The sequence below is a fragment of the Hymenobacter coalescens genome (assembly GCF_054783195.1).
The window spans coordinates 1-57,477 of sequence record NZ_BAAGRA010000020.1 but is presented as its reverse complement, the minus strand read 5'-3'; the positions used below and the strand labels follow the sequence as shown (position 1 = coordinate 57,477).

Annotated in this window: 49 protein-coding genes (1 of these 49 only partly in view); 28 read left to right on the top strand and 21 right to left on the bottom strand. The window is 64.3% G+C overall.

Features of this window, described 5'->3' with window-relative positions; translation table 11 throughout:
* Nucleotides 1-934, bottom strand: partial view of a class I SAM-dependent methyltransferase gene (locus ACYVKQ_RS19160; protein WP_460676965.1) — the 5' portion only. It extends 167 nt beyond the left edge of the window; 934 of the gene's 1,101 nt are visible here — the first part of the coding sequence; its start codon is at nt 932-934; its stop codon lies beyond the left edge, outside the window.
* Nucleotides 935-1,117: 183 nt separating this feature from the next.
* On the opposite strand from ACYVKQ_RS19160, the gene ACYVKQ_RS19155 reads away from it, so the two are divergent.
* On the top strand, nt 1,118-2,968 hold the full coding sequence (locus ACYVKQ_RS19155) for an alpha-amylase family glycosyl hydrolase (protein ID WP_460676964.1): 1,851 nt from the start codon (nt 1,118-1,120) through the stop codon (nt 2,966-2,968).
* Between the two features lie 128 nt (nt 2,969-3,096).
* Entirely contained in the window at nt 3,097-4,941 is a 1,845-nt protein-coding gene (locus tag ACYVKQ_RS19150) for a glycosyltransferase (RefSeq protein ID WP_460676963.1), read from the top strand.
* An 84-nt stretch (nt 4,942-5,025) separates the two neighbouring features.
* Here ACYVKQ_RS19150 and ACYVKQ_RS19145 read toward each other — a convergent pair whose 3' ends face one another.
* Entirely contained in the window at nt 5,026-6,057 is a 1,032-nt protein-coding gene (locus ACYVKQ_RS19145) for a fasciclin domain-containing protein (RefSeq protein ID WP_460676962.1), read from the bottom strand.
* A 282-nt stretch (nt 6,058-6,339) separates the two neighbouring features.
* Between ACYVKQ_RS19145 and ACYVKQ_RS19140 the strand changes: the two genes are divergently transcribed.
* From ACYVKQ_RS19140 to trpS, 6 genes are all read left to right on the top strand, one after another.
* Nucleotides 6,340-7,170, top strand: coding sequence for a DUF4198 domain-containing protein (locus ACYVKQ_RS19140; RefSeq protein WP_460676961.1), 831 nt, complete (start codon nt 6,340-6,342; stop codon nt 7,168-7,170).
* A 109-nt stretch (nt 7,171-7,279) separates the two neighbouring features.
* On the top strand, nt 7,280-7,654 hold the full coding sequence (locus tag ACYVKQ_RS19135) for an STAS domain-containing protein (protein WP_078012567.1): 375 nt from the start codon (nt 7,280-7,282) through the stop codon (nt 7,652-7,654).
* A 73-nt stretch (nt 7,655-7,727) separates the two neighbouring features.
* Entirely contained in the window at nt 7,728-8,699 is a 972-nt protein-coding gene (locus ACYVKQ_RS19130) for a ribonuclease Z (protein WP_460676960.1), read from the top strand.
* 101 nt (nt 8,700-8,800) lie between these two features.
* Complete coding sequence (locus ACYVKQ_RS19125; RefSeq protein ID WP_460676959.1) at nt 8,801-9,574, top strand: queuosine precursor transporter; 774 nt, start codon at nt 8,801-8,803, stop codon at nt 9,572-9,574.
* Between the two features lie 178 nt (nt 9,575-9,752).
* Entirely contained in the window at nt 9,753-10,337 is a 585-nt protein-coding gene (locus tag ACYVKQ_RS19120) for a hypothetical protein (RefSeq protein ID WP_460676958.1), read from the top strand.
* A gap of 9 nt (nt 10,338-10,346) precedes the next feature.
* Complete coding sequence (trpS, locus tag ACYVKQ_RS19115; protein ID WP_460676957.1) at nt 10,347-11,324, top strand: tryptophan--tRNA ligase; 978 nt, start codon at nt 10,347-10,349, stop codon at nt 11,322-11,324.
* Nucleotides 11,325-11,410: 86 nt separating this feature from the next.
* Here the strand turns inward: trpS and ACYVKQ_RS19110 are convergent, their stop codons facing one another.
* Both ACYVKQ_RS19110 and ACYVKQ_RS19105 read right to left on the bottom strand, forming a co-directional pair.
* The gene (locus ACYVKQ_RS19110; RefSeq protein ID WP_460676956.1) at nt 11,411-12,313 is read right to left on the bottom strand and encodes a hypothetical protein; all 903 of its coding nucleotides are present in this window, start codon (nt 12,311-12,313) and stop codon (nt 11,411-11,413) included.
* A gap of 91 nt (nt 12,314-12,404) precedes the next feature.
* Entirely contained in the window at nt 12,405-13,604 is a 1,200-nt protein-coding gene (locus ACYVKQ_RS19105) for a CaiB/BaiF CoA transferase family protein (protein ID WP_460676955.1), read from the bottom strand.
* 156 nt (nt 13,605-13,760) lie between these two features.
* Between ACYVKQ_RS19105 and ACYVKQ_RS19100 the strand changes: the two genes are divergently transcribed.
* The gene (locus ACYVKQ_RS19100; protein ID WP_460676954.1) at nt 13,761-14,825 is read left to right on the top strand and encodes a Gfo/Idh/MocA family oxidoreductase; all 1,065 of its coding nucleotides are present in this window, start codon (nt 13,761-13,763) and stop codon (nt 14,823-14,825) included.
* A gap of 25 nt (nt 14,826-14,850) precedes the next feature.
* Nucleotides 14,851-15,651: a hypothetical protein gene (locus tag ACYVKQ_RS19095; protein ID WP_460676953.1), complete on the top strand. Its 801-nt coding sequence runs from the start codon at nt 14,851-14,853 to the stop codon at nt 15,649-15,651.
* On the opposite strand, the gene ACYVKQ_RS19090 is transcribed toward ACYVKQ_RS19095, so the two are convergent.
* A complete protein-coding gene (locus tag ACYVKQ_RS19090; RefSeq protein WP_460676952.1) occupies nt 15,648-16,307 on the bottom strand; it encodes an NAD-dependent epimerase/dehydratase family protein in 660 nt (219 codons plus the stop codon). The genes ACYVKQ_RS19095 and ACYVKQ_RS19090 overlap by 4 nt on opposite strands.
* 269 nt (nt 16,308-16,576) lie before the next feature.
* Between ACYVKQ_RS19090 and ACYVKQ_RS19085 the strand changes: the two genes are divergently transcribed.
* The 5 genes from ACYVKQ_RS19085 (at nt 16,577) to ACYVKQ_RS19065 (ending at nt 22,908) form a co-directional block, all read left to right on the top strand.
* Nucleotides 16,577-18,154 (top strand): DEAD/DEAH box helicase, encoded by a 1,578-nt coding sequence (locus tag ACYVKQ_RS19085; protein ID WP_460676951.1) that lies wholly within the window; start codon nt 16,577-16,579, stop codon nt 18,152-18,154.
* Nucleotides 18,155-18,334: 180 nt separating this feature from the next.
* Nucleotides 18,335-18,901 carry a biliverdin-producing heme oxygenase gene (locus ACYVKQ_RS19080; RefSeq protein ID WP_460676950.1) on the top strand — a complete coding sequence of 189 codons (567 nt, stop codon included), beginning with the start codon at nt 18,335-18,337 and terminating at the stop codon, nt 18,899-18,901.
* On the top strand, nt 18,883-21,195 hold the full coding sequence (locus ACYVKQ_RS19075) for an ATP-binding protein (RefSeq protein ID WP_460676949.1): 2,313 nt from the start codon (nt 18,883-18,885) through the stop codon (nt 21,193-21,195). Before ACYVKQ_RS19080 ends, ACYVKQ_RS19075 begins: the two co-directional genes overlap by 19 nt.
* Entirely contained in the window at nt 21,196-21,642 is a 447-nt protein-coding gene (locus ACYVKQ_RS19070; RefSeq protein ID WP_460676948.1) for a response regulator, read from the top strand.
* Between the two features lie 12 nt (nt 21,643-21,654).
* Entirely contained in the window at nt 21,655-22,908 is a 1,254-nt protein-coding gene (locus ACYVKQ_RS19065; protein ID WP_460676947.1) for a sensor histidine kinase, read from the top strand.
* 15 nt (nt 22,909-22,923) lie between these two features.
* Here ACYVKQ_RS19065 and ACYVKQ_RS19060 read toward each other — a convergent pair whose 3' ends face one another.
* From ACYVKQ_RS19060 to ACYVKQ_RS19020, 9 genes are all read right to left on the bottom strand, one after another.
* A complete protein-coding gene (locus ACYVKQ_RS19060) occupies nt 22,924-23,547 on the bottom strand; it encodes a DUF998 domain-containing protein (protein ID WP_460676946.1) in 624 nt (207 codons plus the stop codon).
* Between the two features lie 52 nt (nt 23,548-23,599).
* A complete protein-coding gene (locus tag ACYVKQ_RS19055) occupies nt 23,600-24,163 on the bottom strand; it encodes a Crp/Fnr family transcriptional regulator (RefSeq protein WP_460676945.1) in 564 nt (187 codons plus the stop codon).
* Between the two features lie 63 nt (nt 24,164-24,226).
* Nucleotides 24,227-24,844 (bottom strand): DUF4240 domain-containing protein, encoded by a 618-nt coding sequence (locus ACYVKQ_RS19050; RefSeq protein ID WP_460676944.1) that lies wholly within the window; start codon nt 24,842-24,844, stop codon nt 24,227-24,229.
* A gap of 343 nt (nt 24,845-25,187) precedes the next feature.
* The gene (locus ACYVKQ_RS19045; protein WP_460676943.1) at nt 25,188-26,120 is read right to left on the bottom strand and encodes a 1,4-dihydroxy-2-naphthoate polyprenyltransferase; all 933 of its coding nucleotides are present in this window, start codon (nt 26,118-26,120) and stop codon (nt 25,188-25,190) included.
* Nucleotides 26,121-26,277: 157 nt separating this feature from the next.
* Nucleotides 26,278-26,871 carry a glutathione peroxidase gene (locus tag ACYVKQ_RS19040; RefSeq protein WP_460676942.1) on the bottom strand — a complete coding sequence of 198 codons (594 nt, stop codon included), beginning with the start codon at nt 26,869-26,871 and terminating at the stop codon, nt 26,278-26,280.
* An 86-nt stretch (nt 26,872-26,957) separates the two neighbouring features.
* Complete coding sequence (locus ACYVKQ_RS19035) at nt 26,958-27,539, bottom strand: LOG family protein (protein WP_460676941.1); 582 nt, start codon at nt 27,537-27,539, stop codon at nt 26,958-26,960.
* A gap of 91 nt (nt 27,540-27,630) precedes the next feature.
* The gene (argS, locus tag ACYVKQ_RS19030) at nt 27,631-29,421 is read right to left on the bottom strand and encodes an arginine--tRNA ligase (RefSeq protein ID WP_460676940.1); all 1,791 of its coding nucleotides are present in this window, start codon (nt 29,419-29,421) and stop codon (nt 27,631-27,633) included.
* Between the two features lie 273 nt (nt 29,422-29,694).
* The gene (locus tag ACYVKQ_RS19025) at nt 29,695-30,132 is read right to left on the bottom strand and encodes a YbaY family lipoprotein (protein ID WP_460676939.1); all 438 of its coding nucleotides are present in this window, start codon (nt 30,130-30,132) and stop codon (nt 29,695-29,697) included.
* A gap of 172 nt (nt 30,133-30,304) precedes the next feature.
* Nucleotides 30,305-31,279: an arginase gene (locus ACYVKQ_RS19020; protein ID WP_460676938.1), complete on the bottom strand. Its 975-nt coding sequence runs from the start codon at nt 31,277-31,279 to the stop codon at nt 30,305-30,307.
* 259 nt (nt 31,280-31,538) lie between these two features.
* Here ACYVKQ_RS19020 and ACYVKQ_RS19015 point away from each other — a divergent pair, with 259 nt between their 5' ends.
* From ACYVKQ_RS19015 to ACYVKQ_RS19005, 3 genes are all read left to right on the top strand, one after another.
* Nucleotides 31,539-32,936, top strand: a complete 1,398-nt coding sequence (locus tag ACYVKQ_RS19015; protein WP_460676937.1) for a type III PLP-dependent enzyme domain-containing protein — start codon at nt 31,539-31,541, stop codon at nt 32,934-32,936.
* A gap of 213 nt (nt 32,937-33,149) precedes the next feature.
* On the top strand, nt 33,150-33,296 hold the full coding sequence (locus tag ACYVKQ_RS19010; RefSeq protein WP_460676936.1) for a hypothetical protein: 147 nt from the start codon (nt 33,150-33,152) through the stop codon (nt 33,294-33,296).
* A 219-nt stretch (nt 33,297-33,515) separates the two neighbouring features.
* Nucleotides 33,516-33,668: a hypothetical protein gene (locus ACYVKQ_RS19005; RefSeq protein WP_460676935.1), complete on the top strand. Its 153-nt coding sequence runs from the start codon at nt 33,516-33,518 to the stop codon at nt 33,666-33,668.
* 100 nt (nt 33,669-33,768) lie between these two features.
* On the opposite strand, the gene ACYVKQ_RS19000 is transcribed toward ACYVKQ_RS19005, so the two are convergent.
* On the bottom strand, nt 33,769-34,302 hold the full coding sequence (locus ACYVKQ_RS19000) for a D-glycero-alpha-D-manno-heptose-1,7-bisphosphate 7-phosphatase (protein ID WP_460676934.1): 534 nt from the start codon (nt 34,300-34,302) through the stop codon (nt 33,769-33,771).
* 102 nt (nt 34,303-34,404) lie between these two features.
* Between ACYVKQ_RS19000 and hemG the strand changes: the two genes are divergently transcribed.
* Genes hemG through ACYVKQ_RS18985 form a run of 3 tightly spaced genes read left to right on the top strand, consistent with a single transcriptional unit; the run spans nt 34,405 to nt 37,576 of the window.
* Nucleotides 34,405-35,745: a protoporphyrinogen oxidase gene (gene hemG, locus ACYVKQ_RS18995; protein ID WP_460676933.1), complete on the top strand. Its 1,341-nt coding sequence runs from the start codon at nt 34,405-34,407 to the stop codon at nt 35,743-35,745.
* A 22-nt stretch (nt 35,746-35,767) separates the two neighbouring features.
* Nucleotides 35,768-36,565, top strand: a complete 798-nt coding sequence (locus ACYVKQ_RS18990) for a polyprenol monophosphomannose synthase (protein ID WP_460676932.1) — start codon at nt 35,768-35,770, stop codon at nt 36,563-36,565.
* A gap of 51 nt (nt 36,566-36,616) precedes the next feature.
* Complete coding sequence (locus ACYVKQ_RS18985; RefSeq protein ID WP_460676931.1) at nt 36,617-37,576, top strand: TerC family protein; 960 nt, start codon at nt 36,617-36,619, stop codon at nt 37,574-37,576.
* Nucleotides 37,577-37,660: 84 nt separating this feature from the next.
* Here ACYVKQ_RS18985 and ACYVKQ_RS18980 read toward each other — a convergent pair whose 3' ends face one another.
* Nucleotides 37,661-39,841: a transglycosylase domain-containing protein gene (locus ACYVKQ_RS18980; protein WP_460676930.1), complete on the bottom strand. Its 2,181-nt coding sequence runs from the start codon at nt 39,839-39,841 to the stop codon at nt 37,661-37,663.
* A gap of 226 nt (nt 39,842-40,067) precedes the next feature.
* Here ACYVKQ_RS18980 and purB point away from each other — a divergent pair, with 226 nt between their 5' ends.
* The 7 genes from purB (at nt 40,068) to ACYVKQ_RS18945 (ending at nt 51,510) form a co-directional block, all read left to right on the top strand.
* A complete protein-coding gene (gene purB / locus ACYVKQ_RS18975) occupies nt 40,068-41,420 on the top strand; it encodes an adenylosuccinate lyase (RefSeq protein ID WP_460676929.1) in 1,353 nt (450 codons plus the stop codon).
* A 177-nt stretch (nt 41,421-41,597) separates the two neighbouring features.
* A complete protein-coding gene (locus ACYVKQ_RS18970; RefSeq protein WP_460676928.1) occupies nt 41,598-42,260 on the top strand; it encodes a response regulator transcription factor in 663 nt (220 codons plus the stop codon).
* Nucleotides 42,261-42,301: 41 nt separating this feature from the next.
* Complete coding sequence (locus tag ACYVKQ_RS18965; RefSeq protein WP_460676927.1) at nt 42,302-43,036, top strand: helix-turn-helix transcriptional regulator; 735 nt, start codon at nt 42,302-42,304, stop codon at nt 43,034-43,036.
* A gap of 53 nt (nt 43,037-43,089) precedes the next feature.
* A complete protein-coding gene (locus ACYVKQ_RS18960; protein ID WP_460676926.1) occupies nt 43,090-43,365 on the top strand; it encodes a response regulator transcription factor in 276 nt (91 codons plus the stop codon).
* Between the two features lie 375 nt (nt 43,366-43,740).
* Nucleotides 43,741-49,644, top strand: a complete 5,904-nt coding sequence (locus ACYVKQ_RS18955; RefSeq protein ID WP_460676925.1) for an IPT/TIG domain-containing protein — start codon at nt 43,741-43,743, stop codon at nt 49,642-49,644.
* Nucleotides 49,645-49,651: 7 nt separating this feature from the next.
* Nucleotides 49,652-49,891, top strand: coding sequence for a PID-CTERM protein-sorting domain-containing protein (locus tag ACYVKQ_RS18950; RefSeq protein ID WP_460676924.1), 240 nt, complete (start codon nt 49,652-49,654; stop codon nt 49,889-49,891).
* A 509-nt stretch (nt 49,892-50,400) separates the two neighbouring features.
* Nucleotides 50,401-51,510, top strand: coding sequence for a glycosyltransferase family 9 protein (locus ACYVKQ_RS18945; RefSeq protein WP_460676923.1), 1,110 nt, complete (start codon nt 50,401-50,403; stop codon nt 51,508-51,510).
* Nucleotides 51,511-51,730: 220 nt separating this feature from the next.
* Here the strand turns inward: ACYVKQ_RS18945 and ACYVKQ_RS18940 are convergent, their stop codons facing one another.
* The 5 genes from ACYVKQ_RS18940 to ACYVKQ_RS18920 form a co-directional block, all read right to left on the bottom strand.
* Complete coding sequence (locus ACYVKQ_RS18940; protein WP_460676922.1) at nt 51,731-52,873, bottom strand: glycosyltransferase; 1,143 nt, start codon at nt 52,871-52,873, stop codon at nt 51,731-51,733.
* Nucleotides 52,874-52,965: 92 nt separating this feature from the next.
* Nucleotides 52,966-53,946 (bottom strand): glycosyltransferase family 2 protein, encoded by a 981-nt coding sequence (locus ACYVKQ_RS18935; protein ID WP_460676921.1) that lies wholly within the window; start codon nt 53,944-53,946, stop codon nt 52,966-52,968.
* A complete protein-coding gene (locus ACYVKQ_RS18930; RefSeq protein WP_460676920.1) occupies nt 53,939-54,472 on the bottom strand; it encodes a DUF4199 domain-containing protein in 534 nt (177 codons plus the stop codon). The genes ACYVKQ_RS18935 and ACYVKQ_RS18930 overlap by 8 nt, the downstream gene beginning before the upstream one ends.
* A 27-nt stretch (nt 54,473-54,499) precedes the next feature.
* The gene (locus tag ACYVKQ_RS18925; RefSeq protein WP_460676919.1) at nt 54,500-55,009 is read right to left on the bottom strand and encodes a DUF4199 domain-containing protein; all 510 of its coding nucleotides are present in this window, start codon (nt 55,007-55,009) and stop codon (nt 54,500-54,502) included.
* Between the two features lie 69 nt (nt 55,010-55,078).
* Nucleotides 55,079-57,130: a BatA domain-containing protein gene (locus ACYVKQ_RS18920; protein ID WP_460676918.1), complete on the bottom strand. Its 2,052-nt coding sequence runs from the start codon at nt 57,128-57,130 to the stop codon at nt 55,079-55,081.
* Nucleotides 57,131-57,477: the final 347 nt, after the last annotated feature.

Here is a 57,477-nt window from a genome sequence, read left to right as displayed (position 1 = left end):
TGCTCCAGCCGTACATCAGCCGCTCGACGGGGTCGCCGCTGACCGTAAACTGCTCGGCCACCCGCTCGTCCATCACCAGCACCGCGCCCTGGGGGCCGGCCAGGCGGCGCATGGCCCGCAGCACCGCCACGGGCTGTGCCATGTCGTGGATGCACTCGAAGGCCGTCACCAGGTCGTAGTGCCCGGCGGCCAGGGAGGCGTTGGCCGCGTCCTGCCAGTGGATGCGCACCCGGTCCGTCAGGCCAGCCGCCGCCACGTTGGCCCGGGCCAGCGCCACCGATTCTTCGTCCAGATCGAAGCCATCTACCTGAATGCCGGGGTAGCACTGCGCCATGCCGATGGCCGACCAGGCGGCGCCGCAGCCGATATCGGCGACGCGGGCCGCGGGCCGGGCCTGCAGGCGGGCGTGCACATCGGGAATGGCGGGCAGCCACTCCTGGCCCAGCTGCTGCAGAAACATGGTGCGGTTCTGCGCGGCCTGGCCCTCGCGCATGTCGGGGCCGTAGGCGGCGAAGGGCAGGCCGCCGCCGCTGCGGTACGCGGCCACCACCGCCGGCAGCGGATGCACCACGCCGGCGGCCAGCTGGGCCAGCGGCGCGAGGTACTGCGGGCTCGCCTCGTCGGTCAGCACTTCGGCGTGGGCGGGCGGCAGCGCAAACCGTCGCTGCTCGGCCGGTGCGGCTTCGTCGTCCACGCGGAGCAGCTCGGCCACGGCCTGCTGCTCCAGCCACTCGCGGGCGTAGCGGGCGTCGGTGCCGGTGCGGCGGGCCAGCTGGGCGGCCGTGAGCGGCCCGCTCTGCGCCAGGGCCTGGTAGTAGCCCAGCTTTACGCCCAGGTAGATGCTGAACAGGTCGAAGGTGCCCAGCAGGGCCTGGAAAAGGCGGTCGGAAAAGGCCTCCGCGGTGGTGGCCTGGGCAGTTGCAGTGGTTTCCATGGCATCGGGAGCTAAAGTGGCCTTGCGGGTGCGGGGCGTTGCCCCAGCGGGCGTTTCGGAGCCGCTACTATCAAGATAGTCAAATCGTTGTTGTACCTGAGCCAACGCCGCCACGGCCCGGCACAACCTAAACTCGACAATGCGAGTTAGTGCCTACTGATTTTGCCGCTTTCTTTCTCTTCCATGCCTACTTCTTCAACCTCGAAAAAAACGCGCCGCGCCCCCGCGGCGCCGTCTGCGGCTGCCCTGCCCGCTGGAATGGGCGCCCTGCTGCACCCGGCCGGCACCGCGTTTCGCGTGTGGGCCCCGCACGCCGAAGCCGTGGCCGTGGTGGGCCCCTTCAACGACTGGAACGCCACGGTTAACCCTTTGCAGGCCGAATCCGATGGCTACTGGGCCGCCGACGTGCCCGGCCTGCCGGCCGGCACCGAATACAAGTTCTGGCTGCGCACGGCCGAGGGCCACGAACTGACCCGCAACGACCCCTACGCCCGCGAAGTCACCCACTCGGCTGGCAACTCCGTGGTGCACGACCCAAGTTTCGACTGGGCCGACGACCACTTCGACATGCCCGCCTGGAACGAGCTGGTGGTGTACGAGCTGCACGTGGGCACGTTTTACGCGCCCGAGCCCGGCCGCCCCGGCACCTTTCTCGACGCCATCGAGAAGCTGGATTACCTGCGCGACCTGGGCATCAACGCCGTGGAAATCATGCCCGCCACTGAGTTTCCGGGCAGCATGTCGTGGGGCTACAACCCGGCCCACCCGTTTGCCATCGAAACCGACTACGGCGGGCCGCGCGCCTTCAAGGAGTTTGTCAAGCAGGCCCACCGCCGCGGCATTGCCGTGATTCTGGACGTGGTCTACAACCACTTCGGGCCCGGCGACCTGGACCTGTGGCAGTTCGACGGCTGGCAGGAAAACGACGGCGGCGGCATCTACTTCTACAACGACTGGCGCGCCGAAACGCCCTGGGGCCACAACCGCCCCGACTTCGGCCGCGACGCGGTGCGCTGCTACATCCGCGACAACGCCCTGCAGTGGCTGGAAGAATACCGCGTGGACGGGCTGCGCGCCGACGCCATTGCCCACATCCGCAACGTGGACGGCACCAGCGACCCGGCGCGCGACCTGCCCGAGGGCTGGAGCCTGATGCAGTGGATCAACGAGGAAATCCGGGCGCGCATGCCCTGGAAAATCACCATCGCCGAAGACCTGCTCGGCAACGAGTACATCACCAAAGCGCCCGAGGACGGCGGGCAGGGCTTTTCGGCCCAGTGGGACGCGGCTTTCGTGTACCCGGTGCGCGAGGCGCTGGTGGCCCCCCACGACCACGACCGCAGCATGGCGGCCGTGGCCGCGGCCATCACCCAGTGCTACAACGGTGACGCCTTCCAGCGCGTCATCTACACCGAGTCGCACGACGAGGTGGCCAACGGCAAGGCGCGGGTGCCGGAGGAAATCATGCCCGGCGACGCGGCCTCCTGGTTTCCGAAGAAGCGCTCCACCCTGGGCGCCGCCCTGGTGCTCACGGCCCCCGGCATTCCGATGGTGTTTCAGGGCCAGCCCATGCTCGCCGACGGCTTCTTCTCCGACGACCAGCCGCTGGACTGGAGCCGCGAGGACCAGTTTCAAGGCCTCGTGCACCTGTACCGCGACCTGATTGCGCTGCGCCGCAACCTGCGCGGCTGCACCCGCGGCCTGCTGGGCCAGCACACCGCGGTGCTCCACCTCAACGACGAGGAAAAAATACTGGCCTTTAGCCGCTGGGACGCGGGCGGCCCCGGCGACACGACCATCGTGCTCTGCAACTTCGCCGACCGCAGCCACGAAGCGTACACCATCGGCCTGCCGGCGGGCGGACACTGGCGCGTGCGCTTCAACTCCGACTGGGCCGGCTACGACCAGGAGTTCGGCAACTTCGAGAGCGTGGACACGCAGGCCGACGAAGGCGAGTACGACGGCTGCGCGTTCAGCGGCCGCTTTGGCCTGGCCCCGTACTCGGTGCTGATCATCTCGCAGGAACCGGACTAACGCCGTGTGGCCCACGCGCCGGCGCCCCGAAATCATTCGGGGCGCCGGCGCGCTTTTCCTGCGCGCCGCGCGGTAGAAATGCCGCCCCGGCCTATATCTTGCCGGAACTCCGCTAATCCCCGTTTTCCATGCAGTTTCCCGCCCCCACGCCCGAAACCGTTGCCCCCAACGCCTTGCTTCTTGAAGTTGCCTGGGAAGTCTGCAATCAGGTGGGCGGTATTTACACCGTTATTCGCTCCAAGGTGCCCGCCACTGTGGAAGTGTGGAACGAGCGGTACTGCCTGCTCGGGCCTTATTTTCCGCAGCAGGCCCAGGCCGAGTTTGAGCCCCTCTCGGACACGCAGCTGGCCGCCGCCTACCACGACCCCATTGCCCGCGCCGTGCGCCGCCTGCGCCAGCAGGGCCTGGAGGTGCACTACGGCCACTGGCTCGTCACGGGCAAGCCGCGCGTAGTGCTCATGTCGCCGTTTCAGGTGTACAACCAGCTCGGCCAGTTGAAAAAAGACCTGTGGGAGCAGCACCACATTCCCTCGCAGGAAAGCGACGATTTGCTGCACCAGGTGACGGCTTTCGGCCACTTGGCGGCGCGCTTTATCCAGACGGTGGAAGCCGAGGCCGCCGCGGCCGGGCACCCCATCCTGGCCCACTTCCACGAGTGGATGACGGGCACGGCCATCCCGGCCCTGCGCCGCGAGCAAACCACGGCCAAGCTGGTGTTTACCACCCACGCCACGCTCCTGGGCCGCTACCTGGCCATGAACGACCCCAACTTCTACGAGCACCTGCTGTACGTGGACTGGGAGCGGGAGGCCCGGCACTTCAACATCGACACGGCCGTGCGCATGGAGCGCGCCGCCGCCCACGGCGCCCACGTGTTCACCACCGTGTCGGAGCTGACGGTGCGGGAGTGTATCTACCTGCTCGACCGCATCCCCGACGCGGTGCTGCCCAACGGGCTGAACATCGAGCGGTTCGTGGCCCTGCACGAGTTTCAGAACCTGCACCAGCAGTACAAGTCGAAGATCCACGAATTTGTGATGGCGCACTTTTTCCAGTCGTACTCCTTCGACCTGGACAAGACGCTGTACTTCTTCACCTCGGGCCGCTACGAGTACCACAACAAGGGCTTCGACCTGACGCTGGAGGCCTGCGCCCGCCTGAACTACCGCATTCAGCAGAGCGGGCTGGAGGGCCAGGTGGTGCTGTTCCTGATTACCAAGCGCCCCTACCACAGCATCAACCCCGAGGTGCTGCAGAGCCGCGCCATGCTCGACGAGGTGCAGGACACCTGCCGCGCCATCGAGCAGCAGGTGGGCGAGCGGCTGTTTTACCAGGCGGCCAGCGCCTCCGACTACCAGCTGCCCAACCTCAGCGACCTGGCCGACGACTACTGGAAGCTGCGCTACCGCCGCGCCCTGCAGAGCTGGAAAACCACCCGCCTGCCCCCGGTCGTCACCCACAACCTGGTGGACGACGCCAACGACGAAATCCTCGACTTTGTGCGCCGCTCCAACCTGGTCAACAACCGCCACGACCGCGTCAAAATCGTGTACCACCCCGATTTCGTGTCGCCCTCCTCGCCCCTGTTCGGCATGGAGTACGGGCAGTTTGTGCGCGGCTGCCACCTGGGCATCTTCCCCAGCTACTACGAGCCTTGGGGCTACACCCCGCTGGAGTGCGTGGCCCGCGGCGTGCCGGCCATCACCTCCGACCTCTCCGGTTTCGGCGACTACGTGCAGCAGCACGTGCCCGACCACGAGCAGAAAGGCATCTTCGTGGTGCGCCGCAAGGAGCGCAGTTTCGACGAGGCCGCCGAGGAGCTGACCGACATGCTCTGGCGCTTCGTGATGCTCAACCGCCGCGAGCGAATCGCGCAGCGCAACCAGGTGGAAAGCTCCTCCGGGCAATTCGACTGGCACCAGCTCCGCCAGTACTACGACCACGCCTACAAGCTGGCCCTGGAGCGAGAGTAATTCAGGTCTCAACGAACCCCGCTGACACACCAACGCCCGACCACTTGGCCGGGCGTTGGTGTGTCGTCAGCATAAAGCGCCGGCTCAGGGCTGCGGCAGTAGTACGCGGTCGATGACGTGAATGACGCCATTGGTAGCCAGTACATTGGCCGTAGCCACGTTGGCAGGCGTCGTGCCGTTGCCGGCACCGCGCACGGTTACGGCGTTGCCGCCCACGCCCACGGTCACGTTGCCGTTCAGCGTGGGCACGGTCTGGCCGTTGGTCAGGTCCGGCGAGAAGGCGCGGGCGTTGTTTACGATGTGCAGCTGCAGCACGCTCACCAGCGTGGCATCGGGTATCTGGTCAATGCTGGTGAGGTTCAGCTGCGTGAGCAGGGCCTGGAAGGCGGCATCGGTGGGCGCAAACACCGTCAGGTTGGCGCTAGCGTTGGCGGCCGCGGCCAGGAGCGTAGCGGCGGCTGGGCGCTGCAGGGCCCGCAGCAGCTGCCGGAACTGCGGCGTGGCGGCGTTGCTCGAAGCCACCACGATGTCCGAAATCCGCTGGGTGGGCGGTACCAGCACACGGTCTACGACGTGCACGACGCCGTTGCTGGCGTCGATATCGGCCTGGGTTACGCGGGTGTTACCGTTGATGAACACGCCGCCCGCGGCGGGCTTGCTGAGGTAGATGCTGTTGTCGTTGATGCCGGTTGTAGCCGTCCGCTGCGTCGTGTAGGCGCGGGCCTGCAGCTCACTGGCGTCCAGGTCGCCGGCCGTCACGTGGTACAGCAGAATGCCGCGCAACGTAGCAATCTGCGCCGGGTCGGTGATAGCGCCGATGCTTTGCGCGTTGTTGAACGGCGCCGGCAACTGGGTAAACGCGTCGTTGGTGGGCGCAAACACCGTCAGCTCGGTGCTGCCGCTCAGCGTCGACACCAAATCGGCCTTCTGCACGGCGGCCACCAGGGTCGAGAGGTTGGCATTGGCCTGAGCCAGCTGTACAATGTTGGACTGCGGCGTCGGGTTGCCCGCGTCGTCGTCGTCGTCGCAAGCGGTGAGCCCCAGGGCGGCGAACATGGAGCCGATCATCAACGCGCGGCTCAGGCCCCGCCATAAGAAGTTTGGTGTGGTTGGCATGTTTGTTTAACTTTTAAGTGTCAAACATTAGACAAAACACAAACTAGTCTTTGCTGAAAAGGTTGTTGAACGCTGCATCTTTGCGCGCTGCCACCGCTCTTATCTTATCACTTTGTACCATTGCCAGTTGTGTTGGACCGCCGGCCAGCTGCTCCTTGGCTTACCGTGCCGACTACCATCCTGACATTCATTTTTTATTTCCTCCAACCTGATTCCTGCATTACCGGGCCCAATTGATGCCCTCGCCTGGGTTCCTGAGTGCCACCCGATACGTACCGACTTATGCCCCGCTGTACCATCTACCGCTTCCTGCTGCCCCTGCTCCTGCTGACCACCGCCGCTACGGCCAATGAGTTCTGGTTGGCCCCTACGCGCTTCACCGTGCCCCCCGGCAGCCGCGTACACCTGGGCCGCTGGGTGGGGGCTTCCTTCCAAGGCACGCGCTGGACGGGCGCCAGTGCGCGCCTGGAGCAGCTGTTGCACCTGCAGCCCGGCGTGGCTATGGGCACCGACCTGACCGCCGCCGCTCGTCAAACCGATACGCTGCAGACTACCGTCGTGCTGGCCCAGCCCGGCACGCACCTGCTGGCTTTGCAAACCACCGAAGCTTTCGTGACGCTGCCGGCCGCCGAATTTGAGGCGTACCTGAAGCAGCAGGGCCTGGAAAACGCTCAATACCTGCGCCAGCAGCGCCGGCAGCAAGGTCAGCCCGGCCGGGAAGCATACCGCCGCTGCGCCAAAACGCTGCTGCAGGCCGGGCCTGTCATCCCGTCCGACACGACATTTCGTCGGGCACTGGGCCATGCACTCGAAATTATTCCGGAGCAAAACCCGTATCTTCTACGAGCTGGCGCCTCGCTCACCGTGCTCGTACGAGCTGAGGGTGAGCCTGCTCCGCGGCAGCCCCTGCAGGCATGGGTGCGCCCTACCGACGGCCACGCGCCGCAACATTTTACGCTGCACACCAACCAAAACGGCCGGGCGCTGTTACGCTTGCAGTACCCGGCCCAGGTTTTGCTTGCCGCGGTGCGCATGGTACCCCTCGCTCCGGCCGGCCGCGCCGACTGGCAAAGTACCTGGGCGTCGCTCACCTTCGCCTATTCAGGGCGCTGAATATGTTCGAAAACAGATAACTTCGTAGGGCTTCACACGATTCTCAGACACAAGTTTTTTTTTTACCTTCGCAACCTACCCCCCTACCGCACGCAACCTCCTCTCTGGTATGAAGTACTCCATTGATAAAAAAGAGAACTACACGATCATCACGATTGACGAGAAAAAGCTCGACACCACCGTCGCGCCCGATCTGAAATCGGAGTTCGTGAAGCTCAACGCCGAGGGCATCAACAACCTGATCCTCGACCTGCAAAACGTGAAGTACACCGACTCGTCGGGGTTGAGCTCGATTCTGATTGCCAACCGCCTGTGCAACTCCACCGGGGGGCTGCTGGTGCTGACGGGCCTGCAGGATCACGTGATGAAGCTCATCACCATCTCCAAGCTGGAATCGGTGCTGCACATCCTGCCGACGGTAGAAGAAGGCATCGACCGCATCTTCCTGCACGCCATCGAGCGTGACCTGACCAGCAAGGAATAGTCTGATCTGATTGTCAGTTGAAGGTTGTCAGTTGTCAGTTTCGCAAGCTGACAACTGACAACCTTCTATTGTTTTGCGGCCCCTTCAGGCCATGCCGCTGCTGACAACTTACAACTGGCAACTGACAACTGTTTTGGAGTTTGAGCTAACGATACTCGGCAGCGCCTCGGCCACGCCCATGCTCGGGCGCCACCACACGGCGCAGGTGCTGACCATCGGCCGCGAGCCGTACCTGATCGATTGCGGCGAGGCCACGCAGGAGCGCCTGATCGAGCAGCGCATCCGCTTCGGGCGCATCAACCGCATCTTCATCTCGCACCTGCACGGCGACCATTACTTCGGCCTGTTCGGCCTGCTGGGCACGCTGCACCTGCAGGGCCGCACCGAGCCGCTGCAGCTCTTCGGCCCGGCCGGCCTCGATGAGGTCATCACCACCCAGCTGCGCTGCTCCGGTACGCCCCTCGCCTACGACGTGGAGTTCGTGGCCGTCGATACCGAGCGCCACCAGCTGGTGTACTCCGACGCACAGGTGCAGGTGTACACCCTGCCCATGCGCCACCGCATTCCGTGCTGCGGCTACCTGTTTCGGGAGCAGCCGCGCCGCCGCCGGCTGGTGAAGGAAGCGCTGCCCGCCGGCCTCTCGCCCGAGCAGCTGCAGGCCCTTACCCGCGGCGAAGACCTGCAGGACGCCGCCGGCCACGTGTGGCTGCGCCACTCCGACGTGACGGTCGCTCCGGCGGCGCCCCGCGCCTACGCTTACTGCTCCGATACCGTGTACCTCGAAAGCCTGGCCGACCTGGTGCGGGGCGTGGATCTGCTCTACCACGAATCGACCTTCCTGCACGAGATGCTCGACCGCGCCCAGCAGACCGGGCATTCCACGGCGCGGCAGGCCGGGCAGCTGGCCCGCTTGGCCGAAGTAAAGCAGCTGCTCATCGGGCACTTCTCCTCCCGCTACCGCGACTTGCAGCCCCTGCTGGCCGAAGCCCGGCGCGAATTCGAACCCACGCAGCTGGCCCTGGAAGGCCTCACGGTGACTCTGTAGCAGTTGTCAGTTGTCAGTTGTCCGGGGTTATGTTCCGTCAAGACCGAGGTTGCGTTTCCGCTCTTTTTCTAACAACCTGCAACTGACAAGCTATTTTAACGATGTCTAACCCAGTCAACTCGTCGTTTTCCCGCAAGAAGCAGCAGCTATACCTGGTGCTCAGCGCTATTTTCATCGTCAACGCGCTGCTGGCCGAAATCATCGGGGTAAAGATTTTTCACGTCAACGGCTTGCTGGGCCTGCCCGAGTCGGTGCCGGGCGACCTGACGGCGGGCGTGCTCATCTGGCCGGCCGTGTTTGTGACCACCGACATCATCAACGAGTATTTCGGGCGCAAGGGCGTGCTGCGGGTAAGCCTGCTCACGGCCGCGCTGATTGTGTATGCCTTCCTGATCATCTTCGCCACCACGAAGCTGCAGCCGGCCGCCTTCTGGCTCGACGTCAACAAAACCGATGCCGCCGGCCGGCCCTTCAACATCGACTACGCTTACCAGAGCATTTTCCGGCAGGGCGGCAACATCATCATCGGCTCCATCGCGGCTTTTCTCGTCGGGCAGGTGCTCGACGCGACGGTGTTTCAGACGCTGCGCCGCATCACGGGCAGCCGCCTGATCTGGCTGCGGGCCACCGGCTCCACGCTCGTTTCGCAGCTCGTCGACTCCTTCGTGGTCCTGTTTGTGGCGTTCTACGTGTTCGGCAACTGGAGCTTTGAGCAAGTGCTGACGGTGGCCAACACCAACTACTGGTATAAATTCGCGGCCGCCGTGCTCCTCACGCCCGTGCTCTACCTGGCCCACGCCCTCATCGACCGGTATCTGGGCAAAGCGGAGACGGTGGAGCTGCAGCAGGAGGCCGCCCAGAACGTGAGCGTGTAGGCTTGTCCTATTTCTCACCCGTCAGTGCGTGGGCTGCCGAACTACTGAGCCTGATGGCCAGAAAAGACTTCCCGCTACGTCATTCCCCGATTTCGTGCGCGCCTACAACTGGCGCAAAAGCTAACCAGCACCCAAACCGGGGCCAGCATCCCGGCCCGCTTTTACGCTAATTTTATCTATGAAAAAGCTTCTCCTGCTCCTGCTGACCGGATTTTCCGCGCAGCTGGCCCGGGCCCAGGCCCCTGGCATGCCCATGGTGTACGGCCGCATGAACACCAGCCAGAAGGGCTTCTGCGTGCTGCCCGACAGCTCCCGCGTCGAGGGCAAAATCACCATCATCCACGCCCAGGAGGCCGAGGACGTAACGGTGAAAGTGAAAACCCCGGACGGTCAGCAGCAGGAGTACACGCCCGCTCAGCTGGCCTATATGCAGCTGGGCAAAACCCGCTACCGCCCGGTGGGCGACTTTGGCCCCGACGCCGGCCCGGCCTTTGGTGAGGTGCAGGCCTGGGGCACGCTGCAGGTGCTGAGCTACAACGACAATTCCATGCTGCTCATCCGCCGGCGCGGCGCCCGCGAATGGGTGCAGGCACCGGCCCGCAGCGGCCCCTTTGCCAACCTCAAAAATCTGCGCGAAACCCTCGGGCCGCTGGTGGCCGACCAACCCGCCTACGCCACCGCCCTAGCCGACGGGCGCATCACCCACGACAACCTGCTGCAGTTCATTCGCTCTTACAACAGTTTCGTAGCCAAGCAGCCGTAACTTTGCCCCATGTCCCGCATCCTCACCGGCATTCAGAGCACCGGCCGCCCGCATTTGGGCAACCTGCTCGGCGCCATCCTGCCCGCTATTGAGCTGTCCAAAAGCTCGGCCAACACGTCGCTGCTGTTCATTGCCGACCTGCACTCCCTCACCCAAGTGCGCGACGCGGAGCTGCTGCGCCACAACACCTACTCCGTGGCCGCCGCCTGGCTGGCCTGCGGCTTCGATACCGACAAGAACCTGTTCTACCGGCAGTCGGACGTGCCGCAGGTGACCGAGCTGACCTGGTACCTCTCCTGCTTCACGCCCTACCCGATGCTGGCCAACGCGCACTCGTTCAAGGACAAGTCGGACCGGCTGTCGGACGTGAATGCGGGCCTGTTCACCTACCCCGTGCTGATGGCAGCCGACATTCTGCTGTACGACGCGGACTTCGTGCCGGTGGGCAAGGACCAGATCCAGCACCTGGAAATAGCGCGCGACATTGCCTCCAGTTTCAACAACCGCTACGGCGAAACCTTCGTGCTGCCCCAGGCCCGCGTCGACGAGCAGATTCAGACCATTCCGGGCCTCGACGGGCAGAAGATGAGCAAGTCGTACGGCAACATCATCGACATCTTCCTCGATGATAAAGCCCTGCTGAAGAACATTCGCGGCATCGTGTCGGACAGCACGCCGCTGGAGGCGCCCAAAAACCCCGATACCGACACCACCTTCAAGCTGTTCTCGCTGCTGGCCGCGCCCGAGCAGACGGCCGAAATGCGCCAGAACTACCTGAACGGCGGCTACGGCTACGGCCACGCCAAGCAGGCGCTGTTTGAGGTCATTCGCGCGCGCTTCGCCCAGGAGCGGGAGCAGTTCAACTACTTCATGCAAAACCTGCCGGAAGTGGACCGCCGCCTCGCCGAAGGGGCCCGCAAAGCGCAGGATTACGGCACTACTGTGCTCAACAAAGTGCGCGAGAAAGTAGGCTACCAAGCCAGGTAAATGGCTAAATGGCTGCATGGTTAAATGGCTGGTGGTTCTGACGTGTGCAATTCAGAACCACCAGCCATTTAACCATGCAGCCATTCTCAGTACGTCAGACCGTCGTAGCCTTGGTGGCGCTGCTGCTCGCTGCGGAAGTTGAAGCCCACCTTGCTGCCGCGGCTTACCTGCTGGTTTTCCAGCTTCTGCTTCACGCTGATTTTCTGAATGTCTTGAATCGGCGGCGCCATCAGGTCGTTGTTAACGGCCGCAATCATGGCGCTTTCCACGTACAGGCGCATGGCGTCCTCGTTCACCACGTTGTGCTCCATGTCGTTGTCGGGCATGTCGAGCTGCTTGGCGCCTTCGATGTAGTAGTGGTTTTCGATGTTGATCAGCAGCCGGCCCACCAGGTAGCCCGGGTCGTTCAGGCGCTGGTACTTGATGCTGTCGGCCATGAAGTTGTAGGCCATGATGTGACCGAAGAAGCGGCGGCGGAAATCGTCGCTGACGTAGCGAGAGCCGAACAGCGGAAAGTCGTCGGGGAAGGTGATAATGTTCGAGTGCATCACGAACACCAGCAGGTCGCCGGAAAACCGGATGTGAAACTCGAACTCGTTGACGGGATGGTACTCGATGACTACGCTGGCGTCCACGGACGAAATGCGGCGCGTCAGCTCCAGCACCAGCTCCTGCGTGACGCGGCGCAGGCAGTCGAAGGCCGCCTGGGTGTTGCGGAAGATGGCCTGCTTGGCCGTGGACTTCTGCCGCAGCCCCTCGAAGATGATGTCGAGCTTGTCTTCTACTTCTTCCGGAGCGGGTTCGGCAGGATGAGCGTCGGCTTTTTCGGCGGCCGGAGCGGCTTCGGCGGGTGCAGTGGACTGGTCGGCCGGCTCGGTACCGGCTTTTTTACGGGTGCGGCCGGGCGCTTTGGCGGGCTTGTTTTCGAGTTCGGTCGGGTTTTCGTTGAACTCAGCGGACGGGGTCGGGTGGTCGTTTTCCTCGGGCATAGGTGAGCAGGCAGGGCCTTTAGGGTCAGAAGCAGGTATGGGCGACGCCGGGCAGTCGTCACCGGTCTTGGTAAGCTAATGCTACGAATCTTTAGCGCGTCCGGGTTGAATTTTCGTCCGACGAGGGCCCGGATCCGCCCAACGCCGCCGAATCAGCCCCCAAACGCGGGGGCGGCGTCAGGGCCGGCACCGTGGCCCACTGCGGGCTGCGAAAAGCCACCGTGCGCAGCCCTGGGTGCGGAAAACCGGGTTGGGCCGGCAGCAGCATACCCGCGGCACTCGGCTGGCGTAGCGCCTCGCCCGCCGTACGTACCGCCCCGGCCGGCACGGCCTGGGCGGCCAAGGCCGCCAGCAGCGCCGCCCCGCTGGTTTCGCCAATGCGCTGTTGCAGCAAGGACTCCAGCAGCTGCCGGTGGCGCACCCGGGCTCCGTTGGTCTGAAAGCGCGCGTCGGCGGCCCACTCTGGCCGCTGCAGGGCCGCGCACAGGTCCTGAAATTGCCGGTCGGAGCCCACGGCCAGAATCAGCCGTACGCCGTCGGCCCCCTGGTACACCGTGCCGTAAGGGGCAATGCTCGGGTGGGCCGAGCCCAGCGGCTGCGGGTCGTGGCCGGTGACGAGGTAGGTGCTGCCCTGGTTGGCCAGCGACGCCAGCCCGGCCTCCCACAGCGACACCTGCACGTGGGCGCCGTGGCCCGTTCGCTCGCGGCGGTAGAGGGCCGTGAGCAGGCCTTCCTTGAGCTGGTGCGCGGCCAGCAGGTCCATCAACGCCACCGGCATCTTGAGCGGAGGCTGGCCGGGTTCCCCGTTCAGGTGCATGAAACCGGCTTCGGCCTGCACCACCGCGTCGTAGCCGGCGCGCGGGTCGTGGGGGCCGTAGCCGGTAATCTGTCCGTAGAGCAGGCGCGGGTTCAGCCCGCTCAGCGTGGCGTAGTCCACGCCCAGTTTTTCGGCGTCGCCGGGCTTGTAGCTGGCCAGCACGATGTCGCTTTGCGCCGCCAGGCGGTGCACCGTGGCCAGCCCGGCCGCCGTGCGCAGGTCAGCCACCACCGACTGCTTGCCCCAATTGGCGCAGGCGAAATAGGCCGACACGCGGGCGTCGGCCGGCTCGGCGGGGGTGCGCCAGGTCCGCGTGACGTCGCCGGCCGGCGGCTCGATCTTGACGACCTCGGCCCCCAGCTCGGCCAGAAACTGCCCGACCTGCGGGCCAGCCAGCACGGCAGCCAGCTCCAGCACGCGCAGGCCAGCCAGTGGAAGTTCGGAATGGGAGGAAGCAGCAGCAGCAGTAGTCACGGGCGTAGGCGGTTGAAGGACCAAAGGTCGCGTTCCGGCGCGGATGGTACACGGGCGCCCCAGTGAGAGGCCCTGGGGGCGGCCTGCGGCGGGCTCCGGGGCAACTTTTGCCCCTTAGCGGCACCGCGCCCGGGCTACTTCGCGTATTTTGCCGCCATGACCAACGCCATCCAGACCGGCCTGCTTGCCTACGGCATGTCGGGCCAGATTTTTCACGCGCCCTTCGTGGCGGCACACCCAGCCTTTGCGCTGCGGGCCGTGGTGGAGCGCAGCCGCAAGCAGGCGCAGGAGCGCTACCCCAGCGTCGTCAGCTACGACTCGGTGGCGGACCTGCTCGCCGACGCCGCCATCGAGCTGGTGGTGGTGAACACGCCCAACGATTCGCACGTGGCGCTGGCCCGGCAGGCCCTGCAGGCCGGCAAGCACGTGTTGTTGGAAAAGCCCGTAGCCACCTCCGTAGCCGATCTGGAGGAGCTGCTGCAACTGGCGCGCACGGTCAACCGCCAGCTTTTCGCCTACCAAAACCGCCGCTGGGACTCCGACTTCCTCTCGGTGCGGCAGGTGCTCGACAGCGGGCAGCTCGGGCCGCTCGTCGAAGCCACGTTCCGGTTCGACCGCTACAAGCTGGCGCTGCACCACAAGCTATTCAAGGAGCAGCCCGAAACGCCCGGCAGTGGCCTGCTGTTCGACCTCGGCCCCCACATTCTGGATCAGGCGCTGAGCCTCTTTGGCCCGCCCGCGCGCATCCGCCGCACCCGGGGCCGGTTCCGCCCCGGCTCGCAGGTCGATGACTACTTTCACCTGCAGCTGCTGTACCCCGAAGGCCCGCTCGTCACGCTGGCGGGCGGCCTGGTCATTGCCGAACCGCTGCCGTCCTACGTGCTGCACGGCACCCAGGGTAGCTACCTCAAGCCCCGCGCCGACGTGCAAGAAGCCCAGCTCAACGCCGCCCTGTCGCCGCGGGATGCCGCCTACGGCGTGGAACCCGCCGAATCGGCCGGGCAGCTGACGGTGGTCGGGGCAGACGGCCAGCGCATCACGTCCGGCGTGCCCGCGCCCAAGGGCGACTACCTGCACTTGTTCGAAGCCGTGTACCAGTCGCTGCGGCACGGTGCCCCCTACCCCATCACCGGCGAGCAGCTGCTGTGGCAACTGCGGGTGCTCACGGCACCCGACGACGCCTGGGAGATGACCGGGGAAGCAGCCGCTGGTTCCCGATGATTTCAGCGGCCCCTCTGCTCAATCCATGACGGCCATCACCACCTACCCGCTGGACTGCGGCCAGCAACATATTCTTACCCTGGACGCGGATGAGCACGGGCAATTCGTGGCCTTGCTGGACCACGGCGAAGTCTGGTCGAACCACTGGCGGCTACCGCTGAAACGGAAGTTCGAGTTTCCACTCATTCGCCGGTTTGACGCTGAGCGTTTTTTGCTGGTGGAAGCCAGACGCGACCAGCACAACAACGCGTTTCTTTTCTCGACGGCTGGCGAGTTGCTGCTTTCGTTCGATGCCGGCGACGCGGTGGAAGATGTGCTCGTGCTGGCCGACCGCATCGTCATTTCCTACTTTGATGAGGCGGCCGGCGAACCGCCCCCCGCCGGCGACGGACTGGCCGTATTTGACTTCGCCGGTCGGCAGGTGTTTGGCTTCAATTCCAGCCAAACGGAGTTCATTCTGGACTGCTACGCCCTGTGTCCCCATGGTCCTGATTGCGTGCTATTCTATGCCAATCCGGAATTCAAACTGCACGAGCTTCGGCTGACTGATTTTCAACTGCAATCTTGGCTCACGCCTTTGGATTTCCGGGGCGCAACAGCTCTTACTGCCAGCCGCGACAACGTCATCTTCTGGGGTTCTTACAAGGACAAAACCGGCTTCTACTGGTGGAACCTCCACGACCGGGTGAAGCGCTTCGGCAACCTGCCCGGGGTTCCGGCGCGTGGTATCGGCAACGGCAAGTTCCTCGTCCACGACACCCGCAGCTTCACCATCATCGACGCCGTGGAGCTGATGCGCGAGGAGGCCCGGCAGCGGCACTGCTAGGAGCGCTGCGCCAGCGCTACGATGTCCTTCACTTCCAGCACCGGCTTCGCGTAGCCGTGCCGCGTCACGTTGATCATGGCCCGGCCCACTTCGGCCATGGTGGAAACGAAGCCGGGCGCGAGCTGGCGGGCGACGGGATACAGCCAGGCGATGTACTTGTACATGGGCAGTACGTTTTGCTGTCCCGGCGTGGCTTTCATAAAGCCTGGCCGGAACATATAAGCGGCCCGGAACGGCAGGCGCAGCAGCTCGTTTTCGGTACGACCCTTCACGCGGGCCCACATCTGCCGGCCTTTCTCCGAGGAGTCGGTGCCCGCGCCCGACACGTAGCAGAACGTCATCCCAGGGTTCAGCCGGGCCAGGGTGCGGGCAAAGCCCAGCGTCAGGTCGTAGGTGAGGCGCGTGTACTCGGGCTCCTTCATCCCTACCGACGACACGCCCAGGCAGAAATAGCAGGCGTCGTAGCCGCGCAGATCCGCCTCGATGGATTCGGGGTGCTCGAAGTCCTGCAGCAGCACTTCCCGCAGCTTGGGGTGCTGCCGCCCGGTGGGCCGGCGCGTGACGACCAATACGTGGCTGATGCCTGGGTCCTGCAGGCATTCGAGCAGGACGCCTTCGCCCACCATGCCGGTGGCGCCGGTGACAATTACTTTCATGGAAAAAGAAAAACGAGAAGCAGGATGACACAGAGTGCTTACTCATACGTCGGCCACGCGCCGGAAATACTTTATGCCCGCCCCACCAGCTGCGGGGCTGGCCGGTTTGGGCCGCGCCAGGGCGGAAACATAGACACCGAATAATGTAAGCGGGCGAACCATCCCGGCGCGACGCCTGTTGAATTCGCGTATCTTTACCAAGAATACGCTGCTGTTTGCTGACCAGGAACCCAAGGTCAGCCATCTTCTCAACCCAATTTGCTGAACCCTTGACGTTCGACGATTTCCAACTCCACCCCGACGTAGCCGACGGGGTACACGGCATGGGCTACTCCAAGCCCTCCCCCATTCAGGAACAGGCCATTCCGGCCGTGCTGGCGGGTAAAGACCTGATTGCCTGCGCCCAAACCGGCACCGGCAAAACCGCCGCTTACCTGCTGCCCGTGCTCGACTTCATTGCCTACGAGCGGCCGGCCCACACCACCGCCCTCATCCTCTGCCCCACGCGCGAGCTGGCCAAGCAGATCGACGAGCAGGTGGAAGGCTTCGGCTACCACGTCGGGGCTTCGTCCATTGCCATTTACGGCGGCGGCAAGAGCGAAAACTGGGAGCAGCAGAAGCGTGCCCTCACCCAGGGCGCCGACATCATCATCGCCACGCCGGGCCGCCTCATCGCCCACATGCAGCTGGGCTACGTGAAGCTCGACCAGATCGACTTCCTCATCCTCGACGAGGCCGACAAGATGCTGGACATGGGCTTCTCGGACGACATCATCCAGATTGTCAACCAGCTGCCTACCAAGCGCCAGACCTTGCTCTTCTCGGCCACCATGCCGAACAAGATCCGCGACTTCTCGAAGAAGATCCTGCACGAGCCGGAGGAAATCCGCCTGGCCGTGTCGAAGCCGGCCGAAAACATCAACCAGCAGCTCTACATGGTGTACGACACCATGAAGCTGGCTTTGCTGGAGCACCTCATCGGCGAGCTGGACGTGCAGAGCATGATCCTGTTTACCTCGCGCAAGATGAACGTGGGGCCCATCGAGCGCGCCCTGCGCAAGAAAGGCCTGAACGTGCGCGGCATCACCTCCGACCGCACGCAGGAGGAGCGCGAGCAGGTGCTGCGCGAGTTCAAGAACAAGCAGTTCCAGATTCTGGTAGCCACCGACGTGATGTCGCGCGGCATCGACGTGAGCGAGCTGAGCCACGTGGTGAACTTCGACCTGCCGCGCGACGCGGAGGACTACGTGCACCGCATCGGCCGCACGGCCCGCGCCGGCACCTCGGGCATGGCCATTACGTTCGTGTCGGACCACGACCAAGACGCGGTGGTGAAAATCGAGAAGCTCATCGAGCGGGAGCTGGTGAAAAACCCCACGCCGCCCGAAATCGGCCCGTCGCCGGAATTTGACCCGAAGAAATACCGCGGCCGCGGCGCGGCCGGCCCGGGCGGCCGCAGCAAGTCGCCCTTTGGCGGCCCAAGCCGCAGCGGCTCGGGCCGCTCCGCCGAGCGCCCGGCTCATCCGGCCCCGGCTCCGCGCCTTGCGGCTCCAGCCGCCGAAGCGGAAGACGAAGCCGCGGTGGCCGTCACGGCCGAAACCGCTGAGCAGAAAAAGCGCCGCAAGAAGCGCCGCAGCAAGCCGCGCCCCGAAGGCGCCGTAGTCGCTACCGACTCCGCCGCCCTGCTGGCCGGGGAAGTGGAGGCCCCGGCCGTGGGCGCGGAAACCGGCGAAGGCGGCGAGGCGGCCAAGCGCCGCCGCAAGCGCGGCGGCCGCAACCGCAGCGGCTGTGGGCCGCGCCCGGAAGGGGCCACGGTAGCCGCAGAAGCACCCAGTGTAGGAGAATAACAAGAAACCCTGCCGGTAACCCGGCAGGGTTTTTTAGTTCGTTCACCCTTAATATATGCTTTTTTATATGTTAATATTATCCTTTTCAACCCTGCTCATTCATCTACACCAATACGCGAAAGATTTGTACTTCCCACCTAGTCTTGTGAAATTGCCTGCTTGTTGACGCGCCCTTTGCCTATGCCTATTGCCACCCGCTCTGATATTCTGCAGCAACTGCGCCGCGGGACCCACGCTCAGCACGCAGCCCTGGAGCAGAACCAGTTCAATCAGGAGCTAAGCGCGGGGACGGTTTCGGCAGAGGCGACGGCGCGGTTTCTGGGCAAGCTGTACGGCTTTCTGGTGCCCTACGAAGCCGAGATACGCCGCCACGCGGCCGAGTTCGAGCCGGCCTGGGAGCTGGAGCAGCGCTACCGCGCTTCGCTGATCCGGGAGGACCTGCCCGACGCGGAAGCTCTGCCGCTGTGCCCGGCTCTGCCGCCACTGCACACCCGCGCGCAGCTGCTGGGTGCCCTGTACGTCATGGAAGGCTCCACCCTGGGCGGGCAGCTGATTACGCGCCAGCTGGCCAAGGCCGGCATCAGCACCCGGCGTTACTTCACCGGCTACGGCGAGCTGACCGGCCTGCGGTGGAAGGCCTTTTGCCAGCTCCTGGCGGCCGAGGCCACCGAAGCCAACGAAGCCGACATCGTGGCGGCTGCCGTCCTCACTTTTGAACGCCTGCACGCATGGATCGAGCAACCGTAGTCTACTCCGACGAGGCGCTGCTGAACGCCCCCGTTACGCTCACCAACTGCGACCGGGAACCCATTCACATTCCGGGCTCGGTGCAGCCCTACGGCTTCCTGCTCTGCCTCGACGCCGGCACCCGCCGCGTGGTGCACGCCAGCCGCAATACCGGGGAGCTGATCGGCATCGAAGCCGAAGACCTGCTGGGCCAAGGCCTGGAGCGCCTGTTGAGCCCCGAGCAGCTGGCCGGCATCGAGCCCAGCTACGCCACGCTTACCGAAACAACGAAGCTGCTGGGCGTACGCCTCGACGAAGTGGCGGGCCAGCCGTTTTACAAGCTCATTTTGCACCGCTACGACGAGCTGCTGTGGCTGGAGTTTGAGCCCGTGGCCGAATCAGGCGCCAGCGTGCTGGATCTGCCCTCCCTGAACGTGGCCCTGGGCCAGATGCTGGCCGCGGGCTCGGTGCTGGAGTTTTGCCAGCACGCCGTGGAGCAGATCCGCGACATCACCGGCTTCGACCGGGTGGTAATGTACCGCTTCGCCGAGGACGCCAGCGGCGAGGTGGTGGCCGAGGCCAAGCGCGCCGACCTGGACCCGTTTCTGGGCCTGCACTACCCCGCCACCGACATTCCGCCGCAGGCGCGGGCGCTGTACCTGAAAAACTGGCTGCGCTTTATTCCCGACGTGGCGTACCAGCCGGCGCCGCTGGTACCGGTGCTCCACCCCACGGCCGGGCGCCCGCCCGACATGACCTACGCGGTGCTGCGCAGCGTGTCGCCGATTCACCTGGAATACCTGCGCAACATGGGCGTGGCGGCCACCATGACGATTTCCATCATCGTCGACGGCAAGCTCTGGGGGCTCATGACCTGCCACCACCTCACGCCGCGGCTCGTTAGCTACGAGCTGCGCGAGCTGTGCCTGTTCATCGGCAAAACCTTTTCGGCGCTGCTCAAGAGCAAGCTGCAAAGCGACGACTATGCCTACCAGCTGCGCATCCGCGAAACGCAGGTGCGCCTGTTTGAGCAGGTGGGGCGCCACGCCAACTTCATGGAGGGCCTTTACCAGCGCCGGCCCACGGTCATGGACGTCATCGACTGCGGCGGGGCGGCCATCTGCTTCGAGGGCGACATTATCACGCTCGGCACCACGCCCACCCAGCCCCAGATTGTGGAGCTAACCGAGTGGCTGCGCCAGCACGTGCCGCAGGACGTGTTTTACACGACCTCCTACGCCCGCCACAACCCCGCCGGCGTGGCCATCCGGGGCACGGCCAGCGGCATCGTTGCCATTTCGCTTTCGCAGGAGCCCGGCGACTACATCCTCTGGTTTCGGCCGGAGGTGATGCAGACCGTAACCTGGGCCGGCAAAGAGCAGAAGGCCGAGGTGATGCAGGACGGGCGGCTGCACCTCTCGCCGCGGCAGTCGTTTGAAGCCTGGCGGCAGCTGGTCGACAACACCTCGGCGCCGTGGCGGCCCATGGAAATCGAGGCGGCGCAGGAAATCCGCCTGCACCTCTCCGACATCCGCCTGAAAATCTTCAACGAGCTGCAGGCCCGGGCGGCCTCGCTGAGCCGGCTCAACTCGGAGCTGGAGCGCAGCAACGACGAGCTGGACTCCTTTGCCTACGTGGCCTCGCACGATTTGAAGGAGCCGCTGCGCGGCATCCACAACTATTCCATCTTCCTGCTCGAGGACTACGCTGCGCAACTCGACGCGGAGGGCGTGAGCAAGCTGCAGACCCTGGTGCGCCTGAGCCAGCGCATGGAGGGATTGATCGAGTCGCTGCTGCAGCTGGCGCGCCTGGGCCGGCTGGAACTCACGGTGCAGGAAACCGACCTGAACGAGATGCTGGCGGAGGTGCTGGACATGCTTCAGCCGCGCCTGGATCAGCTGCGGGCCACGGTGCAGATACAGGCTCCGCTGCCCACCATCCGCTGCGACGAGGTGCGCATCCGGGAGGTATTGCAGAACCTGCTCACCAACGCCATGCGCTACCACGATGCCCCTGAGTGCCTGATAACCATTGGCATGGCCCCGGCCGGGGTGTACGGCCCGCGGGGAACCGGCAACCCGACGCATTACGTTTTCGCCGTGCAGGACAACGGCATCGGCATCGACCCGAAGCACCACCACAACATCTTCAAGATCTTCAAGCGCTTGCACGCGCAGGACAAATACGGCGGCGGTACGGGCGCAGGTCTGGCCATTGCCAAGAAAATGGTGGAGCGCCACGACGGCGAAATGTGGGTTGATTCCGTACTAGGCCGTGGCTCCACCTTTTACTTTTCCGTTTCTAAACACCTTTAAGTGACAGCCTTACCCCTCAAACCCATTCTGGTAGTGGAAGACAGCGTGGAGGACTTCACCGCCCTGGGACGCGCCTTTCGCAAGCATGCGTTGCCGAACCCCTTGCTGCGCTGCGAAGACGGCGACCAGGCCCTGGAATACCTGCAAGGCTACGGCAAGCGCCCGGGCTGGCCGCAGCAGCTGCCGGCTTTCGTGCTGCTCGACCTGAACCTGCCCGGCACCGACGGGCGCGTGGTGCTCGGCGCCCTCAAGCAAGACCCGCAGCTGCGCTCCATCCCGGTCATCATCTTCAGTACCTCCACCAACTCGCGCGACATCGAGGAGTGCTACCGGCTGGGGGCCAACAGCTACCTGACCAAGCCCATCGAGTACGCCACCCTGGAGGAAAAAACCCGTTTGCTGGTGAATTACTGGCTGAACACGGCGGAATTACCGGCGATGAGCTAGAGCGGAAGCGGCGTGAAGAAGATCTTACTCGTGGACGACAACGAGCACGACCGGATGCTTTACAAGCGCTACCTGCGCAAGTACATCGGTGCCGATCCACTCGACATTTCCGAAGCGTCCTCGGGCGAGGAAGGCCTGCGTCAGTTTCAGGTACAGCGGCCCGACTGCGTGCTGCTCGACTATAACCTGCCCGACACCGACGGCCTGAGCTTTCTGGCCGACCTGCAGCAGCTGGCCCCGGCCGAGACCTTGTGCGTGGTGATGATAACCGGTGGCGGCAGCGAGCTGCTGGCCGTGCGCGCCCTCAACAACGGCGCGCTGGACTACCTCGTCAAGCAGCACTTCGACCACGAGCTGCTCGGCAAGACGGTGCTGCACGCCATCGAGAAAAACGAGTGGCGCCAGCACCTGGCCCGGCAGCACGCGGAGTTGCAGGCCGTCAATAAGCAGCTGCGCGACTCGCTCGGCGAGCTGACGCAGACGCGCCAGCAGCTGCAGCAAACCAACGGGCAGCTCGTGTCGGCCAACGCCGCTATTCAGGCCCGCAACCAGGCCTTGGGCACAGCCAATCAGCAGCTGGCCCGCACCAACGCCGATCTGGACAACTTCGTGTACACGGCCTCGCACGACCTGAAGCAACCCGTCAACAACCTGCGCGGCCTCTTCGAGGAGCTGCGCCGCAGCGCCAGCTTCGACGACCCCGAGGAAGAACTGGTGCTCCGCCTCGTCGACGAGTCGCTGCTGGATCTGACGACGACCATCGACGGCCTGGCCGCCGTGGTGCAGGTGCAGCGGCAGCCCGGCGAGCAAACGGCCGAGCTGGTGCAGCTGTCGGAGCTAACGACCGACGTGCTGCAAACCATTCGGCCCCAGGTCCAGGACACGCAGGCGGTCATCCACACCGATTTCGTGGCCCTGCCCGAGCTGCTGTACGTGCGCAGCAACCTGCGCACCATCCTGCAAAACCTGCTCAGCAACGCCCTAAAATACCGCCACGCCGAGCGGACGCCGCAGGTGTGCCTGCGCACGTGCCTGGTTTCCGGTCAGCCCATTCTGGAGGTGCGCGACAACGGCCTGGGCATGAATCTGGAGCGCCACGGGCCCGAGCTGTTTCAGCTGTTTCGGCGCTTCCACCCCCAGGCCAGCGACGGCACCGGCGTCGGCCTGTTCCTGGTGAACCGCCTCGTGCAGGCCCACGGCGGACGCATCGAGGTGGAAAGCGAGGAAGGCAGCGGCACCACGTTCCGGGTGTTTTTGCGCGGCTAGGCGCCGGCCCGCGGCTTACCCGCGGGCCTTGTCCGCTGCTTCGAGCCGGGTCAGCCTCCACAACCGGCTGGCCAGCAGGACGACGAAGCTGAAGTAGCCGGCGAAGCTGAGACGCTGCACCAGGCCGGGCATGCCGGCCGGCACCAGCAGCATCAATCCAAACACCAGCAGCGGCAGCCAAGGCAGCCAGCGGGCCAGATCGGCCCAGCGCGCATCAGCCCGCAGGGCGGGGGCAATGGTCAGCGCGCAGCCGAGCCAGCACACCCCGCTGCCGAGCGACCCGACGGTATGCACCAGGCTGCTGAAGCTGCGGCGCTGCTCCATGTCCATGGGAAAAAGCCCGGCCAGCGCCATCAGCAGGCCGCTGCCGGTCAGCAGCCAGAACGCGGCGGGACGCGGCCGCAGGTGCCGGCGCAGGCCCTGGGCCAAGGCCGCGATGAGCACGCCCGGCAGCAGGTAGCCCAGCCCGTTGAACCACCAGCGCCGGGGTGCATCCAGGCTGCCCAGCTCGCTGACGGCTTTGGTCAGGTGGCTGTAGCCGTCGGCGCGTAGCGCGGCCATGATCAGGATGGTGGCGACGCTCAGGGCCACTCCGGCCAGACCCGCCAGGGCGCAACGGTGCTGGATGTGAAGATTCATGGCCCAAACGTAGGCGTCGGAACCGGCTACTCCGTTGACCTGCGTCAAGAAATCAGGGCGCACTCCGGAGCCGGCTCAGCGTTTCGGGCGCGATGCCGAGGTAGGCCGCTACCATGCCCAGCGGCAACCGCGGCAGCAGCGCCCGGTGCGACTGGCAAAAGTGGGCGTAGCGCTCCGCCGCCGAGCTGAACTGCAGCGCCGCCAGCCGCTCGGACTGCCGCAGAAACTGCCCGGCCAGCGTGATTCGCCCGAACCGTTCCATCTCGGGGAGGTGCTCGAATAGAAACAGTAAGTCCGCCTGCCCGAGGCCGTACACCGTGCCGGGTTCCAACGCCTGTAGGTAAGACTGGTCGGCCTGCCCGGTCATGAAGCTGTAAGCGGCCGTTAGCCACTCCTGCTCGGCGGCGAAGAAATCGGTGACCTCCCGGCCGTTTTTCAGGTAGTAGCTCCGCAGCAAGCCCCGCTGCACCCAATACGTTCGGGTGCAGACCGATCCGGCCCGGTGCAGCAGCTCTCCCTTGGTCACCCCCCGCGGCTCCACCCGTCGCTCCAGCTCGGTCCGCAGGCCGGGCGAAAGCGTGGTCAGTCGGGCTACGTGGTTTAGCAGGTCTTCCATGGCAGGCGGGGCAGGGCGATGAAGCTCCGGCAAAGTACAACCGGACCGGCGGCCTTCCTGTGGCTACCACACCAGCAGCCACAGCTCGGGGTAGCGCCAGCGGGCCGCCTTGTCGAAGCCGGCGGGACGCGGCGCGGCGGCCGGCTTCGGCGCGGCGGGTAGGCGGCGGCCGGTTTGGTCCCGGTAGCGGGCGGGCGCTACGTACCCCAGGCCCTCGTAGCCCTGCACGCGCTCGGCCCGGCCGCTGAGCAGCAGCAGGCGCGGGTGGCGCAGCGTCCAGTAAAACTTGTCGCGGCCTTGGGCGATTAGCCAGCCGCGGAAATACTCGAAGCTTACGGCGTTGCAACTTCCGTTGACGGCCGCGGCGGCTTGCGCCAGGTCCGCATCGTCGCTGGCGCGCAACAGGTAGCGCAGGGTACGGTTAAACCGTCGGATTTGTACGGTGTCCAGGCGCGCCAGCGTTTCGCCCAGGGTAGCCAGCTGCTCGGCGTCGGTAGCCAGGCCACCGCGGGCCGCGTCGACGAGAAGCCAGAAGTCGGCCTCTGGCATCAGCTCAGCAGGTGCCGCGGCCAGCAGTCCGGGGCCGTGGTAGCGCGGGAAGGGCACGAAGCGCTGCACCACCACGCGCAGGATCAGCAGGCCGAGTAATACGCATATGCCAGCCGTCAACAATCTTTTCACCTACTTACCGTCATCTGTGTTGCAGCCGAACACGCCGATGGGAACAGAGGTGCCGGGCTAGTCGCTTTCGGCCGGGTGCTCGGGCTGCTCCAAAGCCATACAGGCGTCGATGGCGTCATCGGGTACTGGCCAGTTGCACTCTCCGTGTGCCAGCAGGTACACCTAACCGCACAGCTCCAGCGGGTCGTAGCCCAGCGCCTCGATGTCGCCCTTGCGGACCGTCCACCACTGCTGATCTTGGTGGTAGACCACCTGATACCCTTGCTCCAGAAGAGCGTAATAGGCAGACGCGCTGACGTTGGACGCGGCGGCTAGGTATGGCGTGGCAATGCCTACTCAGGACTTACAGCAGCTGCCCTACCCCAAACAGCAGCACGAACAGCAGCGTGCTCATGGCCATCTGCTTGAGCAGCGGATCGAGTTGCATGGACTGCTGCCGCCGCCACACCTGCACGCCGTTGAAGGCGAGCAGCGGTACGGCCCCGAGGAACAGCCACTGCCAGGGCGAGTGGTAGTTGAGCAGCACGTAGGCCGCGGCGGCCCCGAGGCCCAGCAGCAGCAGCAGCGCGTGGTACACGCGGGCAAGGCGCGGCCCGAGGCGCACCGGCACGGTGATTTTGCCGGCCAGCTCGTCGGAGCGCATGTCACGGATGTTGTTCACGTTCAGCACCGCGGCCGAAAAGCAGCCCAGGCTCACGGCCGGCAGCAGTACGGCGTACGGCAGTTCCCGCGTCTGCAAAAAGAAGCTGCCGCACACGCCCACCAGCCCGAAGAAGAGAAACACCGACACGTCGCCGAGCCCGGCATAGCCGTAGGGGCGGGCGCCGGCCGTGTAATTCACCGCCGCCCAGATGGCACCCAGCCCCAGCAGCAGAAAGCCCATAAACAGCCACATCCCCGACGAACCCAGCGCCACCCACAGCAGCAGCAGTCCGGCCGCGAGCGAAGCCGCGCCGAACACCGCCATGCCCTGCTTCATCTGCCGGGGGCTGATGGCCCCGCTCTGCACGGCGCGCTGCGGGCCTTCACGGTGCACGCTGTCGGCGCCGTTCTGCGAGTCGCCGTAGTCGTTGGCCAGGTTCGAGAGAACCTGCAGCAGCACGGTGGTTAGGGCCGCCAGGCCGATAACGGCGCCGTTGAACTCGTGGCGGCTGGCGGCCAGAAAGCCGCCCATCAGGATGCTGGCCAGAGCCAGCGGCAGGGTGCGGGGCCGAAACGCCGATACCCACGCCCCGACGGGGCTGGGCTTGGCAGACGGAAGGTTGGAGGTCGTCATTGCAAGGGCAATGGAAGGGAAACAAAGCAGGTCATCCTGAGCCGGAGCCGAAGACCCTGGGCCACGCGCCGCGGCTCAGCGAGTCGCGCACGCGTGCGAAGGTCCTTGGCTCCCGCTCAGGATGACAAAGAAACAAGCTGGGGGCGCAACAGCCCGCTTACTGCAGGATGGCGGCTACGAGTTCGTCGCTCATGGGCTTCACCTTCGAGGGGTAAAAGCCGACAACCTGCCCCTGCTCGTTGACGAGGTACTTGCAGAAGTTCCAGCTCGGCTTCTCGTCGGTGCTGCCGTTGCGGGCCTTGTCCCCCAGAAACTGAAACAGCGGGTCGGTGTCGGCGCCTTTCACCGAAACTTTCGAAAAGAGCGGGAAGGTGACGCCGTAGTTTTTCTCGCAGAACGAGGCAATCTGCTCATTGGAGCCGGGCTCCTGCCCACCGAAATTATTGGCCGGAAAGCCGAGCACCGTCACCCGGTCGCCGTGCTTTTTGTAGAGCTCCTCCAGTTCCTTGTACTGCGGGGTGTAGCCGCACTCCGAGGCCGTATTCACGATGAGCAACTTCTTGCCTTTGTACTGGCTCAGCGTCACGGGCTTGCCGTTGATATCATTGACGGTGAAGTCGTAGACGGAGCCGCGGGCAGCAGCGGTAGCAGCGGTTTCGGGCATGGTAGTGGGGGCGTTGGTGGTGGATGCCGAGCGCGCGCCGCAAGCGGCCAGCGCGGCGGCGGCGGCGTAGAGTAATAACGATTTCATGGCAACGGTGGTAGGGGGTTGAGAGGCCAGTCGCCGTGCGGCGGACCAACCGGGAGCAGGATGGGTTTGTTCGGCACGCGCAGGCTTTAGGTGCGCCGCGGCGTGAGCCATTTTTCCACGTTGGCGGGCTGCCAAGCGTGCATATGCGCGAGCAATTCGTCGATGGTGTCGGCTACCAGCAGTTGGGCGCGGTTTTCGGGCCGCAGCAGGCCCTGCTCCGTCATATGGTCGAGCAGGTGAATCAGGGCGTCGTAAAAGCCGGCCACGTTCAGCAGGCCGACGGGCTTGCGGTGCAGGCCCAGCTGGCCCCAGGTCAGCACCTCGAACAGCTCTTCTAAGGTACCGAATCCGCCGGGCATGGCAATGAAGCCCTCGGCCAGCTCGGCCATGCGCAGCTTGCGCTGGTGCATGTTGTCCACGACTTCGAGCGTGGTGAGCCCCAGGTGGGCCACTTCCTTGTCGCGCAGAAAGCCGGGAATCACGCCGATGGCCTCTCCGCCGGCTGCCATGGTGGCGTCGGCCACGGCGCCCATCAGGCCTACGTTGCCGCCCCCGTACACCAAGGTAATGCCGCGCCGGGCGAATGTCTCCCCTACCTGGGCGGCGTGTTGGCGGTAGCGCGCATCGAGGCCGGCGCTGGAGCCGCAGTACACTGCAATGGATTTCATCTGTATTCGGTTGGGGCGCCACCACAACTGCGCGGCGCTCCGGCAAGGTGATAAAAAGCAGAACGCGCCGAAGCGCGTTCTGAAAAAGTAACTACATGCGCTCCGGCGCCTGAATGCCGAGCAGCCTCAGGCTCTGCCGCAGCGTGTCGGCCACCTGCGCCGAGAGGGCCACGCGCAGGCTGCGCTTGGCCGCGTCGGGCTCGGCCAGCACCTGCACGTCGTTGTAGAAGCGGTTGTAGGTTTTGGCCAGGTCATAGGCGTACTGCGCAATGACGGCGGGCGAGTAGGCCTTGGCGGCATCGGCGACGGCCGTGGGGTACGAGGCCAGGGCCTGCACCAGGTCGCGCTCCGTTTCGTGCAGGGACGCGTCTTCGGCCGTCAGGGCCGGCTGCACGCCCATCTCGGCCGCCTTGCGCCGCAGCTGGGCAATGCGGGCGTGGGTGTACTGAATAAAGGGCCCGGTGTCGCCATCCAGCTTCACCGACTCTTCGGGGTTGAAGAGCATGCGCTTCTTCGGATCGACTTTCAGCAGGTAGTACTTGAGCGCGCCCAGGCCCAGCATGTGGTAAAGCTGATCCAGCTCCTGCTCGGCGAGGCCCTCGGTTTTGCCCTTGGCCAAGGTGGCTTCCTTGGCGGCTTCGGTTACTTCCACCACCAGCTCGTCGGCGTCCACCACGGTGCCCTCGCGCGACTTCATCTTGCCCGAGGGCAGATCCACCATGCCGTACGACAGGTGGTAGATGGCGTCGGCGTAGGGCTTGCCCAGCTTCTTGAGCACGAGCTTGAGCACCTGCATGTGGTAGTTCTGCTCGTCGGCAATGACGTACACCGAGGAATCGTAGCCGAAGTCCTGGTACTTGAGCTCGGCCGTGCCCAGGTCCTGAGTCATGTACACGGAGGTGCCGTCGGCGCGCAGCAGCAGCTTCTGGTCGAGGCCTTCGTCGGTCAGGTCCACCCACACCGAGCCGTCGTCCTTGCGGAAAAACACGCCCTTCTGCAAGCCCTCTTCCACGCGCTCCTTGCCCAGCAGGTAGGTTTCCGATTCGTAGTAGAACTTGTCGAAATCCACGCCGATGCGCTGGTAGGTGTCGTGGAAGCCCTCGTACACCCAGCCGTTCATCTGCCGCCACAGGCTCACCACCTGCTCGTCGCCGGCTTCCCAGTTGCGCAGCATGTCCTGGGCGTGGCGCATCAGCGGCGCCTCGCGCTTGGCTACTTCGCTGGCCACGCCCTCGGCCTCCAGCTGCTTGATTTGCTCGCGGTAGTGCTTTTCAAACAGCACGTAGTACTTGCCGATCAGGTGGTCACCCTTGATGCCCGCCGACTCCGGCGTTTCGCCGTGGCCGTACTCCTGGTAGGCCAGCATCGACTTGCAGATGTGGATGCCGCGGTCGTTGACAAGGTTGGCCTTGGTGACGGTGGCGCCGGTGGCCTTCAGAATCTCGGCCACCGAGTAGCCGAGGAAGTTGTTGCGCAGGTGGCCCAGGTGCAGGGGCTTGTTGGTGTTTGGCGAGGAGTACTCCACCACCACGCGCTGCGGCCCGCCGGTGCTCACCGGGGCCGCAATGTCCTGGCTGCGCAGCCCGCGCAGCAGCCGCAGCCACTCGGCATCGGCAATTTCCAGGTTCAGGAAGCCCTTCACCACGTTGAAGCCGCTCACGCGCGGCTCGTGCTGCGTCAGCCACTCGCCCAGGGCCTGCCCGATCTGCTCGGGGCCTTTGCCCAGGGCCTTGGTCAGCGGAAAGGTGACGAGGGTAAACGTGCCCGCGAAGTCTTTGCGGGTGGGCTGAATAGTCAACTGCTCAGCGGCTACTGTGGCGCCGAATACTTGCTGGATGGCCGCGCCCAGGGCGGCTTTGAGGTTTTGTTCGAGTTGTTGCACGAGGTGCGGATTTTATGACGACGCGCCGGCGTAGCCCGCACGCGCTGAAAAACAAAGGGTTCGAAAGTCGAAAGCTGACGCTGGCGTAAACCTGGCCCGCGGCAACGACAGTCACCGCGCAGGCCGCAGGCTTACGCTACATTCGTCGCTCGTTTCGGCTCCGAAACGACCGCACCACGGGGTTCAATACGAAGAAAGGCAGCGGTTTCACGGCCGCAAAGGTAGTCGGCTCGTCGGGACATGCCAGCCCTGCCCCGAAAATCGCCGAGCGGGCTAGTCCCTTACCCGCCGCAGCAGCATCTGCACCTGCTTGGCGTTGCCGCGGGTGATGACGGGGTAAGCGGCATCGTTGGCGAAGAGCACCTTGCCGCCGGCTTCGATGCGGGCCTGCACGGCGTAGGTGTTCGTGCGGTCGATGCGCAGCGTGTCGTAGGGCAGGCTGAAGGCCAGCGGCACCTGCCGGCCCCGGGCCGGTACGGTGGCCGCGGCCACGACCGTAGCCGCCACATCCGGTCGCGATACGTCCTGCAGCTGCACGCTCAGCACCGCGTCGGGCGGCAGGGCCATTCGTTCGCGGTAGGCCACGGTGCCCGTGACGGAATCCCGCACGACCACGGTGGTTTCGGCCGCCGCGCCGCGCCCGGCAGGCTGGGTGCAGGCCGGCAGCAGCGCCACCAGGCCCAGGGCAGTTGGCAACAATAGGATGCGCATGGCGAAAACGGCAGGACCGGGCTCAAACGTGGCTGATACTCACGAATGTATCGGATTCTACCACGTATACAACCTGCGCTTGCCCTAATGCGCCGCCGCAGGGGCAAATGATGCCCCCGGCAGGTGAGGCAAGGCCCCTGCGGCGGCGCGGGCTGAGCGGTCGGCGGGCCGTTTAGCGGCCGGTTACCGTGTCAAGGCGCAGGCGTTCCTGAATGGCTTCGGTGGCTACTTCAAGAATGTCAAAAGCATTGGAGGCCATGGTGTTTTCCGAGTCAAGCGTGGGGTTGATTTCCACCATCTCGAAGCACACCACCCGGTCGTTTTCGAGCAGAAAGCGGCACAGGGCCATGGCTTCGCCCACGTCGAGGCCCAGCTCCACGGGCGTGCCGGTGCCCTTCGAGAAGCGCGAGTCCAGCGAATCCACGTCGAACGAGATGTACACCAGGTCGCAGAACCGGAGCTGCTCGTAAATCTCGCGGGCTATCTGCCGCGCGCCCTTAGCCCGAAACTCGTCGAGCTTGAAGTTGCGGATGCCGTGGCGGGCAATGATGGCGTCTTCCTCCGTTTCGGTGTCGCGCACGACCACGTACACGAGGTGCTCGGGCGTGATTTTGGCGCCCGGCTCGCCCAAGTCCTTGATTTTGCGCCAGAAAAACTCGGTTTCCGGCTCCACCTGGTTGTGCTGCAGCTCGCGGTGGTCGGCCCCGAGGGCCATGGCCAGCGGCATGCCGTGCACGTTGCCCGAGGGCGTGGTGTAGGGCGAGTGAATGTCGGCGTGGGCGTCGATCCAGACGACGCCGAGCGTCTTGTGCGGGTACGCGGCCTTAATGCCGGCGATGGTACCAGCAGCGTTGCTGTGGTCGCCGGCCAGCACCAGCGGAAACTCCCCGAAGCGCAGCGTCTGCTCCACCGTGGTCGAGATGCCCTTGAGCACGGTGTAGATACTGTCGATGTGCTTGGCGTAGGGGAAGTGGTTTTTGTCGAACAGCACCTGGTTTTGGTCGGGCACTGCCACGGCGTTGAAGCGGCGGAAATAATCCGAGCCTTTGTTCAAACAGGCTACTTTGAGGGCGTCGATGCCCAGGCTGGCGCCGCGGGTGCCAGCGCCGAGTTCGGACCGAACTTCGATCAGTTTGATGCGTCGCATACGTGTGTTACATGGGCAGAAGGGTTAGAGGTGTTGTTTGCCGATTGGTGGGTGGGAAAGGGCACTCAACCAGGCTCGGAGTGAGCGGACTTTCCGCTCCTGTCGGCTCCGACGTACAATCAACAACCAAAACACCCCCGCGGGGGTATCTTTGCGGGTCCGAAGTTGGCGAAAAAGCCTTGCTTTGGGCCGCTGTCCCATAATTTACCCATTCTCAGCCGTTTTTCCGAGTCTGCCCACCGCGGCGGGCGCCCTGCCCATGGACACGTACCACGACCTCATCAGCCAAACCTTCGATTTTCCCTCCCAGGAGTTTACCGTGGACCAAAACCAGCTCCGGTTCCACGACATTCCGCTGATGGACCTCATTGAGAAGCACGGTACTCCGCTGCGCCTCACGTACTTGCCCAAAATCAGCACTCAGATCCAGCGGGCTAAGCAGTGGTTCACCCAGGGTATCGAGAAAATCGGCTACCAGGGTTCCTACACCTACTGCTACTGCACCAAGGCCTCGCATTTCGCCTTCGTGGTGGAGGAAGCCCTCAAGAACGACATCCACATCGAGACGTCGTCGGGCTACGACATGCACATCATCCGGGCGCTGCACGCCAAGGGCAAAATCCAGAAGGACACCTACATCATTGCCAACGGCTTCAAGCGCGAACGGTACAAGCGCTACCTGACCGAGTTCATGAACGACGGCTTCGTGAATTGCATGCCGATTCTCGACAACCTCAACGAAATCGACTATTACAAGGAGCACGTGCGCGACGACGTACGCGCCAACCTGGGCATCCGCCTGGCCTCCGACGAGGAGCCGCGCTTTCAGTTCTACACCTCGCGCCTGGGCGTGCGCTACGCCGACGCCATTCCGCTCTACGAGGAGAAGATCAAGCAGGACCCGCGCTTCGAGTTGACGATGCTCCACTACTTCATCAACACGGGCATCAAGGACACCTCCTACTACTGGTCGGAGCTGCGCCGCTTCGTGCACAAGTACTGCGAGCTGCGCCGGGTGTGCCCCACCCTGCACACCATCGACATCGGCGGCGGACTGCCCATTCAGACCTCGATTCAGCCCGAGTACGACTACCCGTACATGATTGAGGAGGTGCTGCGCACGATTCAGCGCATCTGCCGCGAGGAGGGCGTGCCCGAGCCGCACATCTTCACCGAGTTCGGCATCTTCACGGTGGGCGAGTCCGGCGCGCACATCTACAGCATCCTCGACGAGAAGCTGCAGAACGACAAGGAGCTGTGGTACATGATCGATGGCTCGTTTATCACCAACCTGCCCGACACCTGGGCCCTGAACCAGCGCTTCATCATGCTGGCCCTGAACGGCTGGGAGCGGAGCTACAAGAAGATTCAGCTCGGCGGCATGACCTGCGACTCGCAGGACTACTACAACGCCGAGAAGCACATCTACCAGGTGTTCCTGCCCGAGCAAAGCCCGCAGAAGCCGCTGTACGTGGGCTTTTTCCACACCGGCGCCTACCAGGAGCAGCTTTCCGGCTACGGCGGCATCAAGCACTGCCTGATTCCGGCGCCTAAGCACATCATCCTCGACCGCAACGAAGACGGCACCATCCGCGACTGGGAATTCGCGCCGGAGCAGGACCCGGAGTCGATGATGCGCATCCTGGGCTACATGTAAGCCGCTGGTTTTTTACCAGACGCTATGGCAAAGCGTCGTGGGCCGCCCCGCTGGAGCAGCACAGCTCCGGGGCGGCCCACGACGCTTTTTGCGGCGCCCCACTAAGCTCCACGGTATCTGCCTGTGGCGCCGAAAATCCCCGCAATGGTTGGAGGATAGCCGGGGCAAGTCGTAAGTTTGTGAAGCTCACATTCCATTAGCATCTCCCCTACCATGAAAAAAGGTCTACTCCTGCTGACGGCTGCCGCTTCGCTGGCCCTGGGCGCCTGCAACAAGCAAACCTGCCCGGCTTACTCGAAAGCCTCGACCCAAGTAGCCGAGCCGGTGGCTTCGGCCGCTGCCCCGGCCGCTCGCCAGTAGCCGGTCGCGCTTGCTGCTTCAGCCCGACGGGCGCCCTTTACGGGGTGCCCGTCGGGCTTTTTTTAGGCTCTTTTGGGATTGGCCCAGTAATGCAGCCAATTGCACAACGATATAATTACAAATAAAATATTTCTAATACGCACAAACTAAACCCTGAAGCTACATCGTTGATACACCGCATATCAGCCAATATGTAGATCAACATTTTTTACTTTTTCCATGAAAAAGATTTCAATAGCCGCTGCAGTAGCCCTGGCAACGGGCCTGGCTTCGTGCCAGACCAAATGCCCGGCTTACACCCAGAAAGCGGCCAACCGCCAGGCATCCGCCATCACAGCCAGCGTGGCCCAGGCCCCGGCTGAGCGGCAGTAACTCATAAGGTTACGTTAGGGGCGTAACCTTGGCGTCCCGGCAGGCAGGCTTCAACGCGGAAGCTGCCCGGCCGGGACGCCACTTTTTTTGGGGCTAGAGCCTAAACCGCCGAATCGGCCGCCAGAATCAAATCGGCGGCGGCGGCCAAGTCGGCGGTGCGGGGCTCGTAGGCCAGCGGCTCGTCGGGGCCCACTAGGATGGCGCGCACCCCCACTTTGGCGGCGGCCTGCAGGTCGCGGGCTCGGTCGCCCACCAGCCAGCACCGGGCGGCATCGAGGCGGAAGCGGGCCAGGGCTTTTTCCAGCATCAGCGAGTCGGGCTTGCGCAGCAGCGACTCCGACACCGACGGGTGGCCCGGCGCGAAGTAGAACGCGTCGATGAGGTGGCCGCAGGCTTCCTGCAGCTTTTGGTGGCAGGCTGCTACGTCGGCGGCGGTATAAAAGCCCTTGGCAATGCCGGCCTGGTTGGTCACCACGATGAGCCGGTAGCCGGCCGCGTGCAGGCGCTGCAGGGCGGCGGGCACGCCGGGCAGCACCTGAAAGTCTTCGGGGCGCCACACGTAGGTTCCGATTTCGGCGTTGAGCACCCCGTCGCGGTCAAGGAAAACGGCTTTGGCCGTGGCTGCGTCAGTCATGCGGGCAAAAGTACCTGCTTTTCGGGGCCTGCTGCCCCAAGGAATAGCGGCGGCTGGCGCACTACCTGCTATTTTTGTGGCTTCGGCGGTTTTCACAGCAGCATGAACGTAGCAATTATTGGAGGCGGCATTACGGGCCTGGTCACGGCCTGGCACCTGCAGCGCCGCGGCGCCACGGCGCACGTATTTGAAGCCGGCGAAGCGGCGGGCGGCAATATGCGTACCCGGCACCTGCCCGGCGGCTACGTGGTGGAGCTGGGTCCAAACTCCCTGCAGCTCAGCCCCGAACTGGAGCACCTGATTCAGGAGCTGGGCCTCGCCGGAGAGGTGCAGGAGCCGGCCGCCGTGAGCAGCCGCCGCTACGTGGTGCGCGACGGCCAGGTGCGCGAGCTACCGGGCAAGCCGCAGCAGTTGCTGTTCAGCGGCTTTTTCAGCCTGGGCGCCAAGTTCAACGTGCTGCGCGAGCTGCGCCGCCCCGCCCAGCCCATCGACCCGCAGGAAACGCTGGCCCACTTCGTGCGCCGCCGCTTTGGCCAGGAAATCGTCGATTACGCCCTCAATCCGTTCGTGTCGGGCATCTACGCCGGCGACCCGGAGCAACTGCTGGTGCACAAGACCTTCCCGCTGTTGCCCGCCCTGGAGCAGCAGCACGGCTCGGTGCTGCGCGGTTTCGCCAAATCGATGAAGGGCGCGGCCCGGCGGCGCATCATTTCGCTGCGCGGCGGCCTGCAGGTCCTCACCGACGCCCTGGTGGCGCAGCTACCGCACCTGCACCTGCGCACCCGCGTGGAAGCCCTGCTGCCCCAGCCCGACGGCCGCTACCGGCTGCGGCTGGCCGACCGGCCGGCCCTGGCCGAAATATTCGACGCCGTGGTGCTGGCCCTGCCCGCCTACGCCGCCGCCCCGCTGCTGCAGCCCCTCGATAACGAAGCGGCTGAGGCCCTAGCCGCCGTGCACTACCCGCCTATGACGGCCGTGCACACGGCCTACGACCGCAGCGCTATTCAGCACCCGCTCAACGGCTTCGGGGCGCTAAGCCCGCGCGTGGAACAACCCGTGGCCGCCGGCACGTTGTGGAGTAGCTCCCTTTTTCCGGATCGGGCGCCGGCCGGGCAGGTGCTGTTCACGTCCTTCGTGGGCGGGGCGCAGTACGAAGCCCTGGCCCAGCAGACGGATGAGCTGCTGCTGCTGGCGGTGCGGGCCGAGCAGGAGCGCCTGTACGGGCTCCGACCAGGCGCTGAGGCGCGGCTGCAGCACATTTTTCGCTGGCCCCGAAGCATCCCTCAGTTCGATTCGCGCATCATAGGAGCACACGCGGCGGCCGACGCACTGGAGGCCCGCGGCGTGTGGACGGTGGCCAACTGGCGCGCCGGCGTGGGCATGCCCGATTGCCTGCGGCGCGCCGAGCTGGTGGCCCAACAAATAGCTACGGCCGCGTCGTAGCCGAATTCTTACCTTTGGCTTAATGAACGATTCGCTCGTCATCATACCGACCTACAACGAACGGGAAAACGCCGAGCTGATCATCAGGAAGGTGTTTTCGCTGCCGAAGCTATTCGATGTGCTCATCATCGATGACGGCTCGCCCGATGGCACGGCCGACGTGGTGCGTGCCCTGCAGCAGGAATTTCCGGACCGCCTGCACCTGGAGGAGCGCCGCGGCAAGCTGGGGCTGGGCACGGCCTACCTGCACGGCTTCAAGTGGGCGCTGCAGCACGGCTACGGCTACATCTTTGAGATGGACGCCGACTTCTCGCACAACCCCGACGACCTGGTGCGCCTTTACCAGGCCTGCACTACCGAGGGCAACGACATGGCCATCGGTTCGCGCTACATCACCGGGGTAAACGTGGTGAACTGGCCCATGGACCGCGTGCTGATGTCGTGGTTTGCCTCGGCCTACGTGCGCTTCATCACCGGCATGCCCATCATGGATGCCACCGCCGGCTTTAAGTGCTACTCGGCGCGGGTGCTGCGCACCATCACCCAGAACAAGATTCACTTCGTGGGCTACGCCTTTCAGATCGAAATGAAATGGCTGGCGTTCAAGCACGGTTTCCGCATCAAGGAAGTGCCGATTATCTTCACCGACCGCACCCGCGGCGCCTCCAAAATGTCGAAGGGCATTTTCAAGGAAGCCTTGCTAGGCGTGGTGCAAATGAAGGTCGGCAGTTGGTTTCGGCAGTACCCGCAACCCGGTGAAACCGGCCCCGCGACGGCCCAGCCGGAAACGGCTGCAACCCCGGCTCCGGAAACGCGGTAAGGCTTTGCAACGAAGCCGTGCTGCTACGTTGACTTCTTACGCGCGCCCCGCATGATTTCTCCTTGGTTCTGGGTTGGCTTCAACCTGTTCGTGCTGGCCATGCTGCTGCTGGACCTGCTGGTGCTCAACCGCAAGGCCCACGTCATCCGCATGCGCGAAGCGCTGGCGTGGAGCGCCTTCTGGATTGCGCTGTCCCTGGCATTCAACTACTTCGTGTACCGGGAGTTCGGCCGCGAGGCGGGTATGAACTTCCTCACGGGCTACCTGCTGGAGAAGGCGCTGAGCGTGGACAACCTGTTCGTGTTCCTGCTCATTTTCACCTACTTCAAGGTGCCGGGCGAGTACCAGCACAAAATCCTGTTCTGGGGCGTGCTCGGCGCGCTGGTGCTGCGGGCCGTGTTCATCGTGCTCGGGGCAGCGCTCATCAGCAAGTTTGCCTGGACGCTCTACCTGCTCGGGGCCTTCCTGGTGTACACCGGCGTGAAGATGGCCACCAGCAGCGGCGACCCGGACATCGACCCGGAAAACAACCCGGTGGTGAAGTTTCTGAGCCGCCACCTGCCCATCACCTCGCGCTACGAAGGCGGCAAGTTTTTCGTGCGGCGCGAGAAGCTGCTGTTTGCCACGCCCCTGTTCGTGGTGCTGGTGATGGTGGAAACCACCGACGTGGTCTTCGCCGCCGATTCCATCCCGGCCATCCTGGCCGTCACGCAGGACAAGTTCATCGTGTACACGTCCAACGTGTTTGCCCTGCTGGGGCTGCGCGCCCTCTACTTCGCCCTGGCCGGCCTGATGGCGCTGTTTCACTACCTGCACTACGGCCTCTCGCTGATTCTCATCTTCATCGGCGCGAAGCTGCTGCTGCACGATTTCTTTGCCATTCCCACGGAATGGGCGCTGGGCACGGTGGCGTCGCTGCTGGCCCTGTCGGTCGTCGTTTCGCTGCTATTCCCGAAGAAGGACGTGCCGATAAAGCAGCCGGAGGAGCTGCCGGACGGCCCCACGGCTTAGCCTCCCGGCCACCTGCTGTAAACCACCGCGCCCCGACCAAGCGTACTTGGCCGGGGCGCGGTGATTGTGGGGCATTGATCCGGGTTAGTTGCCCGGTCTGGCCGGCGGGGCCTGCTCTTCGCGCGGCTGGTTGGTGTTCACGCCTTCGTCGGGGGCCCCACCGGTGTTGAGCAGGTCGATGAGGTTGATGGGTTCCGACAGCGTGGTGTCGGCCAGCACCTGCCGGGTGGTGTCGGGGCGGGCCGCGAAGCTCATGAACTGCCGCGCCGGGCCGTTGAGGCTCACCGAGCGGCTCAATCCGTCGGCTTCCGCCTCCGGAATGTAGCCGCGGGCGGCCATGATGTCGGCAATCAGGCGGAAGAAGTAGCGCGTGCTGCGGCGCAGGTCGCCGTAGGCGTCAAACGACTGGCGGGCGTACTTGGGCTTGGGAATGATGCTGGCCAGGTACAGGCTTTCCTGCAGCGTGAGGTTGGCCGGCTCCTTGTCGTAGTAAAAGCGGGCGGCTTCCTTCACGCCGTACACGCCCCGCTCGCCCGAGGGCCAGCGGTAGCGGCTCGGGCCCCACTCAATGATGTTCAGGTACACCTCCATCATGCGCTGCTTGCTCACCAGGCGGGTGTTTTCGATCAGCCACACCATCAGGGCTTCTTCGGCCTTGCGGGCAATGGTTTTCTGGCGCGTCAGAAACACGTTTTTCACCAGCTGCATCGAGAGCGTGCTGCCGCCGCGGGCGAAGCGCTTTTCCTTGATGTTCTGGATGGCCGATTTCACGAAGGCCTTTTCCATGAAGCCCTTGTGGGTGAAAAAGCGCGGGTCTTCGGCCGTGATGATGGCGTACTTCAGGTAGTTCGACACCTGATCGAAGGGCACGAAATCCGGGTTCGAAGGCCCCACCATGAAAGTCTTGAGCGAGTCGCCCTTGTCGTTGTAAGCCGTGTAGGGAAACTCCGTGTTGAGCAGGCGCAGGTCGGTCTGGCCGAAGCGCGTGATGCGAAAATCCTTGGCCGTCAGCCCCGAGTCGAACTTCAGGCTGTCGACGCGCTGCATGTCCAGGGCGGCGCTCAGGCGGTACTTGAGCGTGCCGGTGCCCTGCATGCCCTGCACGGCCTCAAAAATGCCCTGCGGCAGCGAGGCGAAGAAGTCGGTGGCGGGCGTCTCGGCCGATTCCACGTTCAGGGCCACCAGCAGGCCGCGCAGGCGCGGGCTGTAGTTGAGCGTGTTCGGGTCGGGGCGGCGGCCCAGTTCGGCGGGCGTGCGCAGCTTGATGCTCACCTGCGGGTACGCCTCGATCTTGTTCAGCCGCACCTTGCTCCCTTTGTCCAGCGCGAGGTAGTTCTGGCCCAGCGTGGCCACGAAATCGATGCCGCCGCGGCGCACCACCACGTCGGTATCCGAGATTTTGGCGTGGTTCAAACGGAAGTTGCTGGCGGCCGCGGCCCCGCGCACGGTCAGCTGCTCGTCGTCGAAATCCTTGCCGGCCAGGCTCAAGTGTAGGGTATCGAACTGCACGCGGGCTCCGTAGCGGCGCTGCAGGAAGGGCAGCACCACCGGCTGGCGGTTCTGCCCGAACACCTGCACGTCGAGGTTTTCGTCGCCCTGCTCCACGTGGCCGGTCAGCCCGATGCGGTTGGTGACCGAATCAAGTTCCACGGTCAGCTGCCCGGTCAGGTCGCCGTCCTCAATGGCCAGATGGGGCATGGTGAGGCGGGCCTGGTGGCGGGGGCTCTGGTACGTGGCGAGGAAGTCGCGGAAATCGGCCTGCCCAGGAATGTTGTCCAGGCCCGCGTCGAGCAACTGGTTGAGCACGGCCCCGTAGTTGGTGCCCTTGGTCGTATCGCGCTTGACGGCCGGAGCGGCCCCGCGCTTCTTGAGCAGGAAGCCGTAGTTATCGAGCCCGGCGGCGGTTTTGCGAGCCTCCAGGCGGGCCTGGTGGATCTGCAGGTCGCTGAACACCGGGCGGCGCGCAAACAAGGAGCGCAGCGAGATGCTCACGTTCAGGCGGCGGGCCGTCAGCAGCGTGTCGCGCAGCCCCTCGGTGGGCACCAGCCCCAGCCCGTCGATCTGCACCGAGTTCAAATTGGTAAAGCGGGCCGGGCCCAGGGCCAGCGTGACGGGGTATTTGCGCTCCACCTTGGTTTTGACTTCGCCCAGGGCGTAGCGCAGCAGCTCTTCGCGCTTCAGCAAAAACACGCCGAGCCCGATGAGCAGCAATGCCGCCACCGAGCCCAGGCTCCAGTACAATATTTTCTTGGTCTTCGGCTTCACGCGCGCTTCTGAAGGAGGTAATCGGCGGCCGCCCAGGCCACTTTCGTGCCGAACCGGAACTGCCGCTGGAACAAAAGTACCATAAACTGCCCCTACGCGCCGAGTTAAGTTGCGTTGCCGGGTCGCTACCTTCGCGGGCGAATCAATCCGGAGCGCCGCGCCGGGCAGGCAGGAGTTAGTGCTTCAGTGCCTGTAACCCCGGCCGCGGGCTCCGCCGTTCCGCCCTATGCTGCACGACGCGCTGACGCCCCTCTCCGCCCTCTCGCCCCTCGACGGCCGCTACCGCCGCCAGACCGCCCCGCTGGCCGCCTACTTCTCCGAACTGGCCCTGATTCGCTACCGGGTGCTGGTGGAAGTGGAGTATTTCATTGCCCTCTGCGAGTTGCCGCTGCCCCAGCTCACCGGCGTCGACGCGGCCGTGTTCGAGCCGCTGCGCCGCCTCTACCAGGACTTCACCGAGGCCGACGCGGAAGCCGTCAAGGCGCACGAGCGCGTGACCAACCACGACGTGAAAGCCGTGGAATACTGGCTGCGCGACCAGTTCGTGCGCCTGGAGCTGGACGCGTACCTGGAGTTTATTCACTTCGGCCTGACCTCGCAGGACGTGAACAACACGGCCGTGCCGCTGAGCCTGCGCGAGGCCCTGCAACGCGAAATCCTGCCTGCCTACGAGCAGCTCATCGACCAGTTGCGCGCCTTCGTGGCCCAGTGGGAGCAGGTGCCGATGCTGGCCCGCACCCACGGGCAGCCGGCTTCGCCCACCCGCCTGGGCAAGGAGCTGGCCGTGTTTGTGGCCCGCCTGGAAGCCCAGCTGACGCTGCTCCGGCAGGTACCGTTCGCGGCCAAGTTTGGCGGGGCTACCGGCAACTTCAACGCCCACTACGTGGCCTACCCCCAAACGGACTGGCACGCTTTCGGCACGCGCTTCGTGAACGAGCAGCTGGGCCTGCACCGCTCCTTCCCGACCACGCAGATTGAGCATTACGACCACCTCGCCGCCACCTGCGACGGGCTCAAGCGCCTCAACACCATTCTCATCGATCTGGCCCGCGACGTGTGGCAGTACATTTCGCTGGGCTATTTCCGCCAGCAGGTGAAGGCCGGCGAGGTAGGCTCCTCGGCCATGCCGCACAAGGTCAACCCCATCGACTTCGAAAATGCCGAGGGCAACCTGGGGCTGGCCAACGCCGTGCTGGAGCACCTGGCGGCCAAGCTGCCCATCTCGCGCCTGCAGCGCGACCTGACCGACAGCACCGTGCTGCGCAACCTGGGCGTGCCGCTGGGCCACATCCTGATTTCGCTTACGGCCCTGCAGCGCGGCCTGGGCAAGCTGGCCCTCGACGAAACCGCCCTGCGCCGCGACCTAGAGGCCAACTGGGCCGTGGTGGCCGAGGCCCTGCAGACCATCCTGCGCCGCGAGCGGTATCCCGACCCCTACAACGCCCTGAAAGCCCTCACGCGCACCGGCGGGGCCATTTCCGCCGCTACCATCAGCGAGTTTGTGGACGGCCTAGACGTAAGCGAGGAGGTAAAAACGGAATTGCGGGCCGTTTCACCCTGGAATTATGTGGGTGCTTAATAATAATATCTATATATTTATAAGCATTTAATAAAGTCAGGGTCTCGACTTTCATTCATGCTCCGGTAAAAGCCGCGCGTGCAAGATGCTTTGGCACTCTTGTGCGCGCGGTTTGCTTGCTGCATTGCTGGAATTTATCCTTCCGTCCCCGCACCGCCGTTCCACCTTTGCATGACCATGGATGAAAGTATTCAAGCCAAAATCGCAGAAATAGCCCCCATTGCTGAGTATTTCCCCGGCGTAGTCATCGTGCACAACATCCGCACGTTCTGCGTCGAGTACATGTCGCCGCGCGGCCTGGAACTGCTGCGCACCACTCCCGAAGAGCTACGGGCCCTGGGCCCTGAGTACAACACCCGCTTTTTCAACGCTGAGGAGTCGGTGGAGTACGTGCCCAAGATCTGGGGGCTGCTGGAAAACAACGACTTTGACCAGGTCATTTCGTTTTTTCAGCAGGTGCGCACCACCGAAAGCCCCGACTGGAGCCTGTACATGACGACGATGAAGCTGCTGCTGCGCGGCCCCGACGGGCTGCCCTTGCTGCTGATCTGCTTTGCCTGCCCGGTGGACCCGGGCAGCCACGTCACGCTGAACGTGCAGCGCCTGCTCGAGGAAAACCACTTCCTGCGGCGCCACCAGCAGCAGTATATGCAGCTCACGGCGCGCGAGCGGCAGGTGCTGCGCCTGCTGGCCATGGGCTACAGCGCCCCGGAAGTGGCCGCGGAGCTGCACATCGCCGCCCACACGGCCGAGACCCACCGCCGCAACCTGCGCCGCAAGCTGCAGGCCGATTCCGTCTTCGCCCTCGGCCAGTACGCCCGGGCGTTCAACCTGATTTAGTCTATCCCCCGGCCACGTCCGGGTTTGCCTACGCCACCAGCATGTCGCACCCCGACGCTTCCTCCCCCCTGCTCGTGCCCCCCACGGAGCAGCACCCGGCCACGGCCCGGCAGCAGGCCCGCATGGCCGCCGCCGTGGCCGAAATTGCCGCTACCGCCGACTTTCATCCGGGCGTCATCATTGTCGCGAACCTGCTTGTCGACCGCGTCGAGTACATGTCGCGGCGCGGCTTGCACGAGCTGCGCACGACGCTGCCGGAGCTGCAGGCACTGGGCCCGGGCTACTGGGCCAAGTATTTTAACCCGGCCGATGCCGCGGAGCTCCTGCCCAAGGTGTACGAGATGATTCAGAACCCGGACCCCTGGGCCTCCGTGAGCATATTTCAGCAGGTGCGCACCGCCCCGGATGGCAGCTACGTGTGGCACCTGAGCGCCACGCGCGTACTGCTGCGCGACGAAGACACCGGCCAGCCGCTGCTGCTGATTACGTCCTCCGTCCCCATCGACCCGTTGCACCACGTAACGCACAAGGTGAACCGGCTGCTGGAAGAAAACACCTTTCTGCGCCAGAACGCGCCGCGCTTTGCCGCCCTTACCACCCGCGAGCGGGAGGTGCTGCGCCTGCTGGTGCTGGGCCATAGTGCCCCGGAAATAGCGGCATTGCTCCATATTTCTCCCCAAACGGCCGAAACCCACCGCCGCAACATCCGCCAGAAGCTCGGCGCGGAATCGGTGTTCGAGCTGAGCGAGTATGCCCGGGCCTTCGACCTGATCTGACACCGGTTCGGGTTGCCACCGCCATCAGCCGCTCACATCTGGGTGCCAGCCCGGTGGACCCGTCCAGCCACGTGATGCTGAAGGTGCAGCGCCTGATTGAGGAGAACCGCTTCCTGCGGCGCCACCAGCAGCAGTACGTGCAGCTCACGGCGCGCGAGCGGCAGGTGCTGCGCCTGCTGGCCATGGGCTACAGCGCCCCGGAAGTGGCCGCGGAGCTGCACATCGCCGCCCACACGGCCGAGACCCACCGCCGCAACCTGCGCCGCAAGCTGCAGGCCGACTCGGTCTTTGCCCTCGGCCGGTACGCGCGGGCTTTGAGCTTGGCCTAATTTATTCATATACCAATATTTACACACATAAAATACCAGGAAGTGGGTATAGGATAAGTAGAGGCAAGGGAATGAAATTTGTAGGATTTTTCCAACCATGCTGCAACCTGTGCTCCACGTCTACTGAGCTCCTATTTCATTGTATTATCTGCTCGTTCGGCCCGCCTGAAGGGTCCCTCAACATTATTTTTTTGGGTTGCGGTCGCTCCATGGCGCCGCCTGCCGCTGCATAGCTCTGCCTGTAGTCCGAGCGGACTTTCAGCCTGGCGGTCTAGCCCAGATTAATTCCCCTGCTATTCCAGGTCCACAAGCAACCCGGTTTTTCCCCGAGTTGCACCTTCTCTTCTACACACACCTTTCTTCAACCACCTTTCTATGCACACACTTTTTACGCGTCGAACAGCCGGCGTCGGCAAGCCGCCTTGGGCTTGGCTGAGGGTATGTATGCTGCTCGTGAGCAGCATGGGGGCTGCAGCCCAGTCAACGGCTCCTCCGACCACATTTAACTTCAATGGGTCATACCCTAATTACATAGGGTCTCCCCAAACGTATACGGTGCCGGCCGGCGTAACTCAGCTACAGGTAGCGGCCTCGGGCGTTAGCGTTAGCGAGGTGTCCAGGGGTGCTTTGGTTACGGCCACGATTCAAGTAGTACCCGGCGAGGTGCTTACGGTAGTCGCCGGCGGCCCTGGCCTTACGGCCCTGGGCAACGGCGACCCGGGAGCAGGTGGGTACAACGGTGGGGGCATGGGCGGCAGAGCGACCGGCGTTGCTTCGTTTCAACCGGGTGGCTCAGGCGGCGGCGGCGCTACCGACCTGCGTCGTATCAGCGGGGCCACCGCCGCCAACCCCTTAGAGGGCGGCACGCTAGCCAGTACCCTGGGCGCACGTCTGGTGGTAGCCGGAGGCGCAGGGCAAGGATCCAGTGCCGGCACCAATGGGACCAACCTCATGGATGGTCGGGCCGGTACCAGCAGCGCGGGCGGTGCCGGTGGCACCGGGGCCTTCAATGGCTGGAGTGGCTCGCTCGGCGAAGGCGGCGCTGGCGCTACCGGTCAATCAGCCGGTGGCTGGGGCGGCGGCGGCGGCTATTACGGCGGCGGCGGCGGCGCGGTCAATGGAGGCCAGTATGGTGCCGGCGGCGGCGGCTCAAGCTATGTTCAACCAACCGCTCTGGTAAGTGGTACTACCCCCACCTTTGGCCTGCGTCCTACTAGCATTGGGGGTGCAGCCGGCACGCTTACGCTCACGCCCGTTTACAGCACGACGCCCACGCTGACGTCCTTCACGCCTACTACCGGCCCGGCCGGCACCAGCGTGACCCTCAACGGCACCAACCTCACCGGCACGACCGCCATTGCGTTTGCCGGCTCGAGCAACAACACCGTCACGACGGGTTTCACCGTCAACGCGGCCGGCACGCAGATTACCGGCGTTATCGTGCCTGCTGGCGCAACCAGCGGCGCCATCCGCGTAACCACCCCTAGTGGCACGGCTACCTCGGCTACGTCCTTCAACGTCACGATACCTGCGCCAACCATTACGGGCTTCTCGCCCAGCAGCGGCATTGCGGGCACGACCAGCGTAGTCATCACCGGCACGAACTTCTCCGGCACACCCATCGTGCGCTTCTACAATGCCTTCGCCACCAATGTAGTGGTGAACAGCAGCACGCAGATGACCGTGACCGTGCCCACGGGGGCCCGCACCGACTTTATCCACGTCACCACCCCGGGCGGCGGCGTGTTCTCGCCCACCCAATTCCGGGTGAGCAACTGCCCGGTGCCCTTCACCTTCACGGTGACTCCCTACGTGCAATGCGTAGGCCGTACTAGCTTGGTGAACGTCACGTCTACCGACAACGAACAGTACGTGTTCACGCTGGAGAGAATTGGCGGAGTAGCTCCCCCCACGAATAGCAGTTCCCCTATGACGGCCAGCTATACGTTCGGCGCGGGCGGCTTGGCGAACGGATACGCCCAGTACCGCATTACGGCTTCGGCCAACGGCTGCAGCACCTCGCAGGACTTTACCCTGACTATCCAGAACCCTCCTGCTCCGTCGGCCGCACCGGCTACCCGTTGCGGGCCGGGCAGCGTTACACTCACGGCCACCGGCGCCCCGGCCGGCGCCACGTACGAGTGGTTTAACAGCCAGATGTCCGGTTCGCCGCTGGCCTCGGGACCATCCTTCACCACACCGGTACTGCCTGTTGGGCAGACGACTTACGGCGTCCGGTACCGTGAAAGCACCGGCAGCTATTGCGACAGCGACTTCCGGCCCGTCACGGTTACGGTTACTTCGGGCCCGGCCACACCCACCGCAACGGGCAGCCCCTCGACGGTGGCGGCCAACCAGCCGATTACGCTGAGCGTGACCAACCCCGACGCCAACCTGACTTATACCTGGACGGGGCCGGGCCTGCAAAGCACTACCGGCGCTACCGTCACGGCCCGCGTTACCAGCCAAGGCACGGCCCAGTACACCGTGGTGGCCAGCAACAGCAGCGGCTGCAGCAGCACGGCCAGCGCCCCGGTCAGCATTACGGTGCAGGGCGCCCCGAACATCAGCAGCTTCACACCCGTTTCCGGCCCGGTCGGCACGGCCGTAACCATCAATGGCAACAGCTTCACAGGGGCGTCGGCCGTCCGGTTCAACGGTACCAGCGCCGCGTATACGGTGGTATCCGCGACGCAGATTACCACGTCGGTGCCGACGGGCGCTACCTCCGGCTCGATCAGCGTGACCACGCCCATCGGCACGGTCTCCTCGCTCGGCGCCTTCACCGTCACGGCTCCCGCGCCGACCATTGCCTCCTTCACCCCCGCCAGCGGCCCGGTGAACATGCGCGTCGACATCACCGGCACCAACTTTACCGGCGTGTCGTCGGTGACGTTTACCGGCAACGGCGGCCCGGTACAGGCCAACATCTCGACGGCTAACGCGGGCGTGATTAGCGTCAACGTCCCGGTGGGGGCCATCAGCGGCCCGATCCGCGTGACGACGCCCGGCGGCACGGCCGTGAGCAGCACCAACTTCACCGTGCAGCCCGATCCGGTGGTGTACTCCTTCACGCCCGCCAGCGGCGCGCCAGGCACCCAGGTGGTCATCACCGGTGCCAACTTTACGGGAGCCCAGATTGTCTCCTTCAACTCGACCTTCCTGTTCGGCAGCGGCTTCGTGGTGAACTCGGACAATCAGATTACGGCTACCGTGCCGACCGGCGCCACGACCGGCCCCATTGGTGTAAACACGGGGGGCAGTACGGGCTTCAGCGCCACGAACTTTACCGTGACGGCCCCGGCCCCGACCATCAGCAGCTTCACGCCCGCTTCGGGTCCCGCTGGCACGAGCGTCACCCTGACCGGTGCCAACTTCACCGGCGCTACCGCCGTGCGCTTCAACAGCCTTGCCGCGACGTTCACGGTCAACTCCGCTACGCAGATCACCACGTCGGTGCCCACGGGCGCCACCTCGGGCCTGATCAGCGTGACGACCCCTGGCGGCACGGGTTCCTCCGCTAGTTCATTCACGGTGCCGGTGCCCAACGCGGCCCCGACGGCCTTGACCCTGAGCAACAGCAGCGTGGCGGAAAATCAGCCGAACAACGTCCTTGTCGGCTCCTTCTTCGCTACCGATCCGAACCCCAGCGACACCACGCACACCTACACGCTGGTAACCGGCGTGGGCAGTGGCGGCAATGGCAACTTCGTTATCAGCGGCCGCCGCTTGCTCGCCAACACCACGTTCGACTTCGAAACCCAGGCCAGCTACTCCATCCGGGTTCGGACCACCGACCAGGGCGGGCTCTGGTTGGAGCGCACGTTCACCGTCACTGTTACCAACGTGGCCGACGTGCCGACCATCACGGCCTTCACGCCCTCCAGCGGTTCGGGTGGCACGAGCGTGACGGTTACGGGCACGAACCTATTCAACCTCACGGGCATTTCGGTCAACAACGTGGCCGTTACCACGCCCTTCGTCAACGACCCGGTAAGCGGCACGCAGGTGTGGTTTGATGTGCCGGCAACGGCTACTACCGGCCCCATCCGCATCACCACCACGGCCGGCACGGCTACCTCGGCCCCGAATTTCGTGGTGGGCACGGCCCCGGCCATTTTCGCGGTGAGCCCGGCCAGCGGCCCCGCCGGCTCGGCCATTGCCCTGCATGGTGCGGGCTTCACCGGCACTGCCGGCTTAATCTTTACCCCCGGCGGGGCTGCGGCCTTCACGGTGGTATCGGACAGCCTGATTCGGGCGACGGTACCGGCAGGCCTTGCCCCCGGCCTGACGCAGCTGACCATCAGCGGCCCCAACGGCTCGGCCACGGCGCCGGGCGGCTTCACCGTCGTCAACAACGTATCGAACCTGGTGGTGAGCAGTGCGCAGACCGTAACCGGCACGTATAACAACGTCACGGTCACGGCCACGGGCGCCGCCACGCTGACGGGTAACCTGACGGTGCAAGGCACGCTGCTGGTACAAGCCGGCGGCCTGCTCGACGACGGCGGCTTTCTCATTACCGGCCTGGGCAGCTTTGCGCTGGCCAGCAATGCCACCCTGGTAACCCGTTCGCCGCAGGGCATCAGCGCCACGGGCAGCACGGGCGGTATTCAGGTGAGCGGCACGCGTACGTTCTCGCGCCACGCCCGCTACCGCTACAGCGGCACCGCCGCTCAGAACACGGGCTCGGGGCTCCCCGCGCAGGTACGCGAACTGTGGATTGCCAACGGCAGCCCCGTCACGCTCACGCAGCCGGTGGCCATTCGTGGGATGCTGACGCTGGCCGCGGCCGGGAACCTGGTGACGGGCGGGCAGCCCCTGCTGCTCCTCTCCGACGCCGATACCACGGCGCTGGTGGTTAACGCCGGCACGGGCCTGGTGCAGGGCACAGCCACCGTGCAGCGCTACCTCAGCCCCAGCCTGAACGCAGGCCTGGGCTACCGCCACCTCACGGCGCCCGTGCAGGGCACCAGCATGGCCGACCTGACCACGCCGCGCTCCGCGCCGGTAGCAAACCCGGCGTACAACACGTCGGCGACGCCCGGAACCGTTACGCCCTTCCCCACGGTGTTTGGTTACGACCAGGCCCGCGTGGTGAGCAGCCCGGCTACCACCTACTCGGCGTTCGACAAGGGCTGGTTCTCGCCGGCGTCGACGACGGACCCGCTGCTGGTAGGCCGCGGCTACACGGTGGAAGTGCCCGGCAATGAAACGGTGGACTTCCAGGGTACGCTCACCACGGGCACCCAGGCGCTGTCGTTCAGCCGCGTGCGCAATGCCGAGGCCGGCTGGCAGCTGGTGGGCAACCCCTACCCGGCCCCGCTCGACTGGAGCCGCGTGACGGCCGCAGACCGCGCCGGCCTGGATGCCGCCATGTACGTCTACGAAAGCACCGGCCGCTACATCGGGCGCTACCGCAGCTATGCCAATGGCATCGGCACCTCGCCGATTCTGCCGCTGGGCCAGGCGTTCTTCGTGCGCGTGGCCGATACGGCCACGACCGGCTCGCTCACGCTGCGCAACGCCCACCGCCTGACTGCGGTGGACGCAACGCCCCTGCTGCGCGCCACGGCCGACACGCGGCCGCAGTTGCAGCTGGCCCTCGCGGGGGCCGGCAGCCGCGACGAGGCGTACCTATACACCGAAGCCGGCGCTTCCGCCGGCTTCGAGGCCGCCTTCGATGCGCGCAAACTGCCCAACAGCACCGGCCTGAACCTGGCCTTGCTGAGTGGCAGCACGCCGCTGGCCATTTCCGGTCTGGCGCCCATCACCGCCCCGACCATTGTGCCGCTGCAGGTAAGCGTGCCCACCCCCGGGGTCTATACGCTGGAAGCCGTGCAGCTGCTGAACATGGCCGCTGGCGCCACGGTGTCCCTGCGCGACGCCCAGACCGGCCAGGACCTGCGCCTGACGAACCAGACTGCCTACCGGTTCTCGTTGGCCGGCACCACGGCCGGCTCGCGCTTCAGCCTGGTGCTCCGCCCCGGCAGCGTAACGGCTACCACCGCAGCCCCACTGGCTCACCACCTGTCGGTGCACCCCACCCCCGCCCAGGAGTCATTTACGGTGCAGCTGCCCGCGGCCGGCCTCGGCCACCGCGCCGAAGCCGCCCTCTACAACAGCCTTGGCCAACTGGTGCTGCAACGTACCCTCCAGGCCGGCAACAACGGCCTGCGCGCCGAATTCACGGTTGCGCACCTGCCCAACGGCGTGTACACCCTGCGCCTGGCCCTCCCCGATGGCACGCAGCTCACCAAGCGGGTCATCAAACAATAGTTTCGCCATGAAATTTGCGCGTTTCCCACATACCGCCTACTTCCCCGCTTCGCGGCTAGCCCTTGCCGGCCTGCTGCTCGCAGGAAGCGGCGCCCAGGCCCAAACGCCCGGCAGCGGCGGGCCGGTCCCCGGCGCCACCCCTCCGGCGCCCACTAGCATTCCGCTCGATGGCGGCGCCTCGCTGCTGCTGGCGGCCGGCGCCGGGCTGGGGCTGCGTGCCCTGCGTCGTCGGGCCCATCGGAGCTGATTGCGGCCTGCCCGAACCGCTAACCACACAAAAGCCGCTTCCCCAGGGAGGCGGCTTTTGTCTTGGCCCGATTTGATAGATTGACTCACGTTTTTGGCGCCTCGCGCGAGTCCATGACTCCCTGATTTAAAGCGCGCAAATACCTGAAAGTGGGTATTGTAGCGGCCCTGACAAAATGCGCACCTTTGTGAATGGCTACGCCGGGGCGCCGGGATAGGGGCAGCTTACTCGACTTATTTGGTCGTTGTTGTTGCTCTTCCGGCTCCGTTCATGCCTGCCTCGTCCGCTTTGCCTGCTCACATAACCAAGCTTGTTATCAACCGGTGGCCTCCGGGCCGCCGCTTTATTCTCCCAACCGGGCCCGCTGCCCCGTTGAGGCAGTGCAAAAGCCGCTTCCAGCTGGAGGCGGCTTTTTTTATGCGCCTGAATCAATGTCAGCGGCCCGGCTAGCCGGCGGCATTGGCAGCGGAACACTAATTTTAGGCTCCGCTTCACTCCCTCCGCCCCACATGCCCGACCTCCACGGCATCACCGTTCATCCCGACTGCCGCCACTTCCGCGGTGATTTGCCCTGCCGCCCCAACAAGGAACACGGTTACCAGTGCGGCGGCTGCCCGGTGTACGCGCCGGTGCAGCAGCGCATCCTCATCATCAAGCTCGGCGCCATCGGCGACGTGATTCGGACCACGCCGCTGCTGCGCCGCCTGCGGCAGGAGTATCCGCAGGCCTACATCACTTGGCTCACGCACACGCCCGCCATCCTGCCTGCGCAGGAGGGCCCCGATGAAGTGCTCAAGTTTGAGCTCAGCAGCGTGGTGCAGCTGCAGGGCCGTGAATTCGACATTGTTTATAACCTCGACAAGGACAAGGAAGCCGGCGCCCTGCTGAACGCCATCAAAGCCGGGCAGAAGTTTGGCTACGCCCTACGCCCCTACGACGGCGTGGTGTGGCCCCAGAACGCGCTGGCCGAGCACAAGTATCTTACCGGCGTCTTCGATGAGCTGAGCCTGCAGAACCAGAAGCCCTACGTGCAGGAAATCTTCGAGCTGTGCGGTTTCGAGTTCCGGGGCGAGGAATACGTGTTTGACACCCACGCCGACAAGGGCTACCAGTGGCCCATGCTTCCGCCCGCCGGCCGCCGCGTGGGCCTGAACACCGGCTGTGGCGACCGATGGACCACCCGCCTCTGGTCCGACGAGAAATGGGTGGCGCTGATCAGTCGGCTGCAACAGGCCGGCTACCAGCCCGTGCTGCTCGGCGGCGCGGCCGAAGCCGACCGCAACCAGCGCCTGCACGCGGCCACCGGCGCCGTGTATCCCGGGCATTTCTCCCTGCCCAAGTTCATCAACCTGCTCGACCAGATGGACCTCATCGTGACGCAGGTGACCATGGCCATGCACATCAGCATTGCCCTGCGCAAGCCCACGGTGTTGATGAACAACATCTTCAACCCCTACGAATTCGACCTCTACGGCCGCGGCCAGATCGTGCAGCCCGACCGGCCGTGCGTGTGCTTCTACCGCGGCTCGTGCCGCTTGGGCACCAGCTGCATGGAGGAATTGCCGGCCGAGAAAGTCTTCGCCGCTGTGCAGCAGAGCTTGGCGAGTCAGCCGCTGTAGCAGGCCCGGCAGTTGAGCGTTGCCGTTGTCTGGTCATGCTGCGAAGTCCCACCTGCCCGGAAACCATTGATTTCGGGCCGGTGGGACTTCGCACGTCGATAGAAACAACCGGCTTCGGGCCGGTGGGACATTCTACCACGATGACAACAATGGTTTCTAGGTGGTTAGGACTGCCTACCCCGGCCAAAACAATGGGTTCCGGGCCGCTGGGCAGAACGGCTTATTCCTTGCTTTCCGGCTGGGCCACGGCTTTGAGCGCCTTCACCATCTCGTTCCAGGAAAACTGCTGCTTGTAGTGGCGGGTGCCGGCCTCGAACGTGGCTTCCTTCCCGGGGTGCGTGCAGAAGTCCACCAGCGCGTCGGCGAGGGCCTGGGGCGTGGGCGGCACCACGTAGCCCACTTCCCCGTTCGGAATCAGCTCGGCCAGGCCGCCCACGTCGGTTACCAGCATGGGCCGCTCGAAGTGGTAGGCAATCTGCGACACCCCGCTCTGCGTGGCATCCTTGTAGGGCTGCACCACCAGGTCGGCCGCGCAGAAGTAGTGGGCCACCTGCCCGTTGGGGATAAACTCGGTGGCGCGCACCAGGCGGCTTTCCAGGTGGTGCTTCCGGATGAGGGCTTCGTAGGGCGCCGCGTCCTCGTAGAACTCCCCGGCAACAATCAGCTTCACGGGCAGTCCGCGCAGCCGCTCGTCGGCGAAGGCCGTGAGCAGTGTATCGAGGCCCTTGTAGGCGCGGATAAAACCAAAGAACAGCAGGTAGCGGTACTGCGGATCAAGCCCCAACCGCCGGAGCGCCTCGGCCTTGGGCACGATGGGACCAAAGTTGTCGTAGAGCGGGTGGGGCTGGTAGCGGGCGGGCTGCTTCAGGCCCAGGCGGCGCAAATCGGCTAGCACGGCCCGGCTCATGGTCACGAAGCCGTGATTCTGCGGCAGAAAGTAGCGCGTCAGCGGCCGGTCGCCGGGGCGGGGCTCGTGCGGAATGGCGTTGTCGGTGATGGTGACGAGGCGCGTGTGCCGGTTGCCGCGCACCAGGCGGGCAATGGTGCCCAGCGCCGGCCCCATGAAGGGCAGCCAGAAGCGAAAAATCACCAGGTCGGGCCGCTCCCGGCGCAGCCGGCGCCCGACCTGCCACCAGCTCAGCGGATTCACCGAGTTGATGCTGACTTCGATGTCCAAGTCGGTGGGCCGGGGGTCGGTGCTGTACTGCGTAGTGCCCGGAAACAGGAACTCCGGGTACTGCAGGCTAAAGGTGACAATGCGTACCTCGTCGCCGGTCTCGCGAAAAGCCCGTGCCAGCCGCTCGTTGTAGGTAGCTAGCCCGCCGCGCAGCGGGTACGCCGGCCCGATGATGACTACGCGCATAGGATTGATTATTAAATGCTGATTGCTGGTGGTTGATTGTTTTTGGCACGTCAGAACGGCTAACAATCAACCACCAGCAATCAAGAAGGTAATTAGTCCAGATTCAGCCGCTCGCGCACCAGGTACTCGCGCTGGCCGTTCAACTGCACCATCTCGGCCAGGAAGCCTACCAGGAACAGCTGCACGCCAACCACCACGGCCACCAGCGCCAAGAAAAACAGCGGCTGCTCCGTCACGTCGCGGGCGCGCAGGTTGTGGCTAGCCAGCCACACCTTCTCCCCCGTCAGCCAGAGCGTAATAATGGCCCCGATGAAAAACGAGAGCACGCCCATGGTGCCGAAAAAGTGCATCGGGCGGCGTCGGAAGCGGCTTACGAACGTGATGCTGAGCAAATCGAGGAAGCCGTAGACGAAGCGCTCCAGGCCGAACTTGGTCACGCCGTACTTCCGCTCCTGGTGCTGCACCACCTTCTCGCCGATGCGCCGGAAACCGGCCCACTTGGCAATGACAGGGATGTAGCGGTGCATCTCCCCGTACACCTCGATGCTCTTGACCACGCGGCTGTCGTAGGCCTTCAGCCCGCAGTTGAAGTCGTGCAGCTGAATGCCCGAAATCCAGCGCGTCACACCGTTGAACAGCTTCGTCGGAATGGTTTTGGTCAGCGGATCGAAGCGTTTCTTCTTCCAGCCGCTCACCAGGTCGTAGCGCTCCTCGGTGATGAGGCGGTACAGCTCCGGCAGCTCCTCGGGCGAGTCCTGCAGGTCGGCGTCCATGGTACACACCACGCGGCCGCGGGTGGCGCGGAAGCCCGTGTCGAGCGCCGCCGACTTGCCGTAGTTGCGGTTGAAGCGAATGCCGCGCAGGGCCGCGTCGCCGGCCACCAGCTCCTCGATTACCTCCCAGGAATTGTCCGTCGAGCCGTCGTCCACCAGAATGACTTCGTAGCTCAGCCCGCGGGCCTGCAGCACGCGCCGTATCCACTGGGTCAGTTCGGGCAACGATTCGGCTTCGTTGAGCAGGGGAATTACGATAGACAGCTCAACGGGGAAGGTTTTCGGGGGCAGCTTACTCAAACTCGGGGCGATTGTGCTTGGTAAAGGCGGAAATAACCAGCGAAATCAGGAAGGCAAAAAAAGCCGTGCCCAATACAGCTATCAGGATTCCAATCGGGCCATCGGAGGAAAAGCGCTGCGTGGTTTGGATCATCTGATCGATCTGCTCGTCGCTCATGTTGCCACCCTCTTCCAGCTTGGCGCGCATGGCCTCCATCGCGTTTTCCTGGTATTGCGGGTCGATGAAGTTCACGTACACGTAGCGGAAGATGCCGCTCAGCAGACCGATGATGGCCCCTTCCACCGCCGCAATGGTCAGCCCTTGCCCGTAAGACATGAACCCCGCATTGTGTTGCTTGTAATAACGGTGCGCCAACACGATGCCCGCTATCAGAATGCCAAACGTCAGAAACCCGAGCCCGGCATTCTGTTCCAGCCCCGTTATCATGAGCACGAACGAGTAAATCACCGTGACGATGCCGATGATGACGCCGTAACGGAGGCCCGCGGCGGTAGAGGTGACGGAAGTTGTAGAAGTGTTTTCCATGGAAAAAGGGGTTTGAATTACGAGACGTTACCGGCGTAAAAAAACGGCACCAGGCACCGAAAGCAACAGGCCCAACAACAGTTTTTTACTAAAATCATCCGTAGCCAGCCCTTGCGGCGTGGCCGCTATGCCGGCCAGGGTGCGCTCGTACTGTTCCTTACCGCCTTTTTCCTTGAGGAAGTTGGCCCGCTCCGCCCGCACGACCTGCTCCATTTCCTGCCGATTTTTCTCAATCAGTTCCGGACCGGCCACCCGGGCCAGGGTATACACCCCAGTCGCCGACAGCAGCGCCGTCACAAAAACTGTGAGCAGCCCCGTCAACAGCGAACGGCCCAGGCCAGGGCCTTCGGCAAAGTAGCGGCGCAATTGCCACTCTGCCACCACTGCGGCAACCGGCGGTACGAATACGCTCATCAGCCGCTTCGGACCAAAAGGGTTCTGCCCGGTAGCGTACAGCAGCACGCTCCATGCGATGCAGACAACCCCGGCTATAACACCCACACGCAGGGCCGTCCGGATTACTGCTTGATTCTTCATTATGCGTCGGACCGGGTTATGGCCCCAAGCTGCAAGTTAGGCCACTTTTGCCAACCTACGGCTGGGCTGTTAAGCGGCTGTAGCCACCGTACGTTCCCCCCGCCGGGCAAAACGTAACACCAGCGCCTCGCCGAGCAGGCATAGCAGCGCCGCTACCAGGCAGTAGCGCCACAGCGGCGTACCGGTACGCTCTTCTGCAAACTGACTTGCGGCACTCCGTTCGCCTCCGGCCTCGTACACGTGCACGTTGGGATAGTTCGCGACCATCTGCCGCAGTTCCTCGGCCGAGTAGCGCGCCAGTTCAGACTCCTTCTTGTCTACGTTAAAAGCCAGCGTGCCGAGTTCTTGACCATCCTCTGTAAGCCGGTAGAACCCGGCCTGTCGCATTTCGGGCGGCAGTTGCAGATACAAACGACCGTTGCGCGTTTGCTGGGCCGGAATGAAGGTGGCGCTGTCATTGCTGAGCTTGTACACCTTTTCGCGCTCCTCGGAGCCGGCATCTGGTTGCCGCAGGACGACAGCTCGGTCGGTAAGCCGGTAAGCCGGCAGTTGCGGCGTCGACTTGCTCAGCGTAGCCAGCCGGTACATTACGGGTACAAACAGCGGATGCTCGGCGAACGTGGAGAAGCCGTTTTGCAGCGGAGATGCAAAAACGTACACCATCCCCTGCCCCCGTCGGAAGCCGGATAGGAATGGTTGCCCGTCGCGGAACTGTAGTACATCGGTTGTCGAGCGGCCCCACGTCAGCAGCGGCGTGGCCCGCGGCAAATCCGGTTGCCGCACCTGCTCTGAAAATACGTCCTTGAAAAAGGGATTTTGCCGATTGGGCATAGCCAGATCCTGCGGAGCGCTGCCATTAGCATTGTTCCACCGCACCATCGTCAGTTCCAGATCGGCCAGCAACTGGTCAAAATCCTTGCGCAAGGCAGCGTTGGGCGGCGGTACCACGACCACCGTTCCCCCTTGCTGAGCAAACTGCTGCACAGCATTGCGCTGCTCACTGCCCAGCCGGGCAGTGCCTTGCAGCAGCAGCATATCGGTAGCCGCCAGCCCAGCAGCAGTCACAGCACTGGGGTTGAGCAACGCATAGGAGAACGTGCTTTCATTGGGGTACAGTTTCTGCGCAGCCGTTGCTCCAGCACTGACGTCCATAATGCGGATACGGCCACTTGGAGTCAGCGTGAAGTAGTAGACGTTGTCGAAGGTTACGGGTAACCCTTCAAGCTCGACCCGGCCAAGCTGGGGCTTAGCATCAGCCAACCGAACGCGAACCGTATTGACGGCAGTCGCGCCGGCAGTCAGGTCTACTTGATAGCTACCGACTTGCCGGTCTCCAACCAATACTCTTACTTGAACAGCGGCCGCGTCTTGGTCGCCGCCATTGCGCACTTTTACCTGCAAAGGCAGATCCACGCCTACCCGTATGAATTCATCCACTAGATAAACACTATCGACGAAGGGATTAGCAACGGCTCCTGCCGCCATTGGCAACAAATAAACTTGGCCGGCTTCGCGCATCAGCCTAACTTGTTCAGCTCCAAAATCGGTACGCTGGAAGTCCGATAAGAGGAAAGTAGTTTGTTGAGCACGTCCTGATTGATTTAGCAAACGGCGCAACGAATTACTGATTCCGTTGCTCGCCGCCGTTATTTCTGCCCTATCCAATGTCTCGACTAGCTTGTCTGCTGACACACTGCTTGCTGCTCCTGTCTCTGCCCACACCTGATATTGGGTAGTTGAGGGCAGTACTTCGCCCATGCGGCGCATTTCGATTTTGGCGCGCTCAAGCAATGGCTGAGCATTCTCCGACTCCACTGTCATGCTGGGAGAACTGTCCAGTACCACGTTTACGCTGGCTTCAGGTACACTGCCCTGTTGAGGCGCCATCAGAAACGGTTGGCAGAACAGCAAGACCAAGAACGTCAGAAAGCCCAACCGCAATGCTAAAACAAGCAAATGCTGCAGGCGTCGTTGCTTGGCAGTAACAAGTTTTACTTCCCGGATGAATTCTACGTTGGTGAACAATATCTGCTGCGGCCGCCGTAGTTCAAATAGATGAAGAACAACTGGTACAGCAAGGGCAAATAAACCCAACAGAAACCAAGGATGCAGAAAGCTCATGCAACAGCAGGGAAATTATCCTGAATCTCAATAACGCGAAATGCAAAGAAAAGACGCCTGAACCCGGATAAGCTAGCTCCATAGAAGTTAAGCCATGCTAATCAATGCTGACATCTTACATACCGAGGGCTAAAAGAAAGCTTTCCTTCCCCAAACAAGGGTGGATACTTTCGCCAGCACGGCGCTGGCAGTAATAAGATATTACTGCCATGAGTTTACCCAGCCGCTGGGGGTTCGCGGCCAGCGCCCCGCAGGGCGCCGCTCTTTGGCCGCCGCCTGGCAGAGGCCGCCGGTACGGGGGGGGGCAAACAGGCGCGCCCCGCGGTCCAGGGCAGGACCGCGGGGCG

Bases quoted from the DNA above. Each gene is read 5' to 3' on its own strand.
- ACYVKQ_RS19100 (WP_460676954.1), top strand. From the start codon at position 13,761: ATGACCAACGCCATCCAGACCGGCCTGCTTGCCTACGGCATGTCGGGC.
- ACYVKQ_RS18940 (WP_460676922.1), bottom strand. From the start codon at position 52,873: ATGCGCGTAGTCATCATCGGGCCGGCGTACCCGCTGCGCGGCGGGCTA.
- ACYVKQ_RS19010 (WP_460676936.1), top strand. From the start codon at position 33,150: ATGAAAAAAGGTCTACTCCTGCTGACGGCTGCCGCTTCGCTGGCCCTG.
- ACYVKQ_RS19145 (WP_460676962.1), bottom strand. From the start codon at position 6,057: ATGCCAACCACACCAAACTTCTTATGGCGGGGCCTGAGCCGCGCGTTG.
- purB (WP_460676929.1), top strand. From the start codon at position 40,068: ATGCTGCACGACGCGCTGACGCCCCTCTCCGCCCTCTCGCCCCTCGAC.
- ACYVKQ_RS19155 (WP_460676964.1), top strand. From the start codon at position 1,118: ATGCCTACTTCTTCAACCTCGAAAAAAACGCGCCGCGCCCCCGCGGCG.
- ACYVKQ_RS18985 (WP_460676931.1), top strand. From the start codon at position 36,617: ATGATTTCTCCTTGGTTCTGGGTTGGCTTCAACCTGTTCGTGCTGGCC.
- ACYVKQ_RS19095 (WP_460676953.1), top strand. From the start codon at position 14,851: ATGACGGCCATCACCACCTACCCGCTGGACTGCGGCCAGCAACATATT.
- ACYVKQ_RS18970 (WP_460676928.1), top strand. From the start codon at position 41,598: ATGGATGAAAGTATTCAAGCCAAAATCGCAGAAATAGCCCCCATTGCT.
- ACYVKQ_RS19020 (WP_460676938.1), bottom strand. From the start codon at position 31,279: ATGCGACGCATCAAACTGATCGAAGTTCGGTCCGAACTCGGCGCTGGC.
- ACYVKQ_RS18950 (WP_460676924.1), top strand. From the start codon at position 49,652: ATGAAATTTGCGCGTTTCCCACATACCGCCTACTTCCCCGCTTCGCGG.
- ACYVKQ_RS18990 (WP_460676932.1), top strand. From the start codon at position 35,768: ATGAACGATTCGCTCGTCATCATACCGACCTACAACGAACGGGAAAAC.
- ACYVKQ_RS18965 (WP_460676927.1), top strand. From the start codon at position 42,302: ATGTCGCACCCCGACGCTTCCTCCCCCCTGCTCGTGCCCCCCACGGAG.
- ACYVKQ_RS19055 (WP_460676945.1), bottom strand. From the start codon at position 24,163: ATGGAAGACCTGCTAAACCACGTAGCCCGACTGACCACGCTTTCGCCC.
- ACYVKQ_RS19015 (WP_460676937.1), top strand. From the start codon at position 31,539: ATGGACACGTACCACGACCTCATCAGCCAAACCTTCGATTTTCCCTCC.
- ACYVKQ_RS18920 (WP_460676918.1), bottom strand. From the start codon at position 57,130: ATGAGCTTTCTGCATCCTTGGTTTCTGTTGGGTTTATTTGCCCTTGCT.
- ACYVKQ_RS19120 (WP_460676958.1), top strand. From the start codon at position 9,753: ATGAAAAAGCTTCTCCTGCTCCTGCTGACCGGATTTTCCGCGCAGCTG.
- ACYVKQ_RS19075 (WP_460676949.1), top strand. From the start codon at position 18,883: ATGGATCGAGCAACCGTAGTCTACTCCGACGAGGCGCTGCTGAACGCC.
- ACYVKQ_RS19025 (WP_460676939.1), bottom strand. From the start codon at position 30,132: ATGCGCATCCTATTGTTGCCAACTGCCCTGGGCCTGGTGGCGCTGCTG.
- ACYVKQ_RS19060 (WP_460676946.1), bottom strand. From the start codon at position 23,547: ATGAATCTTCACATCCAGCACCGTTGCGCCCTGGCGGGTCTGGCCGGA.
- ACYVKQ_RS19140 (WP_460676961.1), top strand. From the start codon at position 6,340: ATGCCCCGCTGTACCATCTACCGCTTCCTGCTGCCCCTGCTCCTGCTG.
- ACYVKQ_RS19045 (WP_460676943.1), bottom strand. From the start codon at position 26,120: ATGACGACCTCCAACCTTCCGTCTGCCAAGCCCAGCCCCGTCGGGGCG.
- ACYVKQ_RS19090 (WP_460676952.1), bottom strand. From the start codon at position 16,307: ATGAAAGTAATTGTCACCGGCGCCACCGGCATGGTGGGCGAAGGCGTC.
- ACYVKQ_RS19040 (WP_460676942.1), bottom strand. From the start codon at position 26,871: ATGAAATCGTTATTACTCTACGCCGCCGCCGCCGCGCTGGCCGCTTGC.
- ACYVKQ_RS19080 (WP_460676950.1), top strand. From the start codon at position 18,335: ATGCCTATTGCCACCCGCTCTGATATTCTGCAGCAACTGCGCCGCGGG.
- ACYVKQ_RS18955 (WP_460676925.1), top strand. From the start codon at position 43,741: ATGCACACACTTTTTACGCGTCGAACAGCCGGCGTCGGCAAGCCGCCT.
- hemG (WP_460676933.1), top strand. From the start codon at position 34,405: ATGAACGTAGCAATTATTGGAGGCGGCATTACGGGCCTGGTCACGGCC.
- ACYVKQ_RS18925 (WP_460676919.1), bottom strand. From the start codon at position 55,009: ATGAAGAATCAAGCAGTAATCCGGACGGCCCTGCGTGTGGGTGTTATA.
- ACYVKQ_RS19035 (WP_460676941.1), bottom strand. From the start codon at position 27,539: ATGAAATCCATTGCAGTGTACTGCGGCTCCAGCGCCGGCCTCGATGCG.
- ACYVKQ_RS19150 (WP_460676963.1), top strand. From the start codon at position 3,097: ATGCAGTTTCCCGCCCCCACGCCCGAAACCGTTGCCCCCAACGCCTTG.
- ACYVKQ_RS19125 (WP_460676959.1), top strand. From the start codon at position 8,801: ATGTCTAACCCAGTCAACTCGTCGTTTTCCCGCAAGAAGCAGCAGCTA.
- ACYVKQ_RS18930 (WP_460676920.1), bottom strand. From the start codon at position 54,472: ATGGAAAACACTTCTACAACTTCCGTCACCTCTACCGCCGCGGGCCTC.
- ACYVKQ_RS19135 (WP_078012567.1), top strand. From the start codon at position 7,280: ATGAAGTACTCCATTGATAAAAAAGAGAACTACACGATCATCACGATT.
- ACYVKQ_RS19000 (WP_460676934.1), bottom strand. From the start codon at position 34,302: ATGACTGACGCAGCCACGGCCAAAGCCGTTTTCCTTGACCGCGACGGG.
- ACYVKQ_RS18945 (WP_460676923.1), top strand. From the start codon at position 50,401: ATGCCCGACCTCCACGGCATCACCGTTCATCCCGACTGCCGCCACTTC.
- ACYVKQ_RS19005 (WP_460676935.1), top strand. From the start codon at position 33,516: ATGAAAAAGATTTCAATAGCCGCTGCAGTAGCCCTGGCAACGGGCCTG.
- ACYVKQ_RS19110 (WP_460676956.1), bottom strand. From the start codon at position 12,313: ATGCCCGAGGAAAACGACCACCCGACCCCGTCCGCTGAGTTCAACGAA.
- trpS (WP_460676957.1), top strand. From the start codon at position 10,347: ATGTCCCGCATCCTCACCGGCATTCAGAGCACCGGCCGCCCGCATTTG.